A 57,671-nucleotide genomic window follows, 5' to 3' on the forward strand; every position below is an offset into this window, starting at 1 on the left:
ACCAGGCTGCCGGAGCTCAGCTCGGCCAGGCGGCCTTCGTGGTTGTAGACGGCTGTATAGGCGCTGCCGCCGTTGGCGTCGCTGAGGATGTTGCCGGCGGCGTCGTAGCTCAGCGCACGCATTGGGTTGCTGATGCTAACGAGACGATTACTGGTGTCAGCTATGGTGTAACCGCGTTGTCCGCCAGAGTTCCGTGCTTGCGTTCGATTGCCGTTGCTGTCGTAGGCATAACTCCAATTCTGAGCACCCATGTTCGCGGAAATCAGCCGTCCCAGCTCGTCGTAAGTGAAGCTCTGATTCAGTGCGGCTACAGGCGCAGCGCTGCTGAGCTCGTAGTGGGCGTAGGCACCGATACGGTCGGCCGTGTCGTAGCTGAGGTCGCGCGCCCAATTTCCCAAGGTGTAGCGCAAGGGGCGGCCGTAGATGTCGAAAAGCCGTTCATGCAAGCTGGAGTTGCCGCCCGCTTGCTGCCAACGCCAGGACTGAACTGGCCCAAAGGGGCTGTGCCGTATCTGGCTGAGAAGTGTCAGGGCGGCACTGCTGGTGTCAGCCTGGAGTTTGATACTTGCAAGTTGCCCTTGCTCATAGTGGAACGAGACGAAGCGGCCGGACGGGTAGTGGATGCCAGTTACACGGCCGACTGGGTCGTGGCCGTAAGACACAGACAAGGAAGCTGTGTCACCCTGGAGTATCGTGCGGGTTTCGAGGACTCGGCCACGTACGTCGTAGCGGTAGTCCGAGCTGACTTCCGGGCTTTGAGCTCGACCTAGTCGACCAACTCCATAACCATGCAGTTCGTCGTTGAGGTCGTAGGTCCACGAGAAGCTACGAAGGCTGTCATCGATCGGACTGCGGAGTTGCAGAACTTTAAGTCGATTCAGGGCATCGTACTCAAAGCTGCGGAAGAAACCGCGGGCATCGGCGAGTGTCTTGACATGCCCCGCGGCGTCAAACGTGGCCAGACTGATGCCTGCATCAGGACTATCAAGCATTTGCAGCTCGCCAAGACCATTTCTACGGTACTGGGTCTTGAGCTTGCGGGGGTCTTGCACTTGGATCAGCCGGTCGAGGCCGTCGTAAGTGAACTGGGTCAGCCCGTTTCTGGAATCACTGTGGGTCTTGCGCCGACCTAGCGAGTCGTAAGTCTGAGTGCTGATGAGATTCTGGCCTCGGCTGGAGTCCACTTTAGGGGCCAGCACTTGCATGGTTAGATTGCCTTCGGCGTCGTACCCAAGCTGAACCAAGGGAGCAGGTGATATGGGCGGCGTAGGCAGTTCCAATACCTGAGCCATAGAACCATTTGAGGATGCGATCAACAGGCTCGCCACCCAACTTGCGAGCGGTGGAGCCAGAGAAATCCTGACTAGGTAGTTCGCGATCATGGCTCACTCCCTTCCAGTCAGTTGCTGCACTCGACCCAGGGCGTCATGCACGCGACTGAGTTGCCTGGCCAAGTTGCCACCGGAATCTCTGACCCGCTCTGCTGTACGTTGCCCTGCCTGGTCCAGCGTGTAATCGATGCGATTGCCGAGGTTGTCACCGATGGCGACCAAGCGGTGTGCGTCGTCGTAGTCAAAGAACACATAGCTGTCATCGGGCTGCACCACACGTTGAAGCAGGCCGGTTGGCCAGTACAAGTACTGCGAGGCCTGACCGGCCACGGCAACCCGAGTCAGACGTTGGCGAAGGTCATAGCTGAAGTCCGTCGCTACGCCGTTCGGGTCGATCTGCTGCAGGACCTGCCCGTGCGCGTTGTATTGAGTGAAGCGTGTAACTCGACCCAGCGCATTGCCAATGCTTTGCAGGTCACCTCTGTTGTGGTCAACGCCGGTGTCGCTGTAGTAGGCAAAGGTCGTGGTGTTGTTCAGCGCATCCTTGGTGGAAAGCACTTGGCCGTATTCGTTGTAGGTGAATTGCTGAAGTCGGCCCGGCACCCCAGCCTGAAGCGTCGCGCCAAACCCGAGGCCACCATTCGCGTCCGTGGTTGCTTGCTCTACGCGCTTGCAGAGTACAACGATGGGCTTGCCATCGGGCAGCAGCGCCGTCGGTGGGGCACAAGAAGCCACGCCGTTACCGTTGAAAGGGTCGGGCTGGCCGTTGTAGACGTGGGTGGTCAGCTGGCCTGGCTCGGCGAGCCTCGTAACTAGTCGCCAGTCCGGATGCCATTCACTGCTGATCCTTCGGCTGCCCGCAGGAAGGTTGGCACCCATGGTCAAAACGGTGGAACAGACCATGCTCCTGGGCAATCCTTCAACGCGCGCAGTTTCCAAATTGCGGCTTAGATCGTGGGCACGGCAAGTGCGGTTGCCGTTGAAATCATCCCTGCTGGAAACGTTGCCGTTTACGTCGTATGCCATTTTCGAAGTACTGGGCGGAGCCCCTGCACCGCTTGGCTGAGACAAACTCAACACTCGGTTCATGCCTTGCACTACAGCAAACTCATACCGTGATACCGCACCGGTGGGCGCTTGCACGACTGAAGCCAGATGTTTACCAGCAGCATCGGTTTCATACGACAACTTATACCGTCCGGCAGAGTCACCATGCGCTGTTTCAATCGCCGAGCCGTCTGCTTGGTATCTAAAGGTTGCATACCTCACACCAGCTTCGTCCGATATTCCTGTCAACGCATATGGCCACTTAGCTCCGCCCGTGAAGGATGCGCCTTCGTCATAGTGAAACAGTCGCTTACTTGCGTCGCCAAATCGAATTGCAGTCAAAGTGCTGCCGGCGCCCGTTGAACTGGCGGTAGGGCCATCTAACTCAAACACAATTGGCTGACCTGATGGATCAATTACACCTACAAGATTCCCCCGCAAATCATAAGTGAACTGCAATTGGCGACCAGTACTGTCAGTGATACACCAAATCTTCTCCTTTGGCGTAACTGCAGAGTTCGGCGCCAAAGCCATACAGGTCGACATGCTGGCATTGAGCTTTTCACCTCGACCATCCCCAAGGGTGAGAAACAGAATTTCCCCATTGGGCTTCCAAACCTCAGTCAATACACCGAGCAAGCTTGCGCCAAATCCCGTGGCCAAATAGGTTTCAATGCCCGACGCTTCGTCAACGAGGCGCCAACCCGTCGTTACATCACCATTCACCAACCGGTATAGACGAGCAGTCTGATCCGCATCCGTAGAATAAATCGTCATTGCTTCATTCAGCGGGCGGAATTCAAGCAACTGTCCGCTTTCGCGCAGAGCTATGAATCCGCCATTGCTTCCAGGTAATAGGGCCGGTGTAATCTGCCGGCTAAACCGGTGCAACCAGCCATGCCCAAGGTCTGCACCTCGGCGCAAATTCGTCCCAAATGCAGTTTGAGATCGGTAGCGGAGCCAGAAATCAAGGGCCTTTCTGCCTGGTACCGAGAAGATCGGTTCCAACTGAACCTTGGCACCTGTCGCAGGTAGGCAAGGATTGCCGACACATGGCCCTGTGTCAGGGTCCTTGTCAGGATTTGCGGCGTCAACCAAAGCGCAACTACCTCCAGCAGTTTCCTTGTAGTTCGCGTTACAGGTGCACGTTGACCCGCCAAGCGTCGAATGGGGCGGACATTCATAGCGGAGAGGCTTGATATCCCAACCCCACCAGCACGTGTTGTTTAGGTGATGTCCGGGCGACGAGAGGTAGCAACAACCGCTTTTTCTGCTGAGCCACACCTGATAGAAGGAACTTCCAGAGGGCCATTGCCCAAGGTCCACGCACAGTTGGTTTGCAGTCGGGCGGCAAAAGCTGATTCGGCAGGTCTGAGTGCCAACCTCGACCGCCGGAAATGCGGCCTTTGCCTGATTCAGAAGCACTCCAGCCACAAACAGAAAACCAATTGCAACTAATTTCCGCACCTTGCATTGGTATCGCACCGCAGTGTAAAATCAGATCAAACCATACTTGTTTGATTTATAGAAATCGGCAGGATTTCGGGCCATCCCGGCTGCAGTGATAGAGCCACCGGCGTTATTTGTATCCGGTATTTTCCCCTCGACTACTCCTATTTGCCAAGATTGAATCCGCGCACTACTCATAATTAACTCTCCTAGGATTATTCTTGACCGCGTCCAAGGGCAAATAAGTGCGTAGGCGAGCATCCTTACCGAATGAAACACAAGACCAAACTTGGCATCAATGGAAGTCGCGTCGGACCCAGACGCACCAATGGATGCCTGTCGCCACCGGCGCCAACAAGGGAGGCATCACCAAATGACGAGGCACGACAAACCTCAGTCCATCCACATCCAACGCAGGATTTCAGGAATTGGGACGAAAGTGAAACGGCCACAAAATCGACTCACAAGGTCGATAGGCGCTAACAGATCCCTTGTTGCATCGACAGGCACACCCACTAAGCAATCTCCTCACCTATGCACAAACTCAAACTATCACGTCGAGCATTCAAGTTAGGTCAGTTCTGCACTCAAAACAAGAGCGGGTACCTGTAAACGTCTTCAGCTTGACGAGTGACCAAAACTGAACAGCAGAGGCCGCGGGTCGATCACGACTGGGCATGGGTCGGCGTGTAACACACACCTCGCGCCGACTCAGTCACTGGCTCGGCCTCGATCAGCTCCTCACGAGCTCAATGCGGGCCTGAATTGAGTTTCAGGGCGCGCGCGATCCAGCGGCATGGTCAGTTAACGTGCCTGAATACTGGAGGAGAGCCAGTCAAAGCCGCTGTACGGCGGCCACGAAGAGGCGAGGGAAACAGTCAGCCATAGAGCACGCAAAGATCAGCGGGGATCCACCGCTGAGTTTGGCCTATCCAATGCTCCACGGCTCCTTGTTTCCGAATGTCGCTCTCTTCAACTTGGATTCAAGACCGAAATTCGAGAGCTCAACTGGGGGCAATAGCCCTCACAGCAAATTGATCTTCCTCGCCGCCGCCCGCAATTCCTCCCGGAAGTTGGGGTGGGCGATGTTGATCAGCTCCAGCGCGCGCTGCTTGGCCGATTTGCCACGCAGCTGGGCGACGCCGAACTCGCTGACGACGTAGTTGATGTCGTTCTTGCTGGTGCTCATATGCGTGCCCGGGGTCAGCGTGGGCACGATGCGGCTGATGCTGTCGTCCTTGGCGGTGGAAGGCAAGACGATGAAGGCCTTGCCGCCGCGCGAGCGGTTGGCGGCGCGCACAAAATCGCTCTGGCCGCCGGTGCCTGAATACGGCGTGGGGCCCAGACTCTCCGAGCCGCACTGGCCCAGCAGATCGATCTGCAAGGTGGCGTTGATGGCCACCAAGTTGTCGTTCTGGCCGGCCAGATAGGGGTCGTTGGTGAAATCGACCGGGTGCATTTCCAGGCCCGGGTTGCGGTCCATGAAACGGTAGAGCTTTTGCGAACCCAGCGCGAAGGTGGCGACCATCTTGCCGGGCAGGTAGTTCTTGCGCTTGTTGGTGACGGCGCCGCTCTCGACCAGGCTCATGATGCCGTCGCCAATCATCTCGGTGTGCACGCCCAGGTCGCGCTTGGCGCTCAGCTGCATGACCACGGCATCGGGAATGCCGCCGTAGCCGATCTGCAGGGTCGAACCGTCCTCGATCATGTCGGCCACGTACTTGCCGATCGCCTCCTGCACCGGGCCGATCTTGGGCAGGCCCACCTCGGCCACCGGCTCGCTGCTCTCGATCAGGCCGCTGACCTGGGAGATGTGCACGGTGCAAGCGCCGTTGGCGAAGGGCACATTGGGGTTGACCTCGAGGATCACGGCGCGCGCTTTCTTGATGGCGGCCATGGTGTAGTCGGCCCCGAGGCTGAGCGAAAAGTAACCATGGGCATCCATGGGCGAGGCCATGGAGAGCACCACATCGGCCGGGATCTGGCCGCGCTCGATCAGGGACGGCATTTCGGAGAAATAGCTGGGGATGAAATCGACCCAGCCTTCCTTGCCGCCGGCGCGCGAGGCGGCGCCGTAGAAGAAGGCCACATGGCGCACATGCTCGACGGTCTCGGGGTCGAAGTAACCGTATTTGCGCACGGCCAGGATCTGGCCCAGCTTGATGTCGTGGAACTGCCGGCGCGCGGCGGACAGCGCATGCAAGAGCGTCGGCGGCTCGCCCACCCCGGTCGGGATGATGATGAAGTCGCCGTTGCGCAGCAGGCTCAGCGCATCTTCGGCCGTGGCCAGGCGGGTCTTGCGGTACAGATCTTGGACGGACATGGGGAGCCTGCCTTTTCTATGCTGCTGGCGGCGCGGGCCTTCCCGCGCCTGGGACAATGACGATCACCCCATCCTAGGCCGGGCAGCTTGCGGCGCGCTTGCAAAAGTGCGCGGAACTTCAACCTGACCTGACCCTCGCCCATGAGTTCCGACCCCCATGTCCGCCCCTATGTCCAGGAAACCCTGGGCACGCTGAGCCTGCAGTTTTCGCACAGCGCCATCCAGAGCCGCATGGAACTGCTGCGGCCCGACGCCCTGGACCTCAGCTACACCCAGCTGATGATGGGTTTTCTGCTGTTCCAGCCGGCCCCGGCGCGCCTGGCCATGATCGGCCTGGGTGGCGGCTCCCTGGCCAAGTTCTGCCACCGCCACCTGCCCGCGACCCAGATCCAGGTGCTGGAGATCAACCCCCATGTGATCGCCCTGCGCCAGCGCTTCGGCGTGCCGGCCGACAGCGCGCGCTTCTGGGTCAGCGAGGCCGACGGCGCCGATTTCGTGGCCGCGCCGCCGGCGCCGCTCGATGTCTTGATGGTGGACGGCTTCGACCGCGAGGGCACGCCGCCGGCCCTGTGCTCGCAGCGCTTCTACGCCGACTGCCATGCCGCCTTGGCGGAGGACGGCCTGCTGGTGCTGAATCTGCACAGCCACCATGCCGATGTGGAGCTGCATCTGGCGCGCCTTCAGGCCCTGTTCGGCGACGCGCTGCTGCAGGTGAACGACCCCGACGGCTGCAACCGCATCGTCATCGCCTGCCGGGGCGAGCTGCTGAGCCAGCCACGCGCCCATCTGCTGCGCCAGCCGGCGGGCTTGGACGGCGAGGCCTGGGCCGATCTGCGGCCAGCCATGGCGCGGGTCCATGCGGCCTGGCTTCGCTTGCAGAGCCAGGCCCAGCGCTAGGACCCAGTGCAGCGGCCGGCCGCTCACACCCGGCGCTGTCGTTTCACCCCGGCCTCTGTCCATCCGTCGCAGCCCGCTAGGGCGGGGCGGGCCTGAGCCCTAGCATGCGGGCATTGAGATTCCCCAGAGCGAGGAGCCCGCATGAAACAAGAACTGCTGCAAGCGCAGGCGCTGCACAAACGCTATGGCACACGCGAGGCGGTGCGCGGCCTCAGCCTGACCGTCGGCGCCGGCGAGGTGCTGGGCCTGCTGGGCCCCAATGGCGCGGGCAAGTCCAGCACCATCGCCATGCTGGCGGGTCTGAGCCGGCCCGATGGCGGCTCGGTCACGGTGGGCGGCGCGGCGCTGAGCCAGGACGAGTTCGCCTACAAGCGCCGCATCGGCCTGGTGCCGCAAGAGCTGGCCTTGTTCGAGGACCTGCCGGCCCTGGCCAATATCGAGCTGTTTGGCGCGCTCTACGAGCTGCCGGCGGCGCAGCTGAAGGCGCGCGCCCTGGCGGTGCTGGCCCAGGTCGGCCTGGCCGAGCGGGCGCAGGACAAGCCGAGCAGCTTCAGCGGCGGCATGAAGCGCCGCCTCAACATCGCCTGCGCCCTGGTTCACGAGCCGGATGTGCTGCTGCTGGACGAGCCAACCGCCGGCGTCGACCCGCAAAGCCGTAACGCCATCTTCGAGCAGCTCGAAGCGCTCAAGCGCGCCGGCAAGGCCTTGGTCTACACGACCCACTATATGGAAGAAGTGGAGCGCCTGGCCGACCGGGTGATCATCATGGACCATGGCCAGCAAGTCGCCCATGGCAGCTTGGCCGAGCTCTACCGCCTGCTGCCAGCGGCTGAAACACTGAAGCTGGAACTGGACCACGAGGTTGATGGCGCTTTGGAAGCCACGCTGCGCGCCCTGCCCGGCGTGCAGCAGTTGCAGGCGCGCGGCAGCCAGCTGCAGATCGGCCTGAGCGAGCTGGGCGCGGGCAGTGCGGCCGTGCTGAGCGCCTTGGCCGTGGCCGGGCTCAAGCCACGCCACATCAGCTCGGGCCGGGCAAATCTTGAAGACGTGTTCCTCGCCCTGACCGGCCGCCAGCTGCGCGACTGAGAGCTTGTGAGTTTTCTACTGCGCGACTGCCATGCGTCGTTGGTCCGGTGCTCGGAATCCTCACGTACAGGAAGTACGTTCCGGTTCCTGCGCTCCGTCCGCCTCGACCAGAGGCCGAGTCCTTCGCAAGGCAGATCAAGTCCTCAGGACTTGATCAGTCCGCGCTCAGCCTAGCCTGACAGCCACTCGCTACAAAAATTCTCAAGCTCCAAGGCCAGCGCCGCCACGACCTGACCCTCTGCCCGCCGACAAAGAGACCGCCGCCATGAACGCCTTCCTCGCCCTGGTCCGCAAAGACCTCTACCTGCATTTCTCCAACCGCCGCGCAGTGCTGATGAGCATCATCGCGCCCATCCTGATTGCCGCCTTCTTCGGCAGCCTGTTCGGCGGCAAAGGGGGCGGCAGCAGCAAAGCCAGCCCCGTGCCGATCGCCATCAGTGACCAAGACCACAGCCCCCTGACGGCCAAGATCAGCGCCGCCCTGCAGGCCGACCCCAGCCTGGCCGTGCAGAGCCTGGACGCCGACGCCGCCCTGGCCCAGGTGAAGGCCGGCAAGCTGCGGGCGGCCATCGTTCTGCCGGCCGGCTTTGGCGAGCAGGCGGGCCGCGCCCTGTTCGCCGGGCCCGAGGGCAAGCGCCCCGAGATCACCCTGCACTACGACCCCTCGCAGGCCATGGTCCTGCCCATGGTGCGCGGCCTGCTGGCCCAGCATGTGATGCAGCTGGTCAGCGCCGACACCTTCAGCGGCCAAGGCGCGCCGGTGATGAAGGACATGCGAACCCAAGTGGCCGACAACACGGCGCTGCCGACCGAGCAGCGCCAGGAGCTGACGGCCATGTTCGACAGCATCGCCCGCGTGCAGGAGCGCAGCGCCCGGGCGCCGCAAGCTGGGGCTTCGGCGGCTTCAGCAGCTGACACAGGCCGCAGCGGCTTCACCATGAGCCCGCCCTTCAGCACCCGGGAGCTGGAAGCCAGCGCCAAGGCCGATGTTCCGTACAACAGCTATGCCCATTCCTTTGCCGGCATGGGTGTGCAGTTCATCCTGATGATGGGCGTGGACATCGGCGTGGCCCTGCTGCTGATGCGCCGCCAAGGCCTCTGGCAGCGCCTGCGCGCGGCGCCCTTGTCCAAAGCGCGTCTGCTGGGCAGCCGCATCGCCAGCTGCACCCTGATCTCGCTGATCATCTTCGTGCTGATCTATGCGGTCGCCATCGCCGCTTTCGGTGTGCGCTTGCAGGGCAGCTGGCTGGGCTTTGCGGCCGTGCTGCTCGCCTTCTCCCTGCTGACGGCCAGCTTCGGCCTGCTGATCGCGGCCCTGGGCAAGTCGCCCGAGGCCACCCGCGGTCTGGCCATCCTGGCCACCTTGTTGATGGTCATGCTGGGCGGCGCCTGGGTGCCGTCCTTCGTCTTCCCCGAATGGCTGCAAGCGGCCTCGCTCTTCATCCCGACCCGCTGGGCCGTAGACGGCCTCGACGCCATGACCTGGCGCGGCCTGCCCTTCAGCGAGGCCCTCGCCCCGGTCGGCGTGATGCTGGGCTTTGCACTGGCCTTTGGGGCGCTGGCGATTGCGAGGTTCAGCTGGGAGGAGTGAGCGGGAAGGGATGTGAGGCCGACGCTCGGTCCGCCCTCAAGAACTCAGGTTTCACACTTCGCCCGCCCCTCACTTCCGCGCCGCCAGCACGCCGCCATCGAGCCGCTCGGGGCTGCCCTCGATGCGGCTCAGGCGCGGGTAGCGCAGGCCGCCGCGGTAGTCGATCTTGACCTGGCGGTAGCGGTCGCCCTCGCGCAGCAGCAGCTCCAGCGGCGCGGCGCCACTCTTGTTGGCGCTGATGGCGGCGGACAGGCGCTCGCTCTTGTAGGCCTGGTGGTTGACGGCCACCACGGTGACGGCGCGGCTCAGGCCCGCCTCGAAGGCGGGGCTGCCCCAGAGCACGGCCTCGACCTTGCCGTCGCGCTTGAGGTTGAGGCCCAGGCTGTAGCCGAAGTCGTCGTTCTTCCATTCGGAATCGTCGGCGCGGGCGAACTCGCTGGGCGTCTCAGCCCAGCTCAGGCGCCAGCCGGCACGGGCCAGGCCGTCCAGTGGCGCTTCGGGGCCTTTGTGGTCAAGGCGTTGGCGCAAGAAGGCGGCCCAGTCACGCGGCTGCACGCGGTTCAGGGTGGCGACGATGTCCTCGAAGGAGTAGGTCAGCGGCGCGATGCGGCCGTCTTCCACACCGAAGAACAAGCGCGCGAAATCATCAAGGCTGCGCGCGCCGCCGCTCTGCTCGCGAATCCAGGTGTCGGCGTCGAGCCAGATCAGGCCGCTCTCGGCGTAGTAGTCGGCGCCGCGCTGCCAGCTGCCCCAATCATTGCCGCTGCGGCTCTTGGCCATGGCGGCTTCGTTGGTGGTGTCCTGCAGAGTGCGCCAGAGCCGCCCGGCGCGGTGGCTGTAGGTGGCCGCGATCTCGGCCCAGGCGTCGCGCGCCTGCTCGGGGCTGACCAGGCCCGAGCGCACCGCCAGCACCCGGCCCCAGTAATCGGTCTGGCCCTCGTAGAGCCAGAGCAGGCTGTCCTGCATGGGCACATTGAACTGCGGGGTCCAGAGGTCGACCGGGCGGCGGAACTTGCCGTTCCAGGAATGGGTGTACTCATGCGGCAGCAGGCTGCGGCTGCCGGCGCGCTTGCCCCAGTCCTTGAAGTAGCCCAGGCCCACGCCGTTCTCGCTGCTCTCGTGGTGCTCCAGGCCGATGCCGCTCATGCGGCCGGAGATGGCCAGCAGAAAGTCGTAATGCTTGAAATGCCGGGAGGCGAACAGGCGGTCAGCCTGGACCACCAGGTTTTTGTGGGCCTGGATCTGCGCTTCGCTGGCCTGTAACTCGGCGGGGTCATCGGCCATGAGGTTGAGCACCACGGGCTTGGGATGGCCGGGCGGGTCCAGCTCGATGCGGCGGGTGTGGGCGCCGGCGAACAAGGGCGAATCGGCCAGGGTCTCCAGGCTGACCGGCTTGAAGCGCAGGCGCTGGCGGCCCGGCCCTTCCTCGACTTGGCCATCTACACGCAGGGCGCTGGCCTGGGTCCAGCCGGCCGGTAGGCTCACCTCGGCCTGCATCTGGATGGCGCTGGCATGGTGGCCGGCCGGGTAGAGCAGCATGCTGATCCATTGCAGGTTCAGCATCTCGGGCGTCATCACCACCCGGCCGCCTTCGCGCTGCACCGGGCTCAGGAACTGGAAGGCCAGGTTCAACTCGCTCACACCAGCCGGCACCTCGACATGAAAAGCAAACGGGTCCACCGTGTCGCGCAGCCAGGCCAGTTCCTGCGTGCCGGCCTGGATCTTGAGGCCGGCCAGGCGGTCCACCGTTCCATAGGGGCCATGGGCACCGGGCAAGTAACGCGGAAACAGCAGGGTCAGGCGCCCGGCCTTCACGGGCAGTTGCTGGCGCACCTGGAAAATGTGGCGGTCCAGATCGGTGGCATCAACCTGGATGCGGATGGGGCCCAGGTAGGGCTGGTCCTGGGGCGGCGGAATCGGGTGCTGGGCCTGGGCGGCCCCAAGACTGCACAGACCGCAGAGGCTGAGGATGGCGCTCGCGGCGGCGACCCGCGTGAAACGGGCCCAGCCTTGCGGCCTTGGCAACATCGGAATGTGCGACATGGTGGTTTTCTCCTCCCTGGGCCAGCGCTCACATTGGAAAAGCGCAGGCGATCTTGTGAACTGGATTCGATTCGGCTGCCCTGATCAGGCAGCCGCCACGATAGCCAGCGGCAGCGCTTTGCAAATCCAGGTTGACCCGCCCTCGTGAGCATTCACACCCGGCGCTGGCGGCCAGGCTCAAGTAAGGCAGACCGTAGCGCGGCCGCCTGCCCCGCTTGTTCAACCATTCACCATTCACCATTCACCTGTTCACCTGTTCACTCGTTCACCCCTTCCCCCCCCCAAGGTGAACATTGCCACCCCCACATTTCCAGCCCCGGCCATGATGTGGCCTCCGCTACAGTGAGGCCACGTCCTCCCGGAGCCGCAGCATGAGCCTGAAGAACCACGATCCGACGCAGGCGGATCACTCCGACGAGAGCGCCAGCCAGACTCCCGCGCCGGGCGGCGACCCGACCGGCTGGCAACAGGCCGCCAAGGCCCGCCCCCGCTCGGCCAGCCCAAAGCGCGCCGCTCATCCGGTGCCCACCGAACGCCGACCCGGCTATCTCGCCTCGCACTGGCATGGCGAGCAGAGCCTGGCGCAGAGCTTCTGGCTCAACAATGTGCTGCTGTCGGTGCCGCTGGCCATGCTGCTGACCGGCGTGATGAGCTGGATCAGCGTCAAGGGTGGCAGCTTGCAAATCAGCGCCATCGCCACCTTGCTGGGCTGGCCGCTGCTGATCGCTTTCAATGTCTGGTGCATCGTCGGCGCCTGGCGGGCCGCCAGCGAGTACCTGCGCATGGGCGGCACTGCGCTCTGGACCTGGCTGGCTCGCCTGTCCCTGGGCTTGGGGGCGCTGCAAATGGCGGCTTCGCTGCTGTTTGGCCTGCTTCCCGATCTGGGCGAGTACTGGCAGATGGCGCGCGGCATCGACCCGATCGGCCAGGCCACACTGAAGGTGTCGGCGGACGGCCATGTCGTGCAGCTGCGCGGCCCCATCGGCATGGGTGACGCCGGCCGCCTGCAGCGCCTGCTCGAGGCCACACCGACTGTGCGGCGCCTGGAGCTGGCGTCGCCCGGCGGTCGGGTCTATGAGGCCGAGCAAGTGCTGGCCCTGATGAGCAAGAGCCGCTACAACACCCGCGCCGTGGGCAATTGCGAAAGCGCCTGCACCCTGCTCTTTCTGGCCGGCCGCGAGCGCCAGCTGATGCCCGGCGCGCAGCTGGGCTTCCACCGCGCCTCCACCGGCACTTACAACCCGGTGTTCGACGAGCTGGCCAACCAGGAGCTGGCCGCCCTCTACCGGCGCATCGGTCTGCCCGAGGACTTCATCCGCCGCACGGTGAAGACGCCGTCGAGCAGCATGTGGTACCCCCACAGCGACGAGCTGGTGGCCCATGCCTTGATCGCCGCCCTGCCGCAAACCCTGGATGTGGCCCTGCCGGCGGGCCAAGACAACCAGGCCGCCGATTTCGCCGACGCCCTGCAAGGCAGCCCGGCCTGGCATGCGCTGGACCAGCGCTTTGCCGGCACCCTGGAGCGCCTGGCTGCGCGCATGCAGGCGGCCCGCGCGGCCGCCGCCAGTGACGAGGCGCTGCAGAGCCTGGGCTATGCCGAGTTGGCGCCGCGCATGCCCGAGCTGATTGCCTCGGTCAACCCCATCCAGCGCCGGCAATATGCGCAGCTGCTGCGCGCCCAGCTGAAAACAGCACTGGGCCAGCCGGGCACAGGGAGCGAAGCCTGCCTGGCCTTGCTGTCAGGCCAGGTGGCGCTGCGCCGGCAGCTGCCGCTGGAGTTGCAGATCCGGGAGACCGCCTGGTTGGTCGAGGCCGCACGCAGTGAGCCGCCGCGCTTTGCACCCAAGCCCGCCACGGCCATCGAGCTGGAAGTGATGCGGCGCACGCTCGGCTCGCACAGCCCGGGCTTGCTGGCCGGCTTGTGGGAGCAGACCGCGGCGCCGCCCAGCGGCCGCGCCGCCGCCAACCGCTGCGAAACCGTCATCCAGACCCTGGACCGCGCCGCCGCTCTGCCGGTGGCCCAGCGCGAACTCGCCGAACGGGTGTTGTTTCAGCGGCTCTGAAGCACGCTGGCCTGAGCAGGCAAGACCTGACCCCAGGAGCGGCTCGCACACCCCGCCCCAGTCTGGCGCAGATCAGCACGGGGCCGAGGCGCCTCGCACCACAAGCGAGCAAACGCCGGGCTGGCGCGTGATCTGAGGCTCGCCCAGACCCCCCCTCAAGCGCGGGGTCCCCAGGGAATACGCGTAGCGCTGACACGCGACTGTCACGAGCGCTTGGGTATGCTGACCGTCGGAAAAGTGCTGGAGGAATGGAAGCGTGAGAAGGCGCTCCGGGCCTCAGCCAACAAGGGTCAAGTCTTGCCCCTTGCGCTGAATGCCCACCAAGGAGACCGTCTTCTTTCTTTTTCCATGATTCGCAAACGTTTGGCAGCTTGAATTCAGGCGTACAGATGTCTTGCAAATGCCCTTGCTAGAACTGCCTGGCGCGAGCCTCGCGGCAGCGTGCTCTGCGGAGCGTGCGGCGGCGATGACCCGGCCAGGCAGGCCAGTACCGTCCTGGAAACCGGTCTTTTAAGACCGGCTTCATCGCATCACGTACTGCAATCTTGTTTCATCTCCTTGTCCAACTTTTGCTGAGAACCACACCATGTTGATCCAAAAGACATCCCTCGCCCTGGCTCTGGCCTTGGTCGCTGCCGTGCCCGCCCAAGCCGCCATCTCCGTCGCCAGCACCGGCGGCACCTACACCCAGTCCTTCGACAGCCTGGCCAACAGCGGCAGCGCCGCCGTGGCTTGGGCGAACGACAGCACCCTGGCCGGCTGGAGCCTGTTCAACAAGGACAGCGTGGCCATCGCCACTTACACCGCCGACAACGGCGGCTCCAACGCCGGCAGCTTCCGCAGCTACGGCGCCGCTGGCGTGGCCGAGCGCGCCCTGGGTGGCTCTGCTTCGGGCGGTACCTACTTCGGTTCGCCGGCTTCCAATACCGTGGCCGGCTGGATCGCCGTCGCCCTGAACAACGACACCGGCGCCGCACTGAGCGGCTTCAAGCTCGCCTTCGACGGCGAACAATGGCGCAATGGCGGCAACACCGCCGCCCAGACCATGGTGCTGGAGTATGGCTTCGGCGCCAGCTTCGCCACCGTCGCCAGCTGGACCGCCCCGGGCGGCAACTTCGACTTCACTTCGCCGGTGGTCGGCGCCACGGCCGCTGCCGTGGACGGCAACGGCGCGGGCCTGGTGGCCGGCCGCGGTGGTGAAGTGAGCACCACTTGGGCCGCCGGCGACACCCTGTGGGTGCGTTGGGTCGAAAAGAACGACGCCGGCAATGACCATGGCCTGGCCATCGACAACGTCAGCATCCAGGCCGTGAGCGCCGTGCCGGAACCTTCGACCTACGCCATGCTGCTGGCCGGTCTGGGCTGCGTGGGCTTCATCGCCCGCCGTCGCAAGGCTGCCTGAGCCTTCTGCCCTCGGTGAGTGAGCGGCGCGGCCCTCCGCCGCGCTGCCTCACCGTTTTTTTCAAACCGGGGCGCCTGTGCTGTCACAGCGCAGGCGCTGCCGGCGATTGCCCGATTTCCGCGCCGCCACTGCGCCGCGCCACTTTGCCAGGTCGAACCACCATGCCCAGAAACGCCTCCCTGCTCAAACACATCCCGCGCGCCATTGCGCTTTTGCTGAGCGTTTCTGCCGCTGGCATGGCGGTGTCCGGGCCTTTCAGCCCCGACCACCAAGAGTTTGAAGCCAGCCTCTACGTGCCCTACCGGGCCGATGCCAAGGCGATCGCCGAGGCCCGCAGCTTCATCCTGAAATTTGAATATCCGCAAGTCGCGCTGGCCCAGACCGTGTCCTGGCGCCTGGAACTGCTCGACCCGCAAGGCCAGGTGGCCCAGCGCTGGTATGGCGTCGAGACCCTGGTCCGCGGCGAGATCGAGGTCAAAGTCGACTGGGCCGGCCGCCAGAACGGCATCGCCGCCGCCGACGGCGTCTACCAGGTTCGCCTGACCGCCTCCTCGGTGGAAGCGCAGGAACTGCCCTCCGTTGGCGTGATGGCTGATTTTGTCGAAGCCAATCTGAGCGCCGCCGATGCAGAGCTGGTCGAGCAAACCTGGGATATGCAGGTTGGCTACGTCGCGCCGCCGCAGATGCCCGCCTTCCGCCCCATGCAGACCACCGCCTCCAAGGCCGCGGCGGCCAAGCAGGTCGGCAAGCCCGGCGTAAAAGCGCTGGCCGCACCGGTCACCGGCGGCCTGCCCTACACCGTCTACCTGGGCAATCTGCACAGCCAGACCGGCCACAGCGACGGCGGCGGCCCGATCGGCAACTGCAGCGGCGAACAGAATCCGCAATCGAATCTGGGCCAGGGCCCAGCCCAGGCTTACCAGTACGCCATGGAGCGCGGCCTGGACATCTTGATGACCTCCGAACACAACCATATGTTCGACGGCTCCACCGGCACGAACACCGGCCAGACCCCGGCCTACGCCAAGGACCTGTACAAGGCCGGCCTGGCCGCAGCGCGCAACTTCAATGCCGCCAACCCGAGTTTCCTCGGCGTCTACGGCATGGAGTGGGGCACCATCAGCGGCGGCGGCCACCTGAACATCCTCAACTCGCCCGATCTGCTGGGCTGGGAATACAACGCCAATGGCGAGCTGCTGGCCGATGTCTTCACCGAAAAGAACAACGCCGCCAAGCTCTACACCTTGATGGCTCAGCGCGGCCTGATCGGTCAGTTCAACCACCCGGCCAGCTCGGGCCAGTACCTGGTGAACAACGTCGCCCTCGGCTACACGCCGGACGGCGAGCAGGCCATGGCCTTGTGCGAGGTGATGAACACGCCCGCCTTCTCCAACACCACCAACGAGAGCGACAACGGCAACAGCGGCTATGAGGGCGCGTGCAAGAAGGCCCTGGAGGCCGGCTTCAAGATCGCCTTCACCACCAACCAGGACAACCACTGCGCCAACTGGGGTGCGTCCTCGATCAACCGCAACGGCATCCTGATCCCCAATGGCACGCCGCTGACCATGGACTCCTTCATGGAGGCCATCAAGGCCCGCCGCGTCTTCGCCACCATGGACAAGACGTCGCAGCTGGTGCTGACCGCCAACGGCCGTCTGATGGGTGAGACCTTCACCAACGCCGGCCCGCTGAATCTGGTCGCCAACTACGCACCGGGCGCCGGCAAGAGCGCCGCCACGGTCAAGATCTATGAAGGCGTGCCGCAGCGCAACGGCACCATCACCGAGCTGTCCAGCAGCGCGGTCAACAACTTCACGCCGGCGGTCGGCAAGCACTTCTACTACGCCAAGGTCACCCAGAACGACGGCAAGATCCTCTGGTCGGCGCCGATCTGGGTCAACCAAGTGGTGGACAGCACGGCCCCGGTGGTCAGCGCCAGCGTCAGCGGCAGCAGCGGCACGCTGACCCTGAAGGCCGAAGCCAGCGACGACATCGGCGTCACGCGCGTCGACTTCCGGGTCGACGGCCAGCTCAAGGGCAGCGCCAGCAGCGCGCCCTACAGCCTGCAGATTGCCTCCAGCAGCCTCAGCAACGGCAGCCACGTCCTGAGCGTCGAGGCCGTGGATGCAGCCGGCAATGTCGGCAGCGCCAGCCCGGTGAACTTCAACGTCAGCAATGTGCTGGACGTGACGGCCAGCGTCAGCCTGCGCCAGTCCGGCCTGGTCTACAACCGCGTCACCCAGCTCTACAGCGGCAGCATCACCCTGAGCAACAGCAGCAACGCGGCCCTGGCTGGCCCGCTGCAGTTGGTGATCCAGGGCCTGCCGGCCGGCGTCACCCTGGTCAATGCCAGCGGCAGCCGCAACGGCCTGCCCTACATCAGCCTGAACGCCGCCAGCATGCCCGACGGTGCCCGCATCACCGTGCCACTGAGCATCAGCAACCCCGGCAAGCTGGGCCTGAACTACAGCGCCCGCCTCTACTCCGGCAGCTTCTGATCTGCTGCGAACGCACCCCTCAAGGACACCACATGAACACGTTTTCTTCTTTCCCCGCACTGCAGCGCAGCGCCCTGAACCTGGCCCTGGCCGCCAGCGCCCTCTGCGCGACCTCGGCATGGGCCGACACCAGCTTCCACGCCAGCGTCAACACGGCCGCATGGGCCGGCGCCAGCGGCTGGCTGGATTTCCAGTTCAACCCCGGCCAGAACCCGGCCCCGGCCGCGCAAGTGCGAATCAGCAACTTCAGCGGCAACTTCGGCAGCCAGCTGGTCCTCGAAGGCCAGGCCTCGGGCAACCTGGCCAGTGGTTTCACCCTGGGCAATGGCAGCGCCTTCAACGACCTGTTCCACGCCATCCAGCTGGGCGGCAACTTCAGCTTTGACCTGACGTTCAGCGGCGATGTCTTCAGCACGCTCGGCCAGGTCGGCACGACCTTCAGCCTCGGCCTGCTGGCCGGCGACCAGCAAAGCTATCTCGGCAACCCCGACGGCGCCCTGTTCCAGATCGACCTGATGCCGGCCAACGCCGGCACGCCTGCCAGCACCACGCTGAGCTTGCTGGGCGGCCAGAGCATCGCCACGGTCAGCGCCGTGCCGGAACCACAGAGCTATACCCTGCTGCTGGCTGGCCTGGGCGTGGTCGGCTTGCTGGCGCGTCGCCAGCGCGCGGCTTAAGCCTTACCGGCTTCGGGCGGCCATCCAGGCCGCCACCGCCGCCCGCTGGGCCTCGCTGTAATGCAGGCCCAGCTTGGAGCGGCGCCAGAGCACGGCATCGGCATCGAGCGCCCATTCCTGCTCGCGCAGATAGTGCAGCTCGGCCTCGAACAGGCCGGGCGCCACTTCGATACCCAGCTCGGCAAGGCTGCGCGCCGCTCCCAGCAGCAGATCCACGCGTGAGCCATAGGCCCGCGCCAAACGCCGTGCCAGGGCCGGCGGCAGGTAGGCGTGGCGCGCCTGCAGCGCTTGCACAAAGCGTTCGAAATCGCGGTCGGGGCGCTGCGGCGCACCGATCCACTCGGACAAGTCACCGCCGGGCAGGCAGGCCGCAGCGGTCCAGGCCGGGCGTGCGTCGCCAAGCATCTCGCCCAACAGATCGGCCGCATCCTCGGCCAGCTTGCGGAAGGTGGTGATCTTGCCGCCCCAAACGCTCAGCAAGGGCGCGCCATCACCATGAGTTTCCAGCAGATAGTCGCGCGTGACCGCACTGGCGTCGCCCGAGGCATCGTCGAGCAGAGGCCGCACACCGGCATAAGTCCACAGCACTTGGTCCGGACGCAGCGGCTCCTTGAAATAACGGCTGGCCTGCTCGCACAGGTAGACGACTTCTTGCGCCTCGATCTCGGCCTTGGCAAAGCCGGCGATGGCCTCATCGGGCAGCTCCACATCGGTGGTGCCGATCAAGGTGAACTCACCCTCGTAGGGAATGGCAAAGATGATGCGCCGGTCGGGGTTCTGAAAAATGTAGGCGTGGTCATGGTCAAAGCGGCGGCGCACGACGATATGACTGCCCTTGACCAGGCGCAGGCTTTTGGTCGCCAGGCTTTCGCCCGCGGCCGGCCGCGCCACCTGGCGCAGAAAGGTCTCGGCCCAGGGGCCTGCGGCATTGACCAGGGCGCGGGCATGGACCTGACGCTCCAGGCCGGCCTCGCTCAAGCTCACGCGCCAGCCACCGCCCTCGGCCGCTGTTTCGCGCTGCGCCACCGTCACCGTGCAGCGGGTCAGAATCTCAGCGCCGCGCGCGCGCGCGTCCAAGGCATTGAGCAGCACCAGGCGGGCGTCATCGACCCAACCATCGGAGTAGACGAAGCCGCGCTCGAACTCAGGCTTGAGCGGGGCGCCCAAGGGGCTGCCACGCAGACGCAGACCACTGGAGCCGGGCAACCACTCGCGCCGGGCCAGATGGTCATAGAGGAACAGCCCCAGGCGAATCATCCACGCCGGCCGCATGGCCCGGTCATGCGGCATCACAAAGCGCAGCGGCCACATGATGTGCGGGGCGCTCTTGAGCAGCAGCTCGCGCTCCTGCAGCGCCTTGCGCACCAGCGAGAACTCGTAGTACTCGAGATAGCGCAGGCCACCATGGATCAGTTTGGTGCTCGATGAAGAGGTGTGGGCGGCCAGGTCCGAAGCCTCGGCCAGCAGCACCCGCCAGCCACGACCCGCCAGATCGCGGGCGATGCCGGCGCCATTGATGCCGCCGCCCACCACCAGTACGTCAAAATGGTCCATCCCCGGACTCTAAGCCAAGGGCTTGCTGCCATGTCGTATTTGCTCGCCCTCGACCAGGGCACCTCCAGCTCGCGCGCCATCGTTTTCGAGCGCAGCGGCCGCATCGTGGCCATGGCTCAGCAGGAATTTGCCCAGCATTTCCCGCAACCGGGCTGGGTCGAACACGATGCATTGGAGATCTGGCAGAGCCAGCTGGCCACGGCCCAAGCCGCCCTGCGCCAAGCGGACTTGCGCGCCAGCGACATCGCCGCTGTCGGCATCACCAACCAGCGCGAGACCACCGTGCTCTGGGACCGCCGGACCGGCCAGCCCCTTCACCGCGCCATCGTCTGGCAAGACCGCCGCACCGAGCCCTTGTGCGCCCAGCTGCGCGCGCAAGACCTGACCCCCATGGTGCGGGCCAAGACCGGCCTGCTGATCGACCCCTACTTTTCCGGCACCAAGCTCAAGTGGCTGCTCGACCACATCCCCGACGCCCGCGCCCGGGCCGAGCGCGGCGAGCTGGCCTTCGGCACCATCGACAGCTGGCTGATCTGGAATCTCACAGCAGGCGCGGTGCACGCCACCGATGTCAGCAATGCCTCGCGCACCTTGCTCTTCGATGTCCAGCGCAATCGCTGGGACGAGGAGCTGCTGAGTCTGATGGACATTCCACCCGCGCTGCTGCCCGAAGTGCGCCCGTCCAGCGGCGATTTCGGCCGCGTGGCGGCCCAGCACCTGGGTGGCGAGATCGCCATCGGCGGCGTCGCTGGCGACCAGCAGGCGGCCCTGTTCGGCCAAGCCTGTTTCCAAGCCGGCATGGCCAAGAACACTTACGGCACCGGCTGCTTCATGCTGATGCACACCGGCACGCAGTTCCAGAGCTCGGCCCATGGATTGATCAACACCAGCGCTGCCCAGACCACGGGCACGCCCGAGTTCGCACTCGAAGGCAGCGTCTTCGTCGGCGGCGCCGTGGTGCAGTGGCTGCGTGACGGACTGCAGATCATCCCGAACAGCGGCGCCGTGCAAAGCCTGGCCGAAAGCGTGCCCGATGCCGGCGGCGTAATGTTCGTGCCGGCCTTCACCGGACTGGGCGCGCCCTATTGGCGGGCCGAGGCACGCGGCGCCATCCTGGGCCTGAGCCGCGGCAGCACGCAGGCCCACATTGCCCGCGCCGCGGTCGAGAGCATCGCCTTCCAGAGCGCCGCCCTCTTGCAGGCCATGAGTCGCGACGCCCACGCTGCCGGCAGCGCCCCTCTGCAAGAGTTGCGCGTGGACGGTGGCGCCTGCGTCAACGACCTCTTGATGCAGTTCCAGGCCGATCTGCTGGGCATCGCCGTCGTGCGCCCGCGCGTGATCGAAACCACGGCCTTGGGCGCGGCCTACCTGGCCGGTTTGAGCTGCGGCGTCTACGCCGGCCTGGAGGAACTCAGCGCCCAGTGGCAAGCGGAGCGACGCTTCGAACCCAGCGCCGACCGCAGCCGCGCGGCCGCGCGCATGGCTGACTGGGACCACGCCGTGCGTCAGGTCAGCGCCCCCTGATTCCGGTCTGAGGATGAAAAAACCCCGCCGCGGCACGGGGCCGGGGCGGGGTCAGGGTCAAGCGCTGAGGATGCTTACTTGAACTGGTAGCTCAGGCTGCCGTACCAGAAGCGACCGCGCGGATCGGTGAAGGACGCGGCGTAACCGGCCGCGTGCGAACCGTAGGACGAAGAAGCGACATAAGGCGGCTCTTCGTCGAACACATTGCGCACACCCAGGCGAGCAGTCACGCCTTTGATGCCCTTGTAGGCCACCGACATATTGACGCGCTCGCTGTTGCGGACCTGGTGCGGTGCAAAGACGCCAATATTGGCATCCACTGACGCGGCCGACTCCAACCAGCCGCGCGTGTAGACATGCTCCAGCGTCAGGCTGACATTGCTGTACTGCCATTCAGCCGTTGCCGTGTGCTGCCAGCGCGGCACCGGAGCCACGGTGCTGTCGCCACCCGTGCCGGCGAAGTGACCGGTCGGGCCACCCGAGTACTTCTGTGCGTCGTACTTGATCACGTAGGAGCCAGCGACGCCCAAATTCAGGCGGCCACCTTCACCCAGATTCAGACGGCCACGCACGTCCACGTCCACACCCGAAATCTTCAGATCGCCGAGGTTGTCGACCGGCGTTTCTACATACAGAATGAACTTCTGCGCATTGCGCTTGACGCGGCTGCCAAAGCGCGACAGCAGATCAGGATTGGTCAGCAGAGTGTCGGCAGCGATGACGCCGATCGTGTCCTTCTTCGTGATGTTGTAGTAGTCCACGGCCATGGTGAGCGACTTGGACGGCTCAAACACCACTCCGGCCGAGAACTGACGGCTCTTCTCAGGCTTCAGATTGGGCGCGGCAGAGGACTTGGTCGGCACCTGCGTGTTGCAGCGGCCGGCCAATTCGGTCGGATCCGGACACTGGGGATCTTCCACGCTGTCAGCAGTGTTACCGAAGGATGGCGGCGAATTGACGTCCCACAGCGTCGGAGCGCGGAAGCCCGTACCAACGGCAGTACGAAGCACCAGCTCTCGCGTGGGTTGGAAACGCACATTGGCGCGCGGGTTGAAAGTGGACCCGAAGTCGCTGTACTTGTCGAAGCGCGATGACAAGCCGAGTTCCCAGCCCTTGGCGAAGGGCAGAGACAACTCGACAAATGCGGCCTGCAAATTACGCGAAGCCTTGGTGGCGGGCACCGTGCCTTCGCCGCCAATGTGCTGGCCGGCAGCGTAGTCGGCGTTGAGCGGCCGGTCATCGGCCTTCTCGTTGCGCAAGTCGATACCCGCCGCCATCGCCATATTGCCACCAGCCATGGCCATGAGCTCCTTGTTGACCTTGAAGTCAAAGGCAGTGGTGGTGCTGGTGGACTGGCGCATCTTGCCTTCCATCGCCGCCGAAGCCCAGAGCGCGTCGTGCGTGGCGTCGCCAGGGCCGAAGGGGTTCAGGTTGCCGGTGGCAAGCGCCTTCAGGAAGCGGCCTTCATGGATATAGCCCTTGTAGTCCAGCAGGCCTTCGGCGCGGGCCACATTGATGGCGGTGTCATAGTCCCAGCCATCGAGCACGCCGGTGGAGCCGAAGACAAAACGCTTTTGCGTGTTGGTGTTGTCGCTGATGCGGTTGCCGGCCGGGATGGCGCGCAAGGCAATGCCGGCCATGCCGGTAGCGGGCACGGTGTAACCCAGCTTGGTCAGCAGCTCGCGCGGGTAGTACTTGCTGGTCACCGGCATCAGCACCGGCTCGAAAGCAAATTTCTCGGCGTTGAAGGGGCCGAAGCCTTCACGGATCGGGGTTGGGGCGACCCGGCCAATACCTTGGTTGCGTCCGAAAGAGCCTTCCACGAAGAGCTGGTGGTCCTTGGCGGCGTTGAAGGTCACGCGGCCGAACACATCGGCCTTGTCCTGGTCGGGCAGATTGTCCAAGGTGGCCGCAAAGATGAAGCGGCAGGTGCGGCGCTCGAGACCGTTGGGCGAGGGGCCGCGCACGACGATGAAGGAGGTCGGTTCACCGCAGGGCGTGAAGCGCGGATCGGCCGGATACTCAGGATAGGCACCGGGGCCGATCAGGCCTTCGATATAGCCTGGAAACGGGGCACTGGATGAGGGCTTGTCGGAACCCGGCACTTCGTCAACACCACGGTTGTAGAAGCCCTGGTCGATGGCACGCAGGCGGGTGTTCTTCTGGACATTGGCGGTCAGCAGCACATTGAAACCGTTGCTGGCGATGTCGCCAAAACCGACGGCCAGGGTGGCGCCCTTTTCCGCGCCGCCGATGCCGGCCTCGGTGTTGCCGTAGCGCACCGAGACTTCACCGTTGCGATAGTCCTTGCGGGTGATGAAGTTAACCACACCGGCAACCGCGTCACTTCCGTACACCGCAGAAGCGCCATCACGCAGCACTTCGATCTTCTCGATTGCCGCAAACGGAATGCTGTTCAGATCAACCGATGCGGCACCGCCGATACTACCAAACGGATGGTTGGCCAGGCGGCGGCCGTTCAGCAAGACCAAGGTGGAGTTCGCACCCATGCCGCGCAAATTGGCGTTCGAGGTGCCGTAACCCGTGCCCTGACCGGTGTCGGACAGCATGGCGGAGTTGGCCGAGATGCGCTTGAGCAGCTCTTCGGTGTTGGTGGCGCCGCTGGCTTCGATCTGGGCGCGCGTGACCACGGTCACCGGCAGCGCCGTTTCCGAATCCAGACGCTTGATCGAGGAACCGGTGACAGACACGCGCTCCAGGGATTCCTGAGCCATGGCGGGCGCCATCAAGCTCAGTCCGCCGGCATAGACCAATGCCAGAGCGGTACACAACCGTTTTTTCTTCAACATACGACACTCCTTCTTTGTTCGAATCATGTGCAGTGGACTTGGGCCGTCAGCCAGGCTGCCGGCCCAAGCCGCAAGGCCACACGCGGATGGTGCGGTGGCAGGATTCTTCTCCCCGAGCCGATCCAGTCATGCGGGGGCAAACCCTTCGAGTTGCCTTTTCGCATCGCCTCAGTTCAGGGGGAGTGACTTTCCGCACATGACAAGTGCATGGATGCGGCCTAGCCCGGCAGGTGGCCGTTCATCTGGCGCCAGGCCTGGATGCCCGCGACCAGGGGCCCGAGTTCCCGGTTCAGGGCCAGCATGGCTTCCGGCAATTGCGCCGGTTCACCGCGCGGCCCGGTCGCCTGCTCCAAGGCAGCGGCCAGCTCGGCCAAACGGACCAGGCCCAGATTGCCGGCCAGGCCCTTGAGCCGGTGGGCGGCACTGCCCAGGGCGGCCAGGCCGGTGATGCGCGCTTCCTCGAACAGGGACTGATGCTGGGCATATTGCTTGGCAAAGGTGCCGAGCAATTTGGCCAGCAGCTCTTGGCGGCCCGCACAACGGGCCAAGGCAGCGTCGAAGTCGGTGCCGGGCAGCGCCGGCCAAGCGCTGACGGCCAGCGGCGCAGCCGGGCTCATGACGGCCACCGTGACCGGCGGTGGCTCGCCCCCCGGGGCCGACGCCGCGCCCCGGCGCGGCAGCTCGGCGGTCAGGCTCAGCAAGGTGCGGATCAGCTCGGCCTGATCAATCGGCTTGCTGATATGGGCCACCATGCCGGCGGCCAGGCAGCGCTGACGCTCCTCGGCCAGCGCATGGGCAGTCAAGGCCACCACCGGCAGCTGCGGCGCCAACAGGTGCAGGCGGCGGGTGGCTTCGTACCCGTCCATATCGGGCATTTGCACATCCATCAGCACCAGGTCAATGCCGGTCGGGCCGGCTTCGCGCAGACGGGCAATGGCCTGGGCGCCGCTGTCGGCACTGAGCACTTCGGCGCCGGCCACGGTCAGCATGTCGTGCAGGATCTCCCGGTTGATGTCGACATCGTCGGTGATCAACAGCCGCAAGCCCTGCAGGCTGGCGCCAGCAGTAGCCGCCGGCTCGCCCAGCCGTGCAGCCGGCACCGTGGCGCCGACCGGCAGCAAAGCTGGGTCCACGCGCTGCAAGGGCAGACGCAAGGTGAAGCAGGAGCCCTGACCGAGCACGCTGTCCACTTCGATCTCGCCTCCCATGGCGCGCGCCAGCTGGCTGCTGATGCTAAGACCGAGGCCGGTGCCGCCGAACTGGCGCGTGGTCGAGCTGTCGGCCTGCTCAAAGGCGCGGAAGATGCGCGCTTGCTGTTCCGGCGCTATGCCCAGGCCGGTGTCGGTGACGGACAAGCGCAGCCAGTCCTGTTGTGCCTCCAGCGCCAGCGTGACCCGCCCCTTGTCGGTGAACTTGATGGCATTGGCTAGCAAATTGACCAGGATCTGGGTGACGCGCAGCGAATCCAAGGCCACCCAGTCAAAGCTGCACTTGTATTCCATGCGCAAACGCAGGTTCTTGGCATCGGCGCGCTCGGACACCAGGTCGATCACCTCCTTGGCCAGATGGACCAGATTGCAGGGCAGGCTTTCGATGTCGAGCTTGCCGCTCTCAACCTTGGAGTAATCCAGAATGTCATTGATCACGCCCAGCAAATGACGCCCCGAGCGGACGATGCGCTCAAAGCCATTGCGGCTGGCCAGCGGGTCGGTACTTCGGCTGACGCCCAGCTGAGCCAAGCCCAGCACCGCATTGAGCGGCGTGCGGATCTCGTGGCTCATATTGGCCAGGAAATCGCTCTTGGCGCGCGCCAGGCGCTCGGCCTCGTCCTTGGCCAGGCTGAGCTCGCGCTGCAAGCGCTTGAGCGAAGTGACATCGGTTCCCAGGTTCAGGATGCCGTAGTGCTGCTTGCGCGCATCGACCAAGGCCACCATGGTCAGCAGATAGTCGTGTGGGCCGTCCTTGGGGTGCTGGATCTGCCGCTCGCTGCTGAGGCTGAGGCTGCCGGCCAAGAGCTGAGCGTCGCTTTCGGCAATCTCTGCAGCCACCTCGGGCGAGAACAAGCCAGCCGGCGTGCGGCCGAGTACCTGCTCGCGGCTGAAGCCGCTAGCCAGCTCGAAGGCCCGGTTGACCAAGGTGTAATGGCCGGCGGTATCGCGGATGCTCAGGGTGATGGGCAGGGCTTCGAGGATGTCCTGCATGCGCTGCTTCTCGGCCTGCAGCTCGGCGGTGCGCAGGCGCACATCGTCCTCCAGGCGGCCCTGCTGCACACGCAGTTCGGCTTCGGCACGCACCCGAGCGGTGATGTCATGACCGAACAGCACCACACAGGCCTGGCCAGCCAGCTGCATGCGGTCCATCTTCATGTCCCACCAGATCGGCTCGCCGTCGCGCCGACGGGACTGCCACTCGAAATACTGGGGGCCCTCTTTCAGTGTCCGTTGAACCCAGACCATCAAGGCCGCTTTCGAATACAGGCCGCCTGGATGCATCAGGGCGGTGTCCAAATCAGCGGCCCGCTCGCAGCCGTACTTCTCCAGCGTCTGGGCATTGGCGAAGCGCAAGGCACCGCTGTCACCTTCGAGGATCTGGATGCTGGTCAGCGAGCTGTCCAGCAGCATGCGCAGGCGCTCCTCGCTTTCGCGCAGCTCATGGGCCACCTTCTGCTGCGCACGCACGGTGTCGGCCAGCAAACGGCGTGAGCCCTCGAGCGAATGCGTCACCTCCCAGAACAGAGTACCGTAACGCAGCACCAACCAACCGATCAGCCCGGCCGACACGCTGAAGACCACGGCATAGCTGGCCAGCGGTGGCGTGTTGCTGGCGTTCAGCCCCGGGAGCACGCCGATCCGCTCCAGCAGCCACAGCGTGAAATAGCCCAGAACTGCGGCCAGCGTGCCACGCACAGCAGCCTTGGTGCCGACCATCATGCCCAGCACCACCACCAAGGCGAGCACGCCCGACATGCCGGAGGAGCGCACGCCATTGCCGTACCAAGCTGCAGCACCGAACAACACCAGCAGCAGGGCGCTGCTGAAGAAAGCTGCCGCCACCCGTGCTCCCCAGCGCATGGCAAATGCCAGAGAGCACAGGCAGATCAACAGCACCGCCGAGCTGGTGCCGATGCGCGACACGCGGGCGGGCCAGGGCAGCGAGGTCTCGCTCAAAGTGCTGGCGATCTGCGCCAGCGCGCCCAGCATCACCAGGGCAAGAAAGACCCGCGCATTGCGCGCCATGACCGCGTCCAGCCGCGATTTGAAACCCTGCAAGGACTGCTGTTGCGCCACATCAAGCGGCGGCTCGATGGCGGACGGCTCGTCAAAGGCCTCGGGCGTGCGAGCGTTGGAGGGCGCGAACATGGGGGCGGTGGTCAGCGCAAGCCCGGCCCAAGCTCAGACGGAATGCTGGCTGAGCTTGTGAATCACCCGCCCCAAGAATTTTTCAACCTCCTGGCTCTTGCCCAGAGCGCCCATGGCCGACTCCAGATGATGCTTGATGATGCTGCTCAGGTGGTCTTCCTGCGACTGGCTCAGGCCCAGGTGCAGAAAACTGCTCTCGACCTCGGCGTTGAGGCTGTCGAACACCTGCTTGACTTCCTGACGCTGTGCTTGGTTGCGGGCCGAGATGTCGGTCAGCGCGTTGCGCGTCATGCTGACGAGGTAGCGCACATCGGCGAGGTCCTTGGTGGCGACCACGGCCTCCAGGGCGCCGACCCGCTGCACCGCGCCCTCGACCAGCAGAGCGACGTTGTCGATCGCCCGCCCCATGCGCTCGGATTCGGCGCGGTCCATCTCGGCCGGGCGCTCCATGCGCAGATCACGCACAAACAGCACCACGGCGCCATAAGAGAATCCGGTGTGCGGTCCGAAGGGCCGGACACGCTGACCTTCGGTCTGCTTCTGCAGGTGATCGAGGATGGAGTTCTCCAGCGCACTGCAGGGGCCGCGAGCATTGCCCGAATAGACCTCACCGGCCGCACGGATGCGCACGCAGCCGTCGAGGGCATAGCGGTGCAGGGCGGCGATCATGGCGCGCGCCACCGCCTCGTAGCTGTCACAACCGACCAGCTGACGCTGGAACTCCAGCACCACGCCGGCCTCGCCCACCATATCGGCGGAAGACAGCACGGCGTTCATCACCTCGTCGAGCTGGCCGCTCAGTTCGCGCTGACGGTCGCGGTGGGCCAGCACCAAATTGATCTTGGCCAGCAGCTCGGGCGCATCGAAGGGCTTGGCCAGGTAGTCGGCACCGCCGGCAGCGTAGCCTTGCAAGCGCTCCTCGATGCTGGTGCGCGCGGAATGGAAGATCACCGGGATCTCGGCGCTGGCACCACCGGCTTTGAGCTGGCGGCAGGTCTCGTAGCCGTCCATCTCTGGCATATCGACATCGAGCACCACCAGATCGGGTGGATCACTCTGGCAGCGGGCCAAGGCCTCGGCCCCGCTGGTCACCTGGCTCACCTGGAAGTCGCCTTCCAGCGTCGCCTCCAACATTTGCAAAGTCAGCTCGTCGTCATCGACCAGCAAGACATGAGAACGCACCGTCATATTGTTTGACTCCCTTGGCGATCATGCTTGTTCGAAGGTGGTTCAGACACCCCGAACCCGGCTCCAACAGCCTTCTGGTTTCGACGCCTTGGCGCCGAACTTGAGAAAACCGAAAGAGGCCGGACCATTGAACCAGCAAAGCCGCACAGTGACCAGTCCTGTACCCCGCTTCCCAGCAGGGCTGGCGCGGGGCCGCAACGCCCTTGCGCTCAGAAGCCCAGGCTCTGCCCCGCACCGGCCAAGGTGGCCAGGCCAATCACGGCGAAGATGGCCGCAGCGATACCGTGGACCAGGCGCACCGGAATCCGACCGGCGATGCGCTCACCCAGCAGCACGGCCGGCACGTTGGCGATCATCATGCCCAGGGTGGTGCCGGCCACCACGGCCACAAAGGCCTGGTATTGCGCGGCCAGGGCGACAGTGGCGATCTGGGTCTTGTCACCCATCTCGGCCAGGAAAAAGGCGCCGATGGTGGTGCCCAGCACGCCCAGCTTCAGGCCCTTGCCGCCCTCTTCTTCCTCGTCGATTTTGTCCGGGATCAAGGTCCAGCCGGCCATGGCGAGAAAGCCCACGCCCAGCACCCAGCGCATCACGGAAGGGCTGACTTGCGCGGTGATCCAGGCGCCCAGTGCGCCGGCGCCGGCGTGATTGACCACGGTGGCGATGAAGATACCCAGAATGATGGGCAGCGGCTTGCGAAAGCGGGCGGCCAACAAAAAGGCCAACAACTGGGTCTTGTCGCCAATTTCAGCGAGGGCAACGATGCCTGTGGAGACGAGGAAGGCTTCCATGGAGGGCGAACACTTTTCTTCCTGCGGCCGGCATGTAAGAAACCAATGACCACGCACACGCCGGCCGCAAAGCAGGTGTGGGTGGTCAAAGGTCTTGCCAGGGGTCAGGTCTTGCGTGTGGCGCAAACCTTGACACTGCCCGCGCCATGGTCGAACGCTCGACCAAGTGTGTTGACGCGGGCCGGCAGCCGGGGTGGCTGCAGCGGCTACTCCCCAATGACAGGACGATTGTAACCGGCGTGGCTGGCTGGCCCCGCCCGCAGCCGCGGAGGCAGCTCTCTATTTGCGCCCGCCGCGTTTGAGCGTCGGGCTGGCCAGGTCGATTTCCTCGGCCTTGAGCAGCAGCGCATCGGGGAACTGCTGACGCAGGGCCAGGCCGCCCTGCTTGAAATCGGCCACGATGACGGTGCGCAGGCGCTCGGCCTGCCAATGGCGGCTGGCCAGCAGCCGGGTCGATTCGCCGTCCAGCGCCGCCAGCTCCTCGGGCACCCGGCTCAGCTCGGCCAGGGGCCGGCCGCGGATCAGGCCATCAGCGGCCATGCCGGCCAAGCCAGCCGTGGTCTCCAGCTGGCGGCCAAATTCGCCGATCAGCACCGCTCGGCGCGCCACCAACTCGGGGTCGGGCACGCGCTCGGCGGCCATGCGACGGATCTCCTGCTGCATCAGCGCAGCCACCTCGCCGGCGCTCTCATGCTTGGTCTGGGCGCTGGTGATCAGCACCGCACCACCCGGCAAGGCATCGATGCCGCTGGCCGCGCCATAGCTGAGGCCGCGCTTGATGCGCACCTCTTGGTTGATGCGCGAGGAATAGCCGACGCCCAGCACCGTGTTGGCCAGGGCATTGGCTTGCTGAGTCACCACCTCCAGGGCCTGCGTCTCGGGCTGCAGCTGGGCCAGCGGCACCGGGCTGGGCGCGGCGGCCGGCGCCATCACCAGCACCGCGCTCTGGCCCGCACCTGGCAGGTCCACCAGCACCGTCTTGGTGGCCAGGGGCTTGGGGGCCAGGGCCGGCATCTGCGGCAAGGCCGTGCGCGGCGCGCGCCACTTGCCGAAATGTTTGTCGGCCAAAGCGCGCGCCTGGGCCGGGTCGATGTCCCCGGCCAGGATCAGGGTGACCCGGTCGGGCCGCAGATGCAGGCGGTGGAAGGCGCGCACATCATCGAGCTGGATGCGCGCCAGGGTGGCCGGCGTCGCCTGGCGGCCCTGCGGGCTTTCGCCCCAGTAGAGGCGGCGCGCCACTTGCGCCGCCAGCTGGGCGGGGTCGGAGCGGCCCAGCTTGAGGGCGTCGGCGGCCTGCGCCTGCATGCGCGCGAACTCCTCCTCGCTGAGGCTGGGGCTGCGCAGCATCTCGGCCAGCAGGCCGAGGCTGGCGTCCAGACGGTTGCTGGCCACGGTCACGCCGAGCTGGCTGCTGCGCGCACCACTGCCGATCTCGAGCTGCGTGCCCAAGGCTTCGACGGCGGCGGCCAGCTCGGCCGCCGGCACGGCCACGGCGCCACGCTGAACGCCCTTGCCCATCATGGCGACGCTGAGCTCGGCCAGACCGGCCTTGCCCGGCGGGTCGTAGACGGCCCCGGTCTGCAGCAAGAACGTGGCCGTCACCAGAGGCTGGCGGTGCCGCTCCACCACGGCCAGGCCCAAACCATTGGGAAGGCGGGACTGCTTGAACTCCGGCAGTTCCAGCGCCTGGGGCGAAGCCGGCCGGGGTGGCGAATCAAAGCCCACCTGTGCCGCGACCCAGCAGGGCAGCAAGCCCAGCGCGGCCGCCAGGGCAGCCTGAACTGCGGGGCGCCACAGCGTTCCGAGCGCGCTCATGGCTTGCCCCCCTTCTTCTTGCTCGCCGACCCATCGGCCTCGTACAGCACGGTGACGCGCGCACCGCGCAGCACATCGCGCTTCAGCACCCGCTGCACATCGGCGGCCGTGACGGCCTGCAAATCGTTCAACTCGCGGTTCACCCACTGCACATCGCCACGCAGTAGAGCCGCCTCACCCAGCACTTCGCCCAAGCCCAGCGGCGTCTGCCGGCGGATCAGAGCAGCGGTCAGCAGCTGGGCCTTGACCTTCTCCAGCTCGGCCGGGGCGATGGGCTCCTCGGCCAGCTTGAGCAACTCGCGCGTCAGCGGCGCCACCAAATCGGCGGCGCTCTGCTTGCCGGCGGCGATGGCATGGGCCACCAGCAGACCGGCATCGGCATTGAGCTGGGCCTCGAAGCCGGCGCTCTGCGCCAGCTGCTCGCGATACACCAAGCTCTCGTTCAGACGCGAAGACTCGCCCATGGCCAGCAGGCCTTGCGCGACCTGCCAGACCGGCGCATCGGCGCTCGAAGCCTTGGGGCCTTGCCAGATCAGCAGGGCCGCCGGCAGCGGCACATTGGGTGCCTTGAGCTGGTGCAGCTCGTCGCGCGCGCGCCGCGGCTCGGCCACCTGGACGCGGGGCACGGGGCTGCTGGGCGGGCGGATGCTGCCAAAGTAATGATTGACCCAGCGGTTCAGCTGCACCGGGTCGAAGGCGCCGGTGACGATCAGCACCGCGTTGTCCGGCCGGTAGTACTGGGCATGGAAGGCGGTGACGTCCTGCACGGTGGCGGCGTCCAGCTCCTCGATGCTGCCGATCACCGGGCGGCGGTAGGGATGTTGAAGATAGCCCAGGCGCGGCACGGCATTGAACAGGCGGCCATAGGGCTCGGCCAGCACGCGCTGGCGATACTCTTCCTTGACCACCGCGCGCTCGCTGTCGAAATTGGCCTGGTCCACGGTCAGATTGGACATGCGCTCGGCCTCGGCCCAGAGTAGAGGTTCCAGATGGTTGGCCGGCACGACGCTGTGGTAGGCCGTCATGTCATCGGCGGTGAAGGCATTGTTGCTGCCGCCGACATCCTCGGTCATGCGGTCGAACTGCTCATTGGCCATGTAACGGGTGCGCTTGAACATCATGTGTTCAAACAGATGCGCGAAACCGCTGCGGCCGGCCGGGTCGTCTTTGCCGCCGACCCGGTACCAGAGCTGCACGCTGACCGTGGCACCGGCTTGGGGCAAGGCGATCAACTCCAAGCCATTGGCCAGGATGCGCCGCTCGAAGGCCAGCGGGGCGATCTTCAGCGGCGCGGCCGCGCCTTCCTGGGCTGCCGCAGCCTGAGCCCAGAGCACGGGGCTCCAGGCGGTCAGCAAAGCCAGGCTGATACCAGCGCTCAAGCAGCGGCGCCGCGAGTGTCGCGCCAGCCCCTCCTCGCCCCCCATGTTTTCCATTCTGTACTTGCTGCTCACGCTGATCCCATCGTCTGATGCTTCTGCTGCCATGCCTCACGCAGGCGCCCATGCTGCCACAAGGGCGCGCCGGCTCCGTGAAAGCCGGCAGGTGAATACAGCCACGGCCGCTGCTGACAGCTCATGTCAGCAGCATCCTGGCAAGATGCCCAGGCCCTGTTGAGCAGCCTTGAGGAGACCCTTGCATGAACTATGCCTACACCATTGTCTACGTGGCCGATGTGGCCGCTTCCCTGGCCTTCTTCGAGGCCGCCTTTGGCCTGAAGCAGCGTTTCTTGCATGAATCGGGCGCTTACGGCGAGCTGGACACCGGCGCCACGGCCCTGGCTTTTGTCGACCACGAAACCGCGCTGGACAGCGTCGGCCAGCCCTATGTGGCGGCGGCCGAGAGTGCCCGGCCGCTGGGCATGGAGATCGGCTTGAGCACCGACGATGTGCCAGCCGCCTTCGCCCGCGCCGTCGCCGCCGGCGCCACGCCGCTGAAGGAACCGGTCACCAAGCCCTGGGGCCAGACCGTCGCCTATGTGCGCTGCCCGGACGGCAGCCTGGTCGAGCTTTGCACGCCGATGGCGTGACGCGCATGCGCGGCCTCGGTCCCCGCAGCCAGGAGCAACTCGCAGCGCTGGGCATCCACGACCTGGCCCAGCTGCGCCAGCAGGATGCCTACGCGCTGTATGCCGAGCTCAAGTCACGATGGCCCGGGGCCAGCCTCAATCTTCTGTATGCCCTGATGGGTGCGCAGGAAGACCGCGACTGGCGCGACATCGCCCGCGAGCGCCGCAGCGAAGCCCTGTTGCGCCTGGACGACCTGGGTCTGGCACCCCGCTGAAACCTGAGGAGACACGCATGAAGCCCGACACCCACACCGATCCCCTGTCTCACCATTTGCTCAGCATGGCCTACAACAATGCCTGGGCCAACCACCGTCTGCTGGCGGCCTGCGCCCGGCTGAGCCAGGCCGAGCTGCAAGCCAAACGCTGCAGCTTTTTTCCCAGCATCCAGGCGACGCTGAACCACAGCCTTTGCGTGGACTGGTTCTATGTCGACGCGCTGGAGCGCGAACTGGCGGGCCAGGCGCCGCACCCGGACTGCTACCAGTTCTTTGCTGTCGACGAGCCGTTTCAGAGCGCCGCCGAGCTGCAGCGCGAGCAGGCCGCCGTCGACCGGCGCCTGCTGGCCTACTGCGCGGCCCAGCGCGACGGCGAGCTGGGCCGCATCGTCACCATCGCCCGGCCCGGCGGTGCGCAGCAGGACAGCCGCACGCGCCTGCTTTCCCATCTGCTGCAGCACCAGATCCACCACCGCGGTCAGGTCCACGCCATGCTGTCCGGCACCGCCGTCAAGCCACCTCAGCTGGACGAGTTCTTCTGCGCCGGCGAGGCGGATCTGCGCGCCGAAGAGTTCCGCGCGCTGGGCTGGAGCGAGGCCCAGGTCTGGGGCTGACCCGACCCTGGCTCAGACCTCTGGCGCGGCCGGCGCGCCCAGGGCCTGCAAGGCCTGGCGGGTGTCGTTGAGCACGCGCTGGGCGACTCTGCGCTCGGTCTCGGGCAGCTGGCGCGCCGCTTCTGCCTCCAGCAGCAATGGCCGCAACAAAGCGTTGGCGCTGGCGCGGAACTCCTGCCCCAGGGTGTCGAGCTGGGCAAAGCTGTCGGCACGCATGGCTGTGAGGCGCTCGCGCAGCGCCGCCTCGAAGGCCTCGCGCTTGTGGCGCAGCTCCTCGTCCTTGCGGCCGGCCTTGTCCATCATCCACTTGAGCAGGCCAGCCACCAACAAAGCCCCGCCGGCCAGCGGCACGACCGGCGCGATCACCGGCAGCACGGCCGCTGCACCCAAGGCATAGACGGCCACGCCCGAGCCGGCCGCCGCGACGGCACCGGCGCCCAAGGTCAGCTCGGCCGCGCTCTCCGTGGAATTCTTGAGCCGCGTGCTGATTTGCAGCGCCGGCATCAGGCGGCGCAGCTGGCTGTGGTGCGGACGCTCCAGGACGCTGGCATGGACCAGGCTGAACTCCTCGCGGAACAGGCGCAGCTCTTCCTTCAGCAGGCGCAGCTGCCCTTCCTGGCGGCGGGCGGCGCGGTCCAGGCGACGCTCGAGTTCCTTGGCAAAAGTCGAACGCGCCATCTCGGCCCAGACCTTGTGCTCGGTCCAGTCGTCGGTGCGCAGGCGCTCCAGCATCTGCAGCTCGACGGCATTGCCGGCGTCGTGGATCAGCTCCTCGAAGTCCTCCTCGAAGCTGCGTTTCTCATGCGCGATGCGCGCCTCCACCATGGCGATGCGCTGGCCCACCTGCTGGAACAGCTGCTCCACCCGCTGCGCATAGGCGGCCGCCGAACCCGCATCTGGAACCGGCGCCAGCAAGCCGCGCTCGAACTCGCTGAGCCGCCGAGCCAGCACGCTCAGGCTGGAGCTCATGCCCTGTTGCAAGACCTGCTCACTGCTGGCGCCGTCCAGATAACGGCCCACGCCCAGGGCCAGATCCACATCACCGGAGAGCCGCGCCGCCGTCTGCGCTGCCGGCAGCAAGGGCCGGCCGCCGAACAGGCGAGCCGACTGGCGGCTGACGGTCTTCCACAGCGAAGGCGCGGGGCCCAGCGATTCCGCCAGGCGCGGCAACTCCTCCCCGGGCAAGAGCAAGGCCTGCGCCAGCTCCTGGGCAAATTTGTAGGCCTGCTCACCCTGCAGCTGCAGCAAGGGCCGGGCATCGAGAAAGGCCTGGCGGCGCTGCGCCTCAGGCGCCTCGGCGCTGGCCCGCCTGAGCTGGGCGAACGCCGCCTTCTGCTCCAGCGGCGACTCCAGCGCGCGCAAGGCCGCATGGGCACCCAAGGCCGAGTCCTGCAAGCGCGCCGCCAAGGCCGACACCAACTCGTACTCTCCCAGGGTGACAAATCCATCGGCCGCAGCCAGCGCCGCCAGGGCGCGGATGAAGGCGGCGGAGAAGCCGCCGTCCGCGCGAGCGAACTGCTCCAGATCAGGGCGATCCAGCGCCGTGCTGCTGGGCGCTACGAGAGGGTTGAGGGGCTGAGAAGAACTCACAGGCATGGGGCTCCGGGCTGATCGATCAGACCCGCATCGTCCCAGATTCTTCCGTGGGCGCGCCTCAGGCTTGCGCCGGCGCGCGCAAATCCTGCAAGCAAAGTCCGGCCGCGCGGGCCTCGGCCTCGTGTGCTTCATCGCGCCAGGTCTCGGCCAGAGCGGCGCGGTACCAGGCTTGCATGGCGGGCAGGTCCAGCAGGCGCTGGGCATAGGCTTGCGCGGGCTCACTCAAGGTCGGTGTGTAGCTCTGCACCCGGAAGGCCACGGGGGCGAAAAAAGCGTCGACCGCGGTGAAGGCGGAGCCGGCGAGAAAGGGGCCGCCAAAGCGTGTCAGGCCTTCCAGCCACAAGGCCTCGATGCGCTGCCAGTCGGCCAACAGAGCAGGCGACCAATCGCCCACCTGAACACGCAAGCCACAGTTCATGGTGCAGACATCGCGCAGGCGCTGAAAGCCGGAATGCATCTCGGCGCAGGCACTGCGCGCCCAGGCGCGGGCCGCGCGGTCCTGGGGCCAGACCCGCGAGTCCAGTTCGGCCAAGTATTCGACGATGGCCAGTGAATCCCAGACCGTCAGGCCTTCATCTTGCAGACAGGGCACGCGGCCGGTCGGCGAAAACAGGCGGTAATCACCGGCGCTGCCCGGCGCCTGGCCAAAAACCACCAAGCGCTCCTCGAAAGGAATCGCCAGCTGCGTCAGCAGCAACCAGGGGCGCAGAGACCAGGACGAGTAGTTCTTGTTGGCGATATAGAGCTGCAGCATGGCGAAAACTCGTGGGCAAAGTGGCGGGTGCCAGCATAAGCCAGGGCGCAGCGCCACGGGATGCGAACAGTCTGCAACGCTGGCCACTCCAACCATGCCGATCCGCAGCTCATCGCGGCCAAGCTTCCGTCTGTCCCGGCAGCTGGGTGAAGGCTATGCAAGTTTGACTATGCTGCGAGCCTGCAGTTCCCCGTCGGGCCCGGCACCGCGCCAGGAATCGACCCCAACGTTTCTGCCATTCTTTTTTCTGAGGTGCACATGACATCGTCTGTTTCTGCTTCTACGGTTCGCGCATTCGGTCCCTCCTTGCTGACCCTGGCCAGCCTGGCCCTGGCCGCCACCTTGTCCCAGAACGCCATCGCGGCGGCTGCAGTCAAGGCCAGTGTTGATACGCCGCTGATTGCGCGCTCCGCCCTGTTCGGCAACCCCGTCAAGAGCGGCGCCCAGCTGAGTCCGGACGGCCAATGGCTGTCCTGGATGGCGCCTGTCAATGGCGTGATGAATGTCTGGGTGGCGCCGGCCGACAAGCCCGAGGCGGCGAAGTCCATCACCGAATCCAAGGACCGCCCGATCCCCGGCCACTTCTGGTCGGGCAACAGCCAGCAGGTGCTGTTCGTCAAGGACAACGCCGGCGACGAGAACTTCCACCTCTACGGCGTGGACATCAAGACCGGCGCCCAGCGCGACTACACGCCCTTCGACAAGGTGCGCGTGCGCCCCACCGGCTTCTCGACCCGGCGAGTCGATGAGATCCTGGTCGGCATCAACAATCGCGACCCGCGCTGGCACGATGTGCACCTGCTCAACCTCAAGACCGGTGAGCTGAAGCTGGTCATGCAGGCGGATGGTTATGCCGGCTTCCAGGCCGACAACGATCTGAACCTGCGCCTGGCCCTGCGCCCCAATGCCGCCGGCGGCATGGACTTCTTCAAGGTGCAAGACGGCAAGGTCGAAGACAAGCCCTATCTGAGCACCAATCTGGAAAACAGCAGCACCTCGCCCCTGGGCTTCACCCATGACGGCAAGACCTTGTACTGGATGGACTCCCGCGAGAGCGACACCACGGCCGTGATCGCCGAGGACGTGGCCAGCGGCAAGCGCACCGTGCTGGCGCAGGACGCCCGCGCCGACCTCGGCGAAACCTTGCGTGACCCGGCCAGCGGCGTGGTGCAGGCCTATGCCGTCGAGTACCTGAACAGTGAGTGGAAGTTCCTGGACAAAGCGCTCAAAGCCGACTTTGACTGGCTGCAAAAGCAGCTGGGCAAGGGCGAGGTCTATGTCGCCAGCCGCACCCGCAATGACGACAAATGGATCGTCGGCATCGACCCGGTGTCGAAGGTCGCCGCCACTTACCTCTACGACCGCAAGGCCAAGAAGCTGCAGGCGCTCTACGTCGCCCGCCCGGAGCTGCAGGGCGCGCCCCTGGTGGACATGCACGGTGTGGAGATCAAAGCCCGCGACGGCCTGATCCTGCCCAGCTACCTGACCCTGCCCAAGGACGCCGACAAAAACGGCGACGGAAAGGCAGACAAGCCGGTGCCCATGGTGTTGTTCGTGCACGGCGGCCCCTGGGCCCGTGATGGACATGGCTACAACGGCTACCACCAGTGGCTGGCCAACCGTGGCTATGCCGTGCTGGCGGTCAACTTCCGCGCCTCAACGGGCTTTGGCAAGAAATTCCTCAATGCCGGCAACAAGCAATGGGGCCTGGCCATGCACAACGACCTGCTGGACGCTGTGGACTGGGCCGTCAAGCAAGGCGTGACGACCAAGGACAAAGTCGCCATCATGGGCGGCAGTTATGGCGGCTACGCGGCCCTGGCCGGCGTGGCCTTCACCCCCACCACCTTTGCCTGCGCCGTGGACATCGTCGGCCCCTCCAACCTGGAAACCCTGCTCAGCACCATCCCGCCCTACTGGGAAGCCGGCCGCAAGCAGATGTACAGCCGCATGGGTGACCCGACCACCGAGGAAGGCAAGGCCATCCTGCGCGCCGCCTCGCCGCTCTACAAGGCCGACCAGATCGTTCGCCCCCTGCTGATCGGCCAAGGCGCCAACGACCCGCGCGTCAAGCAGGCAGAAAGCGACCAGATCGTCCAGGCCATGCAAGCCAAGAAGATCCCGGTCACCTACGTGCTCTACCCCGACGAAGGCCACGGCTTCAACAAGCCCAACAACCGCATCGGCTTCAACGCCGTGGCCGAGGCTTTCCTCGGCCAATGCCTGGGTGGCCGTGTCGAGCCCCTGGGCGAGACCGTGCGCCAGTCCACCGCGCAAGTCGTGACCGGTGCGGAGCATGTGCCGGGTCTGGAGGCGGCCGCGAAGAAGTAAACCGCTGAACCGCTGGCTCACTCATCGCCCGATCCTGGGCGGTGATCTGCGCCCTGGAGTCTGTCATGGCTCTGGGGCGCTTTTCTTTGCCGGGACGGCGAGAACCACCTGGGCCCAGTGGCGGGGAGCAGAACCCTGCGGTCGACCCGTGTGCGGATCGCTCACGCTGCGGTGGCTCGTCCCGCCGCCGGGCTCATGGTTCGCGGGTCGGCTCTGTGAGCCGACTCCCCTCGGTGCTCACTGCGCGGCTCAGCGGCGCCAAACTCCCTCCGTTCGCTGCGCTCACTGTGGTCAAACAGTGGCGCCGAGTCAGAACTTGAAGCGCGTGAGTACACGCGCCTGAGCCGCTCCGCTGCGCCCTCGGCCGCGCACAAATCGCCCGTCGGCGGGCCGAGCCACCTTCGGATGTGGCGCGCTCCACCGTTGATGGGGCACATCGCCCGCGATGCAAGCGCCCTGCAGCCCGGGCCGCTGCCGGGCGATTTGTGCAGGGCCGAGCAGCACAGTGCCTCGGGGCGCGCGCGTACCCGCGCGCTTCAAGCTCTGACTTGTCGCGTCTGTCTGAACGAAGCGAACGCAGGGAGCGGAGTGAGTTATGCGCCAGCCCCGAGGCGCGAGCAGCGCAGGGAAGTCGGCCCGGCAGGGCCGACCCCGTAACCATGAGCCCGGTGGCGGCGCGGGCTGCAGGGCCTCACGAGAACGACCCAAAGCTTGTTTCGTACCGAATATGTGCCCTCGCTCAGCCGCCAGACCCCAACATCCCCCGCTCCTCGATGAAACGCACCACCTCGGCCACGCCGGCCAGGGTCTTGAGGTTGCTCATCACGAAGGGCTTGCTGGCGCCGCGCATGCGGCGGGTGTCGGCTTCCATGATCTCGAGATTGGCGCCGACATGCGGGGCCAGGTCGGTTTTGTTGATGACGAAGAGATCGCTCTTGGTGATGCCCGGGCCGCCCTTGCGCGGGATTTTTTCGCCAGCGGCGACGTCGATGACGTAGATGGTCAGGTCGCTCAGTTCGGGGCTGAAGGTGGCGGCCAGGTTGTCACCGCCCGATTCGACGAAAACCACATCGGCATCGGGGAACTGCGCCAGCATGCGGTCGATCGCCTCCAGATTGATGGAGCAGTCTTCGCGGATGGCGGTGTGCGGGCAGCCGCCGGTCTCCACGCCCAGGATGCGCTCGGCCGGCAGGGCGCCGCTGATGGTCAGCAGGCGCTGGTCTTCCTTGGTGTAGATGTCGTTGGTGATGGCCACCAAGTCCCAGCGCTCGCGCATGGCCTTGCACAGCATCTCCAGCAAGGTGGTCTTGCCCGAACCGACCGGGCCGCCGATGCCCACGCGCAGGGGCGGCAGGCGCTTGCTGCGACCGGGAATGTGGTGCAGCGGGGTCAGGTGCGAGGTGCTTGGATTCATGATCGGAACAGGCGGGAGTACTGGGTTTCGTGGCGGGCCGAGAGAATCGCCAGCATGGGAGAAAAAGCCTGACGCCGAGATCCATCGGTGGTGATCGCCTCGGCCACCGCCGCGGGAATCTCGGCGGCCAGGCGGGCCAGGATGCGCTGACCGACGCTCTGCCCCAGCGGCACCGACTTGATGGCTGCGCCGACCATGGCCTCGGACCAGGCGAAGGCGTAGGCCAGCAGCGCATCCTCGGGCGCGGCCTCGCTGGCCGCCAGAGCCAGGGCCATCACCAGCGGGTAGCAGGGCTGACCCAAAGCCTGGCACTGGGCGATCTGCGCCGGGGTGGCGGTGTCGTGGTTGCGCAGCCAGTCCAGCAGCGAACGGCCCATCTGCTCGGACTGCAGGCGCAGCTCGGCGCTCTCGCGGGTCTGCAGCAGCCAATCGTTCAGGCGGCGCAAAGTGGCCAGGTCGTCTTCGCGCCAGGCGCGCAAGGCCTGGGCCGCCAATGACAGGTCGCCGCGCGCCTGGCTCAGGCGCAGCTGCTGCGAGAGCCAGTGGGCGGTGCTGGCTTCGTCATGCACCCAGCCATGGGCCACGGCCGATTCGATGCCCTCGGAATAGGAGAAGCCGCCGATCGGCAATGCCGGCGAGGCCAGCCAAAGCAGTTGCAGCAGGGCGCTCATGGATGATCGTGATGATGATGGTGAGGGTGGTGAGCATGAACATGGTCGTGCCCATGGTCATGGCTGTGCCCATGCGCCGCCGTGTAAGCCCCGCCCTCCGGCTCGAAGGGCGCGTCCAGCGCCTGCACCTGCAGATGCGGCTGGGCGCGCAGCATGTCGGCCAGCACATGGTCGGGCTCGATCTGCAAATAGCCGGGCTGCAACTCGATGGGCACATGGCGGTTGCCCAGGTGGTAGGCCGCGCGGGTCAAGTCAAAGGGCGAGCCGTGCTCCGCGCAAGCGCTGATGCGCAGCAGCGCCTGGGGCGCCGCCTCGACGCGGATCAGGCTGCCATCCTCGGCCAGCAGCACATCGCCGCCGCGCAGCTGGCTGCCGCGCGGCAGGAACACGCCCAGGGCCCGGCCGCTGGAGTCCTCGGCCTGAAAGCGGCTCTTCTGCCGCGTGTCCCAGTCCAGGCTGAGGCTGGCCGCACGGCGCAGCAGCACCGGTGCCAAGCCCTGGCCTTGCGGGATCAGGCGGGCCACCTGCAGCAGCGTCGGCGCGGCCTCGCTCATTTCAGCTCCAGGGTCATGAAGCAGCTGTAGGGGTCGAGCCGGTAACCGCCGAAGGGCGCACAGTCCACAAAGCCTTCGCTGGCGTAGAGCTGGCGGGCGGGCTCGAAGAAGTCCTGCGTGCCGGTCTCCAGGCTCAGGCGGCGGTAGCCGCGCTGGCGCGCCTCGGACAGTACATGGCGCAGCATGCGGCGCGCCAAGCCGCGGCCGCGCAGCACGGCAGCGGTGCGCATGGATTTCAGTTCCGCATGCGCCGCATCCAGGTGCTTGATGGCGGCCGTGGCGGCCAGCATCTGGCCGGGCGCTCCGCGCTCATCACTGAGCCAGGCGGTCCAGAAGGCGATGTCCGGCTGGCGCAGCTTGTTCATGTCCAGCGCATGCACGCTCTCCGGCGGCGAGGTGGCGCGCATGTCTTGAAGATGCTCTTCCATGAAGGCGGCAATGCGCGGGTCGCTGAGGTCATCGAGGCGGATCAGCAGGTCGGTTTCGGTGGGCATGGCAAGTGGGGGCATCAGAACAAGAAATAGCGTTGGGTCATAGGCAGGCTCTGCGCCGGCTCGCAGCTGAGCAGCAGGCCGTCGGCGCGCACGGCATAGCTTTGCGCATCGACCTCCATGCGCGGCGCGTAATCGTTGTGAATCATGTCGCGCTTGCCCAGGCCGCGGATGCCGCGCACGGCGGACAGCGTCTTTTGCAAACCATAACGCTGGCCCACCCCGGCCGCCAGGCCGGCCTGCGACACAAAACTCAGCGAGCTGCGCGCCAGGGCGCCGCCGAAGGCCGCGAACATGGGCCGGTAGTGCACCGGCTGGGGCGTCGGGATGGATGCATTGGGGTCGCCCATGGCGGCCAAGGCGATGCTGCCGCCCTTGAGGATGATGCTGGGCTTGACGCCGAAGAAGGCCGGTTTCCAGAGCACCAGATCGGCCCACTTGCCGACCTCGACGCTGCCCACCTCGTGGCTGATGCCATGCGCAATCGCCGGGTTGATGGCCAGCTTGGCCACATAACGCTTGACCCGCGCGTTGTCATTGCCAGGCCCGTCGCCAGGCAAAGGCCCGCGCTGCAGCTTCATCTTGTGCGCCGTCTGCCAGCAGCGCAGGATCACCTCGCCGACCCGGCCCATGGCCTGGGAGTCGGAGCTGAACATGCTGATGGCGCCGAGGTCGTGCAGGATGTCTTCGGCCGCAATGGTCTCGCGGCGGATGCGGCTTTCGGCAAAAGCCAGGTCCTCGGCAATCGCCGGGTCCAGGTGGTGGCAGACCATGAGCATGTCGACATGCTCGTCCAGGGTGTTGATGGTGTAGGGCCGGGTCGGGTTGGTGGAACTGGGCAGCACATTCGCCTCGCCCACCACCTTGAGGATGTCGGGCGCATGGCCTCCGCCGGCCCCCTCGGTGTGGAAGGTGTGGATGGTGCGGCCCTTGAAGGCTGCCACCGTGTCCTCGACAAAGCCGCTCTCGTTGAGCGTGTCGGTGTGGATGGCGACTTGGGTGTCGGTGGCCTCGGCCACGTTCAGGCAGTTGTCGATGGCGGCCGGCGTGGTGCCCCAGTCTTCGTGCAGCTTGAGGCCGATGGCGCCGGCCTCGATCTGCTCCTGCAAGGCCAGAGGCTGGCTGGCATTGCCCTTGCCGAGAAAGCCCAGATTCATGGGAAACGCATCGGCCGCCTGCAGCATGCGCTCCAGATGCCAGGCGCCGGGCGTGCAGGTGGTGGCCAGGGTGCCGGTGGCCGGGCCGGTGCCGCCGCCCAGCATGGTGGTCACGCCGCTGGCCAGGGCTTCTTCGATCTGCTGCGGGCAGATGAAGTGGATGTGGGTGTCCACCGCGCCGGCGGTGACGATCAACCCTTCGCAGGCGATCACCTCGGTGCCGGGGCCGATGATGATGTCCACGCCGGGCTGGGTGTCGGGGTTGCCGGCCTTGCCGATGGCGACGATGCGGCTGTTCTTGAGGCCGATGTCGGCCTTGATGATGCCCCAATGGTCAAGGATCAGGGCATTGGTCATGACCGTGTCGACCGCGCCTCCGTCCTTCCCATCACCGCGGCCGCGCTGCGACTGCGCCATGCCGTCGCGAATCGTCTTGCCACCGCCGAACTTGACCTCCTCGCCGTAGCCTCCCGCGCGCAGGGTCAGGTCTTGCTCGACCTCGATGATCAACTCCGTGTCGGCCAGGCGCAGGCGGTCGCCCACGGTGGGGCCGTACATCTCGGCATAGGCGCGTCGTCCCAGCGTGGCCATCACAAGCTCCCTTGCACCAGGCCGCGAAAGCCGTGAACGATGCGCGCGCCGGCCAGGTCCACCAGCTCCACGGTGCGCTGCTGGCCGGGCTCGAAGCGCACGGCCAGGCCGGAGCCGATGTTCAGCCGCATGCCGCGCGCCGCGGCGCGGTCGAACTGCAAGGCCGCATTGGTTTCGGCGAAATGGTAGTGGGAGCCGACCTGGATGGGCCGGTCGCCCGCGTTCTGCACCACCAGGCTCAGCGTGCGCCGGCCGGGGTTGAGCAGGTGCTCGCCCTCGGGCGTGAACAGCTCGCCGGGAATCATGCGCCGACCACCCGGGTCATCAGGGCCAGGCCGAGCAGCGCAATGCCGCCGCCCAGCACGCGGCTCAGAGGCAGGGCCCAGCGCGCCTGCGTGCGGCGCAGCCACAGGCCCAAGCCCAGGCCGGCCACATGGAGCAGCCAGGTCGCCAGCACCATGCCCAGCAAGGCGAGGCCGCCGTCCAGCTCTGCACCATGAGCCATGCCGTGGAAGCAGGCGAAGAAACCCACCAGGCCCATGGCCAGGGCTGGCGCCAGTGCGCGCCGAGTGGCGGCGAGCAGGCCCAGGGCCAGCACCGAGGCGGCGATCATGGGCTCGACGGCCGGCAGCTCCAGGCCGCTCAAGCCCAGCAGCGCACCGACCAGCAGCAGCACGGCAAAGGCCAGCGGCGCCTGCCAGGGCCGACGCAGCGCCAGGCCACTCCACAAGCCCACGGTCAGCATGGCCGCCAGGTGATCGGCACCGCTCAAGGGGTGGAAAAAGCCGGTGATGAAGTCATGGCCGTGGGCGGCATCGCCGGTGTGCGACACGGCCACCAGGGGCAGCAAGCCAGCAAGGGCGGAGACGAGAGCGCGTTTCATGGGGGCGGATTCCTGTCGGTGTCGTGGAAATGGATGAGGGGCGATCAAACAATCGGTTGGTGGACCGTGACCAATTTGCTGCCATCCGGGAAGGTCGCTTCCACCTGGATGTCGGGAATCATCTCGGCCACGCCGTCCATCACATCGGCGCGGCCGAGCAGTTCACGGCCCTCGCTCATCAGTTGAGCGACGGTCTTGCCGTCACGAGCGCCTTCCATCACGGCGGCGCTGATGAAGGCCACGGCCTCGGGGTAATTGAGCTTGAGCCCGCGGGCGCGCCGGCGTTCGGCCAGCAGGGCGGCCGTAAAGATCAGCAACTTGTCTTTTTCGCGTGGAGTCAGTTCCATGTTTGCCTTGAGGTCAGCACGCGCAAGCGCTGAAGCGCTTGACCACGTGGGGTCAGTTCCATGATTTCCTTGGTGCCAGCACGCGCAAGCGCTTTGGCGCTTGAACTCTGGGCGTCAGTTCCATGGTGTCCTGCTCGGGTGTTGCAAGGGCCGTTTGCAAGTCCCGTGCCGACTTGGAGACCGCAGCGCGCAGGCGGCACGAAACCTGCTCGCAGTTCGCCCATGAGCGCCCTGCCCCACGATGTGCCGCTGCCCCTGCATCCGCCCCTTCATCCGCCCCTGCACCCGCCCCTTCATCCGCCCGAAGGCGGCCCGGCGCCGCAGCGCGTCATCAAGATCCGGCGCGACTACAACGCCTGGGTGGCGCGCGAAACGCTGGAGGACTACGCCCTGCGCTTCACACCGCAGCGCTTTCGCCGCTGGTCGGGCTTCCGGGTCGCCAACACGGCTTTCGGCGCGGCCTCCTTCCTGATCCTGGAGGCCGTGGGCGCCACCTTGCTGCTGCAGTACGGCTGGGCCAATGCGGCCTGGGCCATCGTCGCCACCGGCCTGATCATCTTTCTGGCCGGCCTGCCCATCAGCATCTACGCCGCCCGCTACGGCGTGGACATGGACCTGCTGACCCGCGGCGCCGGCTTCGGCTACCTGGGCTCGACCCTGACCTCGCTGATCTACGCCAGCTTCACCTTCATCTTTTTTGCGCTGGAAGCGGCCGTCATGGCCTACGCCCTGGACCTGGCGCTGGACATCCCGCCGCGCTGGGGCTACCTGATCTGCGCCCTGCTGGTGATTCCCCTGGTCACCCACGGTGTGTCGGTCATCAGCCGCCTGCAGCTGATCACGCAACCGCTCTGGCTGGTCCTGTTGCTGCTGCCTTTCGCGGCGGTGCTGTGGCAAGAGCCGCAGGCCTTTGCCGGTGCACTGCACCATGCTGGAGCACTCTCGGGCACGGCTGGCTTCGAGTTGCGCCACTTTGGTGCAGCGCTGACCGTGGGCATCGCCCTGATCACGCAAATGGGCGAACAGGCCGACTACCTGCGCTTCATGCCCGCCCTGCCGGCCGATGCCGCGCCGGCGCAGCGGCGGCGCTGGTGGGCGGCGGTGCTGGTGGGCGGGCCGGGCTGGGTGCTGCTGGGCGTGCTCAAGATGCTGGGCGGCGCCTTGCTGGCCTGGCTGGCGCTGAGCCACGCCGTGCCGGCCGAGCGCGCGGTGGACCCCAACCAGATGTACCTGGCCGCCTACGAATATGTGTTCCCGCACTACGGCTGGGCGGTGGCGGCCACGGCGCTGTTCGTGATCGTGTCGCAGCTCAAGATCAATGTCACCAATGCCTATGCCGGCTCGCTGGCCTGGAGCAATTTCTTCTCGCGCCTGACGCACAGCCACCCGGGGCGGGTGGTCTGGGTGGTGTTCAACACCTTGATCGCCTTCTTGCTGATGGAGATGAATGTCTTCGAGGCCTTGAGCGCCGTGCTGGGCCTGTACGGCAATGTGGCCATCGCCTGGATCATGGCCGTGGTGGCCGATCTGGTGATCAACAAGCCCCTGGGCCTGTCGCCCCCGGGCATCGAGTTCAAGCGCGCCCATCTCTACGACGTCAACCCGGTCGGCGTCGGTGCCATGGCCCTGGCCTCGGCGCTCTCGGTCAGCGCCCACCTGGGACTGTTCGGGCCGGATGCCCAGGCCTTCTCGGCCCTGATCGCCCTGGTGACGGCCTTGCTCGCCTCGCCCTTGATCGCCTGGGCCACGCGCGGGCGCTACTACTTGGCGCGTGCACCGTTCGGTGAAGACCAAAACGATGGCCGCCCCCTGCGCGCGCGCCGCTGCGTGATCTGCGAGCGCGAGTACGAAGGCCCGGACATGGCCCAATGCCCCGCCTACCAGGGCGCCATCTGCTCGCTCTGCTGCAGCCTGGACGCGCGCTGCGGCGATCTCTGCAAGCCCCAGGCCCGGCTCTCGGCCCAATGGTCGGGCGCGCTGCGCCGCCTGCTGCCGCGGCCGCTGTGGCCGGTGCTGGACAAAGGCCTGGGCCACTTCCTGCTGCTGATGGGCGTGCTGCTGCCCCTGCTGGCGGCACTGTTCGGCCTGCTCTACCACCAGGAGCTGCAAAGCCTGGGATCCGGCGAAACGCCGGCCAGCCTGCGCGCCGGCTTCCTCAAGGCCTATGTGCTGCTGAGCCTGGGCTTGGGCATTGCCGCCTGGTGGCTGGTGCTGGCCCACCAGAGCCGCGAGGTGGCACAGGAGGAATCGAACCGCCAGACCGAGGCCTTGATGCGCGAGATCGCCTCGCACCGCCGCACCGACGAGGCCTTGCAGGCCGCCCGCGTGTTGGCCGAGCGCGCGCAAGCCGCGGCCGAGGCCGCCAACCAGGCCAAGAGCCGCTACGTCAGCGCCATCAGCCACGAGCTGCGCACCCCCCTCAACAGCATCCTCGGCTATGCCCAGCTGATGGCCGAGGACACGCACGAGCTGCCGCCGCGCCGGCGTCAGGCCGTGCAGGTGATCAAGCGCAGCGGCGAACACCTGCTGAGCCTGATCGACGGCACCCTGGACCTGGCCCGCATCGAAGCCGGCCGCCTGAGCCTGGAGCTGGCGCCGCTGCGCTTCGAGGACTGCATGCACGAACTGGCCGAGATGTTCGAGCCCCAGGCTGCCGCCCAGGGCTTGCAGTTCCGTTTCGAGGTGCAGGGCGAGCTGCCGGCCTGCGTGCGCGGCGACGAGCGGCGACTGCGCCAGATCCTGATCAATCTGATCGGCAATGCCATCAAGTTCACGCCGCGGGGTCAGGTCACCCTGCGCGTGCGCCATGCCCGCGAGCTGGCCCTGATCGAGGTGGAGGACAGCGGCCCTGGCCTGGACGCGGCCGAGCTGGCGCGCATCTTCGAGCCCTTCACCCGCGGCAGCAGCCGCGGCACCGGCGCCACCGTCGGCGCCGGCCTGGGCCTGACCATGGCGCAGATGCTGGCCCGGCTGATGGGCGGCGAGTTGAACGCACGCAGCACGCCGGGCCAGGGCTCGGTGTTCAGCGTGCGCCTGTTTCTGCCGGCCTTGCCGGACAGCGCCCTGCCGCCGGCGCGCGCGCCCCGCCCGCGCCTGGGCTATGCCGGGCCGCGCCGCCTGCTGCTGCTGGTCGACAACGAAGAGGCCGACCGCCAGCTGTTGATCGAGCTGCTGGCGCCGCTGGGCTTTGAGCTGCGCAGCGCCAGCAGCGGCCATGATGCGCTGGACCTGATCGTCAGCGGCGGCCTGCGGCCCGATGCCCTCCTGCTGGACCTGGCCATGCCCGGCATAGACGGCTGGGAGACCCTGCGCCGCCTGCGCGCCCTGGACCTGCCCCAGCCGCCACGCGTGGCCATCGTCTCGGCCAACGCCTTCGAGAAAGGCCAGGAGCATGAGGGCGGCATCAGCGCCGTCGACTTCATCACCAAGCCGGTGCGCCATGCCGAGCTGCTGGACTGGCTGGGCCAGGCTTTGGCGCTGCAATGGTTGGATCAAGCCACGGAAGTGCCGGAAGCCTTGCCGCTGAAGCAGACGCCCTTGCCCGCTGAACACCTGCCGGCCCTGCTCGAGGCCCTGGAGCTGGGCCACTACCGCGGCGTGCTGGCCGCCCTGGACCGCATGCGGGCCAGCCAGCCCGACTGCCAGCCTCGTGTGGAGCAGCTGCGCGAGCAGGCGCGGCAGTTCCAGTTCGAAGCCATGCTGCTGAACCTGGAGGCCACGCCATGCTGACCACGACATTCAGCGGCACTGAGGGGCCGCGCAGCGAGCGCGTGCTGATCGTCGACGATGTGCCGGACAACCTGGCCCTCTTGCACGACGCGCTCGATGAATCGGGCTACACCGTCTTCGTCGCCACCAGCGGCGAGGCGGCCCTGGCCCGCGCGCGCCAGGCTCAGCCTGACATCGTGCTGCTGGACGCGGTGATGCCCGGCATGGATGGCTTTGAGCTGGCCCGCCGGCTCAAGGCCACGCCGGCCACGGCCGGCATCCCGCTGATCTTCATGACCGGCCTGACCGAGACCGAGCATCTGGTGGCCGCGCTCGAAGCGGGCGGCGCCGACTATGTGACCAAGCCCATTAAACCCAAGGAGGTGCTGGCGCGCATGCAGGTCCATCTTCGCGCTGCTGCCCAAGCGCAAGGCGCTGTGCAGACGCGGCGCGCGCTCGATGCCTTCGGCTACGCCAGCGTCACCGTGCGCCTCAGCGACGGCCGCCTGATGTGGCAGACACCGCTGGCGCGCGAACTGCTGCAGCGCCACTTCCCGGCCGAGCCCGGCGGCCTGCTGCCAGCGCCGGTGCGCACATGGCTGGCCCGGCAATCGATCAGAGTCTCGGAACTGTCGCGCGAGCCGCCGCGCTTTCAGCACGAACAAGGCGCCTGCCGCCTCAGTTTTGCCCTGCACCCCTCGGGCCCGGAGAACTTGGACGAAGGCGATGAATGCCTGCTGGTCATGCGCGAGCACAGCGACGCCGCCCTGATCGAAGCCATGGGCCTGAACTTCCGCCTGACCGCGCGCGAGGCCGAGGTGCTCTACTGGGTGGTCAAGGGCAAGATCAACCGCGACATCGGTGACATCCTCGGCGCCAGCCCGGCCACGGTGAAGAAGCATCTGGAGCGCGTCTTCGCCAAGCTGGGCGTCGAGACCCGCACCTCGGCGGCGGCCATGGCCTTGAACCGTCTGCGCCAGCTGCACCCGCAGTGGGAGTTGTGAGGCCGCCCTCGGGCTGGCTTGATCAGCGCCGCGCGGCCAGCCAGTCCTGCAGCTCGGCCGGCGGCATGGGCCGGCCGAAGCAATAACCCTGAGCCTCCTCGCAGCCGAGCTCGATCAGGATCTGGCGCTGGCCCTCGGTCTCCACGCCCTCGGCCACCACGGCCAGGCCCAGGGCCCGGCCGATGCCAAGCACGGCGCTGGCCAGGGCGCGGTCATCGGCATCGGTTTCCAGGTCGCGCACAAAGCTGCGGTCCAGCTTGAGCTCGCTGACCGGCAGGCGTTTGAGGTAGCCGAGGCTGGAATAACCGGTGCCGAAATCGTCGAGCGAGAGCCGCACGCCCATGGCGAAGAGCTTGGCCAGCTGCCCGGCGGTGCGCGGATCGTGGTCCAGCAGCAGGCGCTCGGTCACCTCCAGCGTCAGCTGCTCGGGCCGCAGGCCATGCCGGCTCAGCAGGGAGGCCACATGCGCGGCCACATCGTCCTGCTGGAAACGGGTGGGCGAGACATTGACCGAGACTGCGCGGATGCCGGCCCCTTGCTCCTGCCAGGCCGCCAGCTGCTCGCAGGCCGCCTCCAAGACCCAGGCGTCCAAGGCATTGACCAGGCCACACTCCTCGGCCACCGGGATGAATCGATCGGGGGGTACCGGGCCGCGCTGCGGGTCGGTCCAACGCAGCAAGGCCTCGGCACCGACCACCGCGCCGTCACGCAAGCGCAGCTTGGGCTGGTAGTGCAGGCGCAAGGCCTGGGTCGACATGGCCAGGCGCAGCGCGCCTTCCAGCGCCACGCGCTCGTCCAGGGCCTGGTTCATGGCCGGCAGGAAGAAGCGCGCGCAATTGCGGCCGGCCCGTTTGGCCTCGTACATGGCAATGTCGGCGTCCTTGAGCAGCTGCTCCGGGTCCTGCCCGTCCTCAGGGAAGCAGCTGATGCCGATGCTGGCGCTCATCAGCAGCGGCGCCTGATTGGGCAATTGCAGCGCAGGCTCGAGGGCCGCCAGCAGCTTGTCGGCGACTTGCATGGCCTGCGTGCCGCTGCAGCCGGGCAGCCAGGCGACGAACTCGTCGCCGCCAAAACGGGCCAGGGTGTCGGCCTCGCGCAGACAGGCTTGCAGACGTGTGGCCACCTGGCGCAAGACCTCGTCACCGATGGCATGGCCGAAGCTGTCGTTGACGGTCTTGAAGCGGTCCAGATCCAGCAACAACAGGGCGGCCGGGCTGCCGCTGAGCATGGCCACCGGCAGGGCCTGGCCCATGCGGTCGTGGAAGAGGCTGCGATTGGGCAGGCCGGTGACGCCGTCGAAATAGGCCAGGCGTTCGATCTGGCGCAGGTGCTCGTCGTGCTTGAGCGCCACGCTGCAGAGCTGGGCACAGGCCTCGACCATGCGCCGGTGGAAAGGCGCCACTTCGCGAGCTTCGCGGTAGTAGAGCGCAAAGGTGGCTGCGACGCGGCTGCCGTCGAGCAGAATAGGCGTGGACCAGCATGCGCCCAGGCCGGCCGCCAGCGCCAGCTCTTTGTATTCCGCCCAGAGTGGATCATGGGCGATGTCGCGCACCTGAACCGCCTGCTTGCGCCAGGCGGCCGTGCCGCATGAACCCGCCGACGGGCCGATGGACAGGCCTTCGAGTGCGTTGCTGTAGCTGAAGGGCAAGCTCGGCGCGGCCAGTGGGTGCAAATGGCCCGGCGCGTCCACGGCCAGCACCGAGCAGATCACATCGGGCGCGAGGGCCTCGACCCGCCGACACAGCAAGTCCATCACCACCGGCAGGGGGCGGCCCATGGCCACGGCTTCCAACACCTGGTTCTGCAACTGGGCCACACTTTCGCGTTCGCTGCGCTCGTCCATGGGGCGCAGGGCCAGCAGGGTCAGAGTCGGCGCTTCGGCACTGTCATGGGCCTGAAACTGCAGCTCGAAGCTGGCCAGACCGCCGGCAGCCAGACGCAGCTGGGCATGAAAACTCTGGCGCTTCGGGCTGCGGCTTTGCGCCAACAAGGCTTGCCAGCGGGTCGAACTGATGTCGGGGAAACAATCGGAGAGGTTGTCTGCGGCCACCGCTTGATCGAGAAAGAATCGGTTGGCATGGCAGATGCGGCCCATGCCATCGACCCAGACCAAGCCCAAGAAGGCCTGGTCCAGGGACGCACAGAGGGCTTTGGCGTCAAGCGACGCGAGTCGGGTCAAGGATTGCACATCAGCCTGCTCGCTCCGGGTGGATGCAGACCCATGGTACGCCCCAGGCTTGAGACTAGCTGCGCCGCAGTGTTGTCCCTGAGCCGCATTCGCCGCCTCACAGGGCGCGTGCGCTCACACCGTCTGAGGAAGTGGCCGCGGTCGGCCGACCAGGCGGCGGGCGCGGCGCTGCAGGTCCAACCACTGCTTGGCACGCGAGCGATCGATGCGCTTGACATCGATCAGGGTCAAGTCTTGACAGGCCGAGAGGGTGTGCAGGCCGGCGGGGTGATCGGCTCGCGCCATGGCACCTTGCAAGAAAAGCCGGGTGGGGGCGTACTGCACGTGCTCCAGACTGAGCTGCTCGAAGCGCAGCATGCGGGTCGCACCGCCGTAGGTCTGCGAGCTGTCCTGCACCGGCAGCATCACCGCGCCATCGGCCGCGTGGAAGGGTCGACCGGCCGGCCGGGCACCGCTGCGGTCGACCCGGATGGGGTTGCCAGCATGGAGTGTCCAGGGCCCGGTCAGCGCCGGGGCATGGGCCAGATGCAGCTCGCGCTGGTCGCGAGCACCTTTGCCCACCAGTGAGAAGAACATCCACCAGCGGCCCTGGTGTTCGATCAGCGAAGCGTCGGCCACCGGCAGATCGCTGAGCAGGGCGCATTCGCGCTGCCAGTGGTTCAGGCTGTCGTCGCCACGGTAGAGCGCCACTTCGCCGGCCTGGGCACTCTCGGGCACCATAAAGGTGGAGCCTTCGTGCTCGATGACCTGGGGATAGGACAGATGAAAAGGCCGGGCCAGCACTGTCCGCTGGCCGCGCCATTGCAAATCAGTGGCGGAAAACTCGTGACGCTCGATCACCGCGTGCTTGGTCCGGTAGTCGAAGGCTTCGACGAACACATGCAAGGCATCGCCGCGGTGCAGTCCAAAAGGATCAGCCAGGTAGCGCCAGGGCCCGGCCGAGGGCAGCCAGACGATGGACGGGGCCAGGGCTTGCAGGCGGGCGGCGTCGAGCTTCTCAATCGGCGCCGGCACGATGCCGACCTGCCAGAAGTCGGTACGCGGCCGCTTAAACATGGGCCGGGCTGCCCTGCAGCTGCGGCTGGGCGCCCGGAGCCTTGGCGCGGCGGCTCAGCACATCGCGGTAGAAAGCGACCACGCGGGCCACGGCCTGCGGTCGTTCATAGGCGCTGAGGCAGTAGTCGACACGCTGGCGGTCGACCGACCGGCCGGGCTGGGGGCTCAAGGCAGCCAGACGCTCGCGCAGGGCGCGGCCCAGGGCCGCCACATCGCCCACCGGCACCAAGGTGGCCGGCTGGCCGGCCAGCATTTCCTGCGGCCCCTGGGTGGCGGTGGACAGGATGGGCAGTCCAGCCCGCATGGCTTCCAAAATTGCCAGCGGAAATGCTTCCTCGCGCGATGCGGAAACAAACAGGTCCAGAGACTGCAAAGCCGCATCGACTTGAGCTCGGTAGCCGAGCAAGTGGATGCGTGGGTCGGCGCCGCAAAGACGCTGCAAGGCCTCGCGCTCCTTGCCCTCGCCCAGAATGACCAGGGCTGCATCGGCCGGCGCTTCGGCCTGGAAGGCCTGGATCAGCAGGTCCATGCCCTTGCTGGGATGCAAACGCCCGACCGAGCCGACCAGGAGCTGATCGGGGCGCAAACCCAGCTCGCGACGCAAGCACAGCGACAAGGGCGCCGGCCCACGTTCGGGCGCCCAGTTGTGAATCACGCTGACGGCACCGCCATAAGCCTGCAGCAGCTGAGCCTGGCTGCGGTTGACGCAAATCAGGCCGTCCTGGCGGGCGTGATGATGGGCTTTGTAGCCGACATGGAGGGTGGCCACGCGCGCCGTGCCACGCACCTCGGCCACCGCCTTGCAAGCCGGGCCCAGGTGACCGTGACAGATGTCCGCACCCAAGCGACGGGCCAGGCGGCGCACCCGGCAGCCGCGCAAGAGCGGCAGCGCCAGGCCGTGAAACTGGATGCCGGGGCCCAACTCGCCGGCCACGGCCGAGCCGCGGCTGCCGATCACATGCACACGGTGGCCGAGGGCAGCCTGGGCTTGGGCGAGGTCGATGCAATGGCGTTCGCCGCCGGCAATGCGCGAGGAAAACACCACGTGAACGATGGTGAGCGCGGAGCTGTTGGAGGGGCTGGTGAACGACATGGTGGGAGCCTCGATGGCAGACGGGAGGTGTATCAAACTGAAACCGACGCAAATCTTAACAATGCTTAACGTTTCAATTCCACCTTACAGGCCCCGTGTTTGCTGGGGTTTGGGCCGAAGTTGCAGCGGGCGGGCCGCCGAGGTGCGGTGTTTGAGACGCTTGCCTCGGGTTTGTTCATCGAGCGCACGCAATGAAAGCTTTTGCGCCCTTGGCATTGCTTTTGTGGAGGCGAAGCACAGATCTTTCTCGATCACCGCGCGCACCGCGTTTCGCCCTGATGCAGCTCCGCCGGTAGGGGCTACGGCACAATCCCGGCCCATGTCCAAGCGTTCGCCGTCCTCGGCCCCACCGGCACCGCCGCCGGCCAGGGCTTCTGCTCCATCGCCAGCCGCTGCCCCGGCAGCACGCCCCGCCGCGGCCGCAGGACCCGCCGAACAGCGTCGCCTGCAGATGGCCGACATCGCCCGCCTGGCCGGGGTCTCGGTGTCCACGGTGTCGCGTGCGCTGAGCGGCAGCACCCTGGTCAATGCCGAAACCCGTCAGCGAGTGGCCGAGTTGGCGCGCTCGCTGAACTATTCGATCAACCTCGGCGCGCAGAACCTGCGCTTGCAGAAGAACCGGACCGTGGCGGTCGTCGTGCCTTTTGAGGCGGCCTCGCGCCAGCACATCTCCGACCCCTTCTTCCTGGCCTTGGTGGGCAGCATTGCCGATGCGCTGACGGACCAGGGCTACGACATGCTGCTCTCGCGTGTCGACGCCGAACATCTGGATCTGGCCGCTCAGTTCTACGATTCGGGCAAAGCCATCGGCGTGATCATGGTGGGCCAGTGGCGCCACCACGACCAGCTCAATGCCTTGGCTGCGCGCCAGCTTCCCCTGGTGGTCTGGGGGGGCGCCCTGCCGCAGCAGCTTTACTGCACGGTGGGCGGCGACAACGCCGACGGCGGCCTGCAGGCGACGCGCCATCTGCTCGGCCTGGGGCGGCGCCGCATCGCCTTTCTCGGCGACGCCCAACTGCCCGAAGTCTGGCTGCGCCGCGAGGGCTACCAACTCGCCTTGAAGGAAGCCGGCCTGCGCGCCGATCCTGCGCTGGAGTTGGCCCTGCCCTTCGAACCGGCCGGCGCTCGCCTGGCATTGGAGCGCTGGCTGCCCGAGGCGCCGGACTTCGATGCCGTGGTCGCCTGCAGCGATTTGCTGGCCCTGCAGGCCATACACACCCTGCGGGCGCGCGGTCGGCATGTGCCTGATGACGTGGCGGTGGTCGGTTATGACGACATGCCCCTGGCCGCCTACTGCGACCCGCCGCTGAGCACGGTGCATCAGCCGGTGTCGAAAGCGGGCGCCGAACTGGTGGCCGCTCTGATGGCCCAGCTGCGCGGCGAGCGCAGCGATTCACGCACCTTGGGCGTGAACCTGATCGTCCGGCGCAGCGCCGCCTGACGATCGATTGCAAGAGTTTTTCAAAAACCTTGTTGCTCCAAGGCAGATACGCGTTTCCCCTTGTTTGCAATCGATTGCAATAAGTTCCAGAATGGTGCCCAAGAAGACGGCGGTGGTGCACGATGCCCCAAAAGGCAGCAAGCCCACCAGCGGTCTCGATGTTCCGCGGGGCACGCCGCCTTCCCTGAGCGTGACCCGCCCCTCCAAGGAGACAAACACCATGCGACACCACCAGCCATTCTTTTCCCGCCGCCCAGCTTTGGCCGCCATCACCCTGGCACTGCTGCAACTGCCCGCCCTGGCCCAGCAAGCGGCCGCGCCCGCTGGCGAAGCCGAAGCGGCCCAGGACAGCAAACAGGGGGCTGACAAACAAGACCGGCTGAAACTCAACCAAGTGGTGGTGACCGGCAGTTCGGTGCGCACGACCAAGATGAAGCAAAGTCTGTCGGTCAGCTCCATCGACAGCGAACAGATCGCCAAGGCCGGCGCCAGCAGCGCGGCCGAGCTGCTGCGCAGCGTGCCGGGTCTGCGCTCGGAATCGACCGGCGGCGAAGGCAATGCCAACGTCACCGTGCGCGGCGTGCCGCTGTCGGCCGGCGGCTCTCGCTATGTGCAGATGCAGGAAGACGGCCTGCCCGTGCTGCTCTTCGGTGACATCTCCTTCGGCACCGCCGACCAGTTCCTGCGCGCCGACTACAGCACGGCCCGCCTGGAGGTGGTGCGCGGAGGCTCGGCCTCCACCCTGGCGTCCAACTCGCCCGGCGGCCTGATCAACTTCATCAGCAAGACCGGCGCCGGCAAGCCGGCAGGTGCCATCGGCCTGAGCGTGGGCCTGGACGACCGCCTGATGCGTCTCGACGCCGACTACGGCGGCAGCATCGGCAATGGCACCAGCTTCCACATCGGTGGCTTCCAGCGCATCGGCGAAGGCGGCCGGCCGACCGGCATGAATGTCGAGAACGGCGGCCAGATCCGCGCCAAGCTGACGCAGAAGATAGCCGACGGCTATGTGAGCGTCAGCCTCAAGGCCTTGAACGACCGCACGCCCTCCTTCATGCCGGTGCCTGTGACCGTGGACAAGGGCACGATCCGCACCATCTCCGGCATCGACCCACGCACCGCCTTCTTCATCACCCCCAGCCTGGCCAAGGACACCGGCTACAACAAGGACGGCGGCACCACGACCAGCAACACCCGCGACGGCCTGCGCATCAAGAGCCTGGCCCTGGGCTTCGAGGCCGGCCTGGATCTGGGCAACGGCTTCAGCGTGGAAGAGAAGTTCCGCAAGGCCAGCAACTCGGGCCGCTTCATCGCACTCTTCCCTGCAGACAACGGCAACAACGGCGCCGATAAGTCCTTCACCGGCACCTTGTTCAACACCTCGCTCGACAACTTTGACAACACCTTCAACGACCTGAAGCTGAGCAAGGTGATGCAGAGCGACGGCGTCAAAACCACCCTGGTCGCCGGCCTGTTCTACGGCGTGCAAAACGTGGCCCAGACCTGGTTCTGGAACCAGTACAAGCTGAGCATGCAGGGCGAGGGCTCGCAGGTGCTGAACGCCGCCGGTCAGCCGGGCACCGGCCCGATCGCCGAAGGCTGGACCACCTGGGGCGGCTGCTGCACCCGCACCTTTGACGTGCAGTACACCCAGACCTCGCCCTACGCCGCGGCTGCGGTCGACCTGGGCAGCCTGACACTCGACGGCAGCCTGCGCCGCGATGAGCAAAAGGCCAGCGGCTACACCCTGTCCGGCAACAACACAGCCAAGACCTGGGACGCAGCCAGCCAGAAGACGGTCAACTACAAGGTCGGCCACACCTCCTACTCGCTGGGCGCCAACTACAGCGTGACGCCCAATCTGGCCGGATTCGCCCGCGTCAGCAACGGCGTCTCCTTCAGCGCCGACCGCCTGCTCTACGGCAACCCGCTGGACGGCTCGGTGCCTATCAGCGTCAACGAGATCGACCAGGTCGAAGGCGGCCTGAAATGGCGCCAGGCCGGCCTGAGCCTGTTCGCCACCGTGTTCAACGCCCGCACGACCGAA

General features: G+C 66.4%; 41 protein-coding genes, 1 pseudogene and 1 riboswitch (1 of these 43 running past the window's edge). Of the genes and pseudogenes, 17 read left to right on the forward strand and 25 right to left on the reverse strand.

The genetic code is table 11. The features are described 5' to 3' along the window. The 4 genes and pseudogenes from LNV23_RS04015 to LNV23_RS04025 form a co-directional block, all read right to left on the reverse strand. On the reverse strand, positions 1-1,382 hold a 1,382-nt coding region (locus LNV23_RS04015; protein ID WP_411910537.1), incomplete at its 3' end, for an RHS repeat domain-containing protein. Positions 1,383-1,385: 3 nt separating this feature from the next. Then, positions 1,386-3,155 (reverse strand): RHS repeat domain-containing protein, encoded by a 1,770-nt coding sequence (locus LNV23_RS04020; protein WP_263561788.1) that lies wholly within the window; start codon positions 3,153-3,155, stop codon positions 1,386-1,388. Positions 3,156-3,185: 30 nt separating this feature from the next. After that, positions 3,186-3,863, reverse strand: a pseudogene (locus tag LNV23_RS24045) (DUF6531 domain-containing protein); the annotation flags it as partial. A gap of 988 nt (positions 3,864-4,851) precedes the next feature. After that, complete coding sequence (locus tag LNV23_RS04025) at positions 4,852-6,150, reverse strand: acetyl-CoA hydrolase/transferase family protein (protein ID WP_263561789.1); 1,299 nt, start codon at positions 6,148-6,150, stop codon at positions 4,852-4,854. Positions 6,151-6,291: 141 nt separating this feature from the next. On the opposite strand from LNV23_RS04025, the gene LNV23_RS04030 reads away from it, so the two are divergent. The 3 genes from LNV23_RS04030 to LNV23_RS04040 all read left to right on the forward strand — a co-directional run bounded on the left by LNV23_RS04030 (position 6,292) and on the right by LNV23_RS04040 (position 9,724). Beyond that, complete coding sequence (locus LNV23_RS04030; protein WP_263561790.1) at positions 6,292-7,047, forward strand: spermine/spermidine synthase domain-containing protein; 756 nt, start codon at positions 6,292-6,294, stop codon at positions 7,045-7,047. Positions 7,048-7,188: 141 nt separating this feature from the next. Continuing rightward, the gene (locus LNV23_RS04035; protein WP_263561791.1) at positions 7,189-8,133 is read left to right on the forward strand and encodes an ABC transporter ATP-binding protein; all 945 of its coding nucleotides are present in this window, start codon (positions 7,189-7,191) and stop codon (positions 8,131-8,133) included. Positions 8,134-8,398: 265 nt separating this feature from the next. Continuing rightward, positions 8,399-9,724 carry an ABC transporter permease gene (locus LNV23_RS04040; RefSeq protein ID WP_263561792.1) on the forward strand — a complete coding sequence of 442 codons (1,326 nt, stop codon included), beginning with the start codon at positions 8,399-8,401 and terminating at the stop codon, positions 9,722-9,724. A 69-nt stretch (positions 9,725-9,793) separates the two neighbouring features. Here LNV23_RS04040 and LNV23_RS04045 read toward each other — a convergent pair whose 3' ends face one another. After that, on the reverse strand, positions 9,794-11,767 hold the full coding sequence (locus tag LNV23_RS04045) for a M61 family metallopeptidase (protein WP_263561793.1): 1,974 nt from the start codon (positions 11,765-11,767) through the stop codon (positions 9,794-9,796). Between the two features lie 371 nt (positions 11,768-12,138). On the opposite strand from LNV23_RS04045, the gene LNV23_RS04050 reads away from it, so the two are divergent. From LNV23_RS04050 to LNV23_RS04070, 5 genes are all read left to right on the forward strand, one after another. Beyond that, a complete protein-coding gene (locus LNV23_RS04050) occupies positions 12,139-13,830 on the forward strand; it encodes a COG3904 family protein (RefSeq protein WP_263561794.1) in 1,692 nt (563 codons plus the stop codon). A gap of 219 nt (positions 13,831-14,049) precedes the next feature. Continuing rightward, positions 14,050-14,205, forward strand: coding sequence for a hypothetical protein (locus LNV23_RS04055; RefSeq protein WP_263561795.1), 156 nt, complete (start codon positions 14,050-14,052; stop codon positions 14,203-14,205). 211 nt (positions 14,206-14,416) lie between these two features. After that, positions 14,417-15,232 (forward strand): PEP-CTERM sorting domain-containing protein, encoded by an 816-nt coding sequence (locus LNV23_RS04060; RefSeq protein WP_263561796.1) that lies wholly within the window; start codon positions 14,417-14,419, stop codon positions 15,230-15,232. Between the two features lie 161 nt (positions 15,233-15,393). Beyond that, positions 15,394-17,733 (forward strand): CehA/McbA family metallohydrolase, encoded by a 2,340-nt coding sequence (locus LNV23_RS04065; protein WP_263561797.1) that lies wholly within the window; start codon positions 15,394-15,396, stop codon positions 17,731-17,733. 32 nt (positions 17,734-17,765) lie between these two features. Beyond that, positions 17,766-18,410 carry an NF038129 family PEP-CTERM protein gene (locus LNV23_RS04070; RefSeq protein WP_263561798.1) on the forward strand — a complete coding sequence of 215 codons (645 nt, stop codon included), beginning with the start codon at positions 17,766-17,768 and terminating at the stop codon, positions 18,408-18,410. 3 nt (positions 18,411-18,413) lie between these two features. Here LNV23_RS04070 and glpD read toward each other — a convergent pair whose 3' ends face one another. Next, complete coding sequence (glpD, locus tag LNV23_RS04075) at positions 18,414-19,964, reverse strand: glycerol-3-phosphate dehydrogenase (protein WP_263561799.1); 1,551 nt, start codon at positions 19,962-19,964, stop codon at positions 18,414-18,416. Between the two features lie 30 nt (positions 19,965-19,994). On the opposite strand from glpD, the gene glpK reads away from it, so the two are divergent. Then, complete coding sequence (gene glpK / locus LNV23_RS04080; protein ID WP_263561800.1) at positions 19,995-21,488, forward strand: glycerol kinase GlpK; 1,494 nt, start codon at positions 19,995-19,997, stop codon at positions 21,486-21,488. A gap of 74 nt (positions 21,489-21,562) precedes the next feature. Here the strand turns inward: glpK and LNV23_RS04085 are convergent, their stop codons facing one another. The 6 genes from LNV23_RS04085 to LNV23_RS04110 all read right to left on the reverse strand — a co-directional run bounded on the left by LNV23_RS04085 (position 21,563) and on the right by LNV23_RS04110 (position 32,830). Further along, entirely contained in the window at positions 21,563-24,298 is a 2,736-nt protein-coding gene (locus tag LNV23_RS04085) for a TonB-dependent receptor (RefSeq protein WP_263561801.1), read from the reverse strand. Positions 24,299-24,516: 218 nt separating this feature from the next. Beyond that, positions 24,517-27,657 carry an ATP-binding protein gene (locus LNV23_RS04090; protein WP_263561802.1) on the reverse strand — a complete coding sequence of 1,047 codons (3,141 nt, stop codon included), beginning with the start codon at positions 27,655-27,657 and terminating at the stop codon, positions 24,517-24,519. Positions 27,658-27,690: 33 nt separating this feature from the next. Continuing rightward, positions 27,691-28,845 carry a response regulator gene (locus LNV23_RS04095; RefSeq protein WP_263561803.1) on the reverse strand — a complete coding sequence of 385 codons (1,155 nt, stop codon included), beginning with the start codon at positions 28,843-28,845 and terminating at the stop codon, positions 27,691-27,693. 209 nt (positions 28,846-29,054) lie between these two features. After that, positions 29,055-29,636 (reverse strand): TMEM165/GDT1 family protein, encoded by a 582-nt coding sequence (locus tag LNV23_RS04100; RefSeq protein WP_263561804.1) that lies wholly within the window; start codon positions 29,634-29,636, stop codon positions 29,055-29,057. 99 nt (positions 29,637-29,735) lie between these two features. Then, positions 29,736-29,863: riboswitch (yybP-ykoY riboswitch) on the reverse strand. A gap of 52 nt (positions 29,864-29,915) precedes the next feature. Next, the gene (locus LNV23_RS04105) at positions 29,916-31,451 is read right to left on the reverse strand and encodes a M16 family metallopeptidase (RefSeq protein WP_263561805.1); all 1,536 of its coding nucleotides are present in this window, start codon (positions 31,449-31,451) and stop codon (positions 29,916-29,918) included. Beyond that, complete coding sequence (locus LNV23_RS04110; protein WP_263561806.1) at positions 31,448-32,830, reverse strand: M16 family metallopeptidase; 1,383 nt, start codon at positions 32,828-32,830, stop codon at positions 31,448-31,450. Before LNV23_RS04110 ends, LNV23_RS04105 begins: the two co-directional genes overlap by 4 nt. A gap of 257 nt (positions 32,831-33,087) precedes the next feature. Here LNV23_RS04110 and LNV23_RS04115 point away from each other — a divergent pair, with 257 nt between their 5' ends. From LNV23_RS04115 to LNV23_RS04125, 3 genes are read left to right on the forward strand one after another with little or no spacing between them, the layout of a single operon-like run. Beyond that, a complete protein-coding gene (locus LNV23_RS04115) occupies positions 33,088-33,477 on the forward strand; it encodes a VOC family protein (RefSeq protein ID WP_263517892.1) in 390 nt (129 codons plus the stop codon). 5 nt (positions 33,478-33,482) lie between these two features. After that, on the forward strand, positions 33,483-33,731 hold the full coding sequence (locus tag LNV23_RS04120; RefSeq protein ID WP_263517893.1) for a TfoX/Sxy family DNA transformation protein: 249 nt from the start codon (positions 33,483-33,485) through the stop codon (positions 33,729-33,731). A 17-nt stretch (positions 33,732-33,748) separates the two neighbouring features. Then, positions 33,749-34,345, forward strand: a complete 597-nt coding sequence (locus LNV23_RS04125; protein ID WP_263561807.1) for a DinB family protein — start codon at positions 33,749-33,751, stop codon at positions 34,343-34,345. A gap of 12 nt (positions 34,346-34,357) precedes the next feature. Here the strand turns inward: LNV23_RS04125 and LNV23_RS04130 are convergent, their stop codons facing one another. Further along, positions 34,358-35,935 (reverse strand): hypothetical protein, encoded by a 1,578-nt coding sequence (locus LNV23_RS04130; protein WP_263561808.1) that lies wholly within the window; start codon positions 35,933-35,935, stop codon positions 34,358-34,360. Positions 35,936-35,999: 64 nt separating this feature from the next. Continuing rightward, positions 36,000-36,695 carry a glutathione S-transferase family protein gene (locus LNV23_RS04135; protein WP_263561809.1) on the reverse strand — a complete coding sequence of 232 codons (696 nt, stop codon included), beginning with the start codon at positions 36,693-36,695 and terminating at the stop codon, positions 36,000-36,002. Between the two features lie 258 nt (positions 36,696-36,953). Between LNV23_RS04135 and LNV23_RS04140 the strand changes: the two genes are divergently transcribed. Continuing rightward, a complete protein-coding gene (locus LNV23_RS04140) occupies positions 36,954-39,026 on the forward strand; it encodes a S9 family peptidase (RefSeq protein ID WP_263561810.1) in 2,073 nt (690 codons plus the stop codon). 739 nt (positions 39,027-39,765) lie between these two features. On the opposite strand, the gene ureG is transcribed toward LNV23_RS04140, so the two are convergent. Genes ureG through LNV23_RS04180 form a run of 8 tightly spaced genes read right to left on the reverse strand, consistent with a single transcriptional unit; the run spans position 39,766 to position 45,134 of the window. Then, the gene (gene ureG / locus LNV23_RS04145; RefSeq protein WP_263517898.1) at positions 39,766-40,440 is read right to left on the reverse strand and encodes an urease accessory protein UreG; all 675 of its coding nucleotides are present in this window, start codon (positions 40,438-40,440) and stop codon (positions 39,766-39,768) included. After that, positions 40,437-41,111: an urease accessory protein UreF gene (locus LNV23_RS04150; protein ID WP_263561811.1), complete on the reverse strand. Its 675-nt coding sequence runs from the start codon at positions 41,109-41,111 to the stop codon at positions 40,437-40,439. The genes ureG and LNV23_RS04150 overlap by 4 nt, the downstream gene beginning before the upstream one ends. Further along, positions 41,108-41,644: an urease accessory protein UreE gene (gene ureE / locus LNV23_RS04155; RefSeq protein ID WP_263562263.1), complete on the reverse strand. Its 537-nt coding sequence runs from the start codon at positions 41,642-41,644 to the stop codon at positions 41,108-41,110. The genes LNV23_RS04150 and ureE overlap by 4 nt, the downstream gene beginning before the upstream one ends. Positions 41,645-41,661: 17 nt before the next feature. Continuing rightward, on the reverse strand, positions 41,662-42,159 hold the full coding sequence (locus tag LNV23_RS04160; RefSeq protein ID WP_263561812.1) for a GNAT family N-acetyltransferase: 498 nt from the start codon (positions 42,157-42,159) through the stop codon (positions 41,662-41,664). A gap of 14 nt (positions 42,160-42,173) precedes the next feature. Continuing rightward, on the reverse strand, positions 42,174-43,904 hold the full coding sequence (ureC, locus tag LNV23_RS04165) for an urease subunit alpha (protein WP_263561813.1): 1,731 nt from the start codon (positions 43,902-43,904) through the stop codon (positions 42,174-42,176). Beyond that, positions 43,904-44,209 (reverse strand): urease subunit beta, encoded by a 306-nt coding sequence (locus LNV23_RS04170; protein WP_171828416.1) that lies wholly within the window; start codon positions 44,207-44,209, stop codon positions 43,904-43,906. Before LNV23_RS04170 ends, ureC begins: the two co-directional genes overlap by 1 nt. Beyond that, a complete protein-coding gene (locus LNV23_RS04175) occupies positions 44,206-44,787 on the reverse strand; it encodes a HupE/UreJ family protein (RefSeq protein WP_263561814.1) in 582 nt (193 codons plus the stop codon). Before LNV23_RS04175 ends, LNV23_RS04170 begins: the two co-directional genes overlap by 4 nt. Positions 44,788-44,831: 44 nt before the next feature. Beyond that, positions 44,832-45,134 (reverse strand): urease subunit gamma, encoded by a 303-nt coding sequence (locus LNV23_RS04180; RefSeq protein ID WP_102769195.1) that lies wholly within the window; start codon positions 45,132-45,134, stop codon positions 44,832-44,834. Positions 45,135-45,356: 222 nt separating this feature from the next. On the opposite strand from LNV23_RS04180, the gene LNV23_RS04185 reads away from it, so the two are divergent. Both LNV23_RS04185 and LNV23_RS04190 read left to right on the forward strand, forming a co-directional pair. Beyond that, positions 45,357-48,863: a hybrid sensor histidine kinase/response regulator gene (locus tag LNV23_RS04185; RefSeq protein ID WP_263561815.1), complete on the forward strand. Its 3,507-nt coding sequence runs from the start codon at positions 45,357-45,359 to the stop codon at positions 48,861-48,863. Next, positions 48,857-49,846 (forward strand): response regulator, encoded by a 990-nt coding sequence (locus tag LNV23_RS04190; RefSeq protein WP_263561816.1) that lies wholly within the window; start codon positions 48,857-48,859, stop codon positions 49,844-49,846. Before LNV23_RS04185 ends, LNV23_RS04190 begins: the two co-directional genes overlap by 7 nt. 22 nt (positions 49,847-49,868) lie before the next feature. Here LNV23_RS04190 and LNV23_RS04195 read toward each other — a convergent pair whose 3' ends face one another. The 3 genes from LNV23_RS04195 to LNV23_RS04205 form a co-directional block, all read right to left on the reverse strand. Beyond that, positions 49,869-52,025, reverse strand: coding sequence for a putative bifunctional diguanylate cyclase/phosphodiesterase (locus LNV23_RS04195; protein WP_263561817.1), 2,157 nt, complete (start codon positions 52,023-52,025; stop codon positions 49,869-49,871). A 123-nt stretch (positions 52,026-52,148) separates the two neighbouring features. Beyond that, complete coding sequence (locus tag LNV23_RS04200) at positions 52,149-53,090, reverse strand: glucosamine inositolphosphorylceramide transferase family protein (RefSeq protein WP_263561818.1); 942 nt, start codon at positions 53,088-53,090, stop codon at positions 52,149-52,151. Then, positions 53,083-54,183, reverse strand: coding sequence for a glycosyltransferase (locus LNV23_RS04205; RefSeq protein ID WP_263561819.1), 1,101 nt, complete (start codon positions 54,181-54,183; stop codon positions 53,083-53,085). Before LNV23_RS04205 ends, LNV23_RS04200 begins: the two co-directional genes overlap by 8 nt. Positions 54,184-54,502: 319 nt before the next feature. On the opposite strand from LNV23_RS04205, the gene LNV23_RS04210 reads away from it, so the two are divergent. Beyond that, positions 54,503-55,624 (forward strand): LacI family DNA-binding transcriptional regulator, encoded by a 1,122-nt coding sequence (locus tag LNV23_RS04210; protein ID WP_263561820.1) that lies wholly within the window; start codon positions 54,503-54,505, stop codon positions 55,622-55,624. A gap of 220 nt (positions 55,625-55,844) precedes the next feature. Beyond that, positions 55,845-57,671 carry the 5' portion of a TonB-dependent receptor gene (locus tag LNV23_RS04215; RefSeq protein WP_263561821.1) on the forward strand. It continues 474 nt past the right edge of the window, so 1,827 of the gene's 2,301 nt are visible here — the first part of the coding sequence; the start codon lies at positions 55,845-55,847; its stop codon lies off the right edge, out of view.

The sequence above is a fragment of the Kinneretia sp. DJ1R-11 genome (assembly GCF_025717595.1).
Lineage (GTDB): Bacteria > Pseudomonadota > Gammaproteobacteria > Burkholderiales > Burkholderiaceae_C > Paucibacter_A.

Bases quoted from the DNA above. Each gene is read 5' to 3' on its own strand.
- LNV23_RS04020 (WP_263561788.1), bottom strand. From the start codon at position 3,155: ATGACGATTTATTCTACGGATGCGGATCAGACTGCTCGTCTATACCGG.
- LNV23_RS04025 (WP_263561789.1), bottom strand. From the start codon at position 6,150: ATGTCCGTCCAAGATCTGTACCGCAAGACCCGCCTGGCCACGGCCGAA.
- LNV23_RS04030 (WP_263561790.1), top strand. From the start codon at position 6,292: ATGAGTTCCGACCCCCATGTCCGCCCCTATGTCCAGGAAACCCTGGGC.
- LNV23_RS04035 (WP_263561791.1), top strand. From the start codon at position 7,189: ATGAAACAAGAACTGCTGCAAGCGCAGGCGCTGCACAAACGCTATGGC.
- LNV23_RS04040 (WP_263561792.1), top strand. From the start codon at position 8,399: ATGAACGCCTTCCTCGCCCTGGTCCGCAAAGACCTCTACCTGCATTTC.
- LNV23_RS04045 (WP_263561793.1), bottom strand. From the start codon at position 11,767: ATGTCGCACATTCCGATGTTGCCAAGGCCGCAAGGCTGGGCCCGTTTC.
- LNV23_RS04050 (WP_263561794.1), top strand. From the start codon at position 12,139: ATGAGCCTGAAGAACCACGATCCGACGCAGGCGGATCACTCCGACGAG.
- LNV23_RS04055 (WP_263561795.1), top strand. From the start codon at position 14,050: ATGCTGACCGTCGGAAAAGTGCTGGAGGAATGGAAGCGTGAGAAGGCG.
- LNV23_RS04060 (WP_263561796.1), top strand. From the start codon at position 14,417: ATGTTGATCCAAAAGACATCCCTCGCCCTGGCTCTGGCCTTGGTCGCT.
- LNV23_RS04065 (WP_263561797.1), top strand. From the start codon at position 15,394: ATGCCCAGAAACGCCTCCCTGCTCAAACACATCCCGCGCGCCATTGCG.
- LNV23_RS04070 (WP_263561798.1), top strand. From the start codon at position 17,766: ATGAACACGTTTTCTTCTTTCCCCGCACTGCAGCGCAGCGCCCTGAAC.
- glpD (WP_263561799.1), bottom strand. From the start codon at position 19,964: ATGGACCATTTTGACGTACTGGTGGTGGGCGGCGGCATCAATGGCGCC.
- glpK (WP_263561800.1), top strand. From the start codon at position 19,995: ATGTCGTATTTGCTCGCCCTCGACCAGGGCACCTCCAGCTCGCGCGCC.
- LNV23_RS04085 (WP_263561801.1), bottom strand. From the start codon at position 24,298: ATGTTGAAGAAAAAACGGTTGTGTACCGCTCTGGCATTGGTCTATGCC.
- LNV23_RS04090 (WP_263561802.1), bottom strand. From the start codon at position 27,657: ATGTTCGCGCCCTCCAACGCTCGCACGCCCGAGGCCTTTGACGAGCCG.
- LNV23_RS04095 (WP_263561803.1), bottom strand. From the start codon at position 28,845: ATGACGGTGCGTTCTCATGTCTTGCTGGTCGATGACGACGAGCTGACT.
- LNV23_RS04100 (WP_263561804.1), bottom strand. From the start codon at position 29,636: ATGGAAGCCTTCCTCGTCTCCACAGGCATCGTTGCCCTCGCTGAAATT.
- LNV23_RS04105 (WP_263561805.1), bottom strand. From the start codon at position 31,451: ATGAGCGCGCTCGGAACGCTGTGGCGCCCCGCAGTTCAGGCTGCCCTG.
- LNV23_RS04115 (WP_263517892.1), top strand. From the start codon at position 33,088: ATGAACTATGCCTACACCATTGTCTACGTGGCCGATGTGGCCGCTTCC.
- LNV23_RS04120 (WP_263517893.1), top strand. From the start codon at position 33,483: ATGCGCGGCCTCGGTCCCCGCAGCCAGGAGCAACTCGCAGCGCTGGGC.
- LNV23_RS04125 (WP_263561807.1), top strand. From the start codon at position 33,749: ATGAAGCCCGACACCCACACCGATCCCCTGTCTCACCATTTGCTCAGC.
- LNV23_RS04135 (WP_263561809.1), bottom strand. From the start codon at position 36,695: ATGCTGCAGCTCTATATCGCCAACAAGAACTACTCGTCCTGGTCTCTG.
- LNV23_RS04140 (WP_263561810.1), top strand. From the start codon at position 36,954: ATGACATCGTCTGTTTCTGCTTCTACGGTTCGCGCATTCGGTCCCTCC.
- ureG (WP_263517898.1), bottom strand. From the start codon at position 40,440: ATGAATCCAAGCACCTCGCACCTGACCCCGCTGCACCACATTCCCGGT.
- LNV23_RS04150 (WP_263561811.1), bottom strand. From the start codon at position 41,111: ATGAGCGCCCTGCTGCAACTGCTTTGGCTGGCCTCGCCGGCATTGCCG.
- LNV23_RS04160 (WP_263561812.1), bottom strand. From the start codon at position 42,159: ATGCCCACCGAAACCGACCTGCTGATCCGCCTCGATGACCTCAGCGAC.
- ureC (WP_263561813.1), bottom strand. From the start codon at position 43,904: ATGGCCACGCTGGGACGACGCGCCTATGCCGAGATGTACGGCCCCACC.
- LNV23_RS04170 (WP_171828416.1), bottom strand. From the start codon at position 44,209: ATGATTCCCGGCGAGCTGTTCACGCCCGAGGGCGAGCACCTGCTCAAC.
- LNV23_RS04175 (WP_263561814.1), bottom strand. From the start codon at position 44,787: ATGAAACGCGCTCTCGTCTCCGCCCTTGCTGGCTTGCTGCCCCTGGTG.
- LNV23_RS04180 (WP_102769195.1), bottom strand. From the start codon at position 45,134: ATGGAACTGACTCCACGCGAAAAAGACAAGTTGCTGATCTTTACGGCC.
- LNV23_RS04185 (WP_263561815.1), top strand. From the start codon at position 45,357: ATGAGCGCCCTGCCCCACGATGTGCCGCTGCCCCTGCATCCGCCCCTT.
- LNV23_RS04190 (WP_263561816.1), top strand. From the start codon at position 48,857: ATGCTGACCACGACATTCAGCGGCACTGAGGGGCCGCGCAGCGAGCGC.
- LNV23_RS04200 (WP_263561818.1), bottom strand. From the start codon at position 53,090: ATGTTTAAGCGGCCGCGTACCGACTTCTGGCAGGTCGGCATCGTGCCG.
- LNV23_RS04205 (WP_263561819.1), bottom strand. From the start codon at position 54,183: ATGTCGTTCACCAGCCCCTCCAACAGCTCCGCGCTCACCATCGTTCAC.
- LNV23_RS04210 (WP_263561820.1), top strand. From the start codon at position 54,503: ATGTCCAAGCGTTCGCCGTCCTCGGCCCCACCGGCACCGCCGCCGGCC.